This is a genomic window from uncultured Megamonas sp., assembly GCF_958438645.1.
In the GTDB taxonomy this organism is placed as follows: Bacteria; Bacillota; Negativicutes; order Selenomonadales; family Selenomonadaceae; genus Megamonas.
On sequence record NZ_CAUBSM010000002.1, the window covers coordinates 230,687 to 275,886 of the forward strand.

Consider the following 45,200-nt stretch of genomic DNA (forward strand, 5'->3'; position numbering starts at 1 on the left):
AAATATATTTAAAGATAAAATCGGTTTACAGCAAAATACTGGATATACTATGGATATAACACCACCTAATATCAATAAAGCTGTAGGCTTAAGTAAATTAGCTCAGTATCTGCAAATAGATAAAAGTGAAATCATGGCCTGTGGTGATGGTGATAATGATTTAGCTATGATTGAGTATGCCGGTCTTGGTGTTGCCATGGGAAATGCTATTGATGATGTAAAAAATATAGCTCAATTTATCACCAAAGATTGCGATGAAAATGGTATAGCGTACGTTATTGATAAGTTTATATAATAAAAAAGCTTGGCGATAGCCAAGCTTTTTTTTATTTTTCTAATCCATATTTTTTAATATAACGATATAAAGTAACACGGCTTACACTCAAAAGATTAGATAAACGGCTTACGTTTCCGCCAGCTGCTTTCCATGCTTTGAGGAATATTTCTTTATCTGTTTTCCATTTATTATCTGGTTTTACGCTACCCATTAAATTAATATCTGTAGGATAGATTTCATGTCCACTTGTATTGAAGAATGAATATTCTAATACGCTTTGTAATTGTTTGATATTTCCTGGCCAATCGTAATTTTTCAATACTTCTAAGGACTCAGGTAATAATACTTTTGGTTCCATTTGATGCTGTTTAGACAATTCTTCAATGATATTCACAGATAACATCGGTATATCATCTCTACGAGAGCGAAGTGATGGTACACGTATAATACTGCGAGAAATTATATTAAATAATTTTTCATCAAACTGTCCTTTTTCTGTTAAACGTCTTAAATTTGCATCACTTGCTGCAATAATACGTACATCAATGCTGCGTTCTAAACTTTCACCAATACGATGAGTTTTCTTTTCAGATAAAGCTTTTGCTAACATTCTAGCAATAGAACTTGGCAATTTTTCAATTTCATCGATAAATAAAGTACCTTTACTTGCTAATTCTAATTTACCTGGATGACTTACATCAGAATCAGTAGCCGCACCAAAAATATCTTGTTCCAATAATTCTGGTGTAGAATCTGCACAATTTATAGAAATCAATGGCCCTGCCATACGCATACTAGCCATATGAATACCATGAGCTAAACGCTGTTTACCAATGCCCGCTTCACCTTGTAATAAAATATGATTTTTATTGCGAGCTACACGATAAGCACGTTCCTTCATTTGTACAAAAGCCTTACTTTCTCCTACCATAGAAGATAAACTATATTTTGCTGTATAACCAGAAGCATGTGCTACTAATGTACGTAAATCTTCAATCGGCATAGATACTGTAACTACACTTTGTACATTTTCATCATCATCTGAATTTTTTAAAGGAACTACAGTAGTGATATCTTCATATGTTTTATTATTTGTAATCCATGTAGTCTCGCGATTATAACAAGAAATACCCTGGAAACCATCATAAATAGGTGTATGTTTATAATTCAATACAATATCTTTCAAATGAGCCGTTTCTTTATTTTCATCTATCGCATTAATTGCAGATAAACGCTCTTCACCCATGCGATTTGCATAAACGATTTTATCTTCAGCCATGACATGATATACAGCAAATGGTGCTGCATCTAAAATAGCTTTTTGAGCTTTGATATTCAATGATTGTCTGATATTTAATTCTAAAGCTGTTTTTAAAGTAAATAACAATGCTAAAACTACATCTTGAGGAATTTTCTCATATTCCATTACAGTTAAAGATACGATATATGTCAATTCGCCATTAACCATAATTGGAACAGCACCACTATTCATTTCATGCAATTCTTCAAGCCAAAGTTCTGGTCCAAACACCCAAAATGGAACTTTATGTTCTTTTACAATATTACAACTTAGTGTACCTACATTTTTCGTAGTTAAAGATACTCCTTCCAATCTATCAATGAGTCTTGATGTTGGATTAGCATATTTTTTTAGTACAGTACACTCTGAATCCATTATCGTTAAACATAAATTATACTCATGCAAAAAGTCTATAATACTATCAATAAAATGATCTAAATACTCAATAGCATCGCTATGTTTGCTTTGTAATTGAGCTAATTCATATGCTGTTAATCTTGCATTTGATGGTATTTTTTTGGGATTTACTTGATACTGTTTTGACAATTCCCATGATTCTTTTATCCATGGATGTACATTAGGGTCTGTGATGCCCTTATTCGTAAAAAGTTTATAATAATTTATTAATTTTTCTCGATTACGATGTTCTCTAATCATGCTGTTTATAAACCTCTATTCTGTAAAGTTTGTCGCCTAAAATCTTTAAGATACTAACTATTTTAGCAAGTGTGTAACAAACTATCAATTATTTTCTAAAAAAATAATTACATTTGTACAAAAAAAGTTGTTTAATTGTTAACTTGTTACTAAAAATTATATTTGCTATACTTTATTCATAAATTAAAATTAAGGATGGTTTTTTCTATGGCTAGAATGAGTAAACGCATTAGCAACAAAATTACAAAAACAAAAGAGCAACAAAATGCACCTAAAGAACAAAAAAAATATGGTAAAGATATTTGGTTAATTATATTAATTGTCATTAACTTTTTATTATTAGTAACTTCATGGCAAAGTTTAATTTTAGTCCCAACAAGTTTTGCAACATATATTGTTTTAGAAATTGCTTTACTCCTCATGTATGCTAATCGTCATGCAAAAGTATCTGAAAACGTTAGACAATGGCTGTATAGAGCACAAATTTTCTTTATGGGTATTATCTTACTTTTATTCTTATACACTGTAATCGGTTATATATTTAATTGAGAAATTTAATAAAAGAAGGCTAGTTAGAATATCTAACTAGCCTTCTTTTATTAAATCTAATGCACAATAATAAAAAATTAATAATTATTAGCTTTAATTTCAAAAAATGCTTTTGGATGAGCACATACTGGGCAAATTTCTGGTGCTTCTGTACCTTCATATACATGACCGCAATTTGAACACATCCAAATCATTTTTTCATTGCGTTTGAAAACTTTATCTTCTTGAATATTTGCTAATAATAAATTGTAACGAGTATCATGTTCTTGTTCAATTTTAGCAACCATTTCAAAAAGATTAGCAATATGAGTAAAACCTTCTTCACGTGCTACTTTAGCAAATTCTGGATACATAGAAGTCCATTCTTCATGTTCACCGGCAGCTGCTGCCTTCAAATTTTCTTCAGTAGTACCAATTTTATCTACTAATTTAAACCAAATTTTAGCATGTTCTTTTTCATTAGCAGCTGTTTCTTCAAAGATTTTTGCTATCTGAACATATCCATCTTTTTTGGCTTTAGATGCAAAAAAAGTATATTTATTGCGAGCTTGAGACTCACCTGCAAATGCTGTCCATAAATTTTGCTCTGTTTTACTTCCTTTTAAATCCATAGTATACACTCTCCTTCATGAATAAAATCAAAAAAACAATAAACCGAACTAATAAATAATTATTATTAATTAATATTATATACTATTTTTCTTGATAGTCAAGATATTTTCATATTTTTTACGCAAAATTTATTTTAGAAGATATAAAGATATATTGTATACATTTACACTTTTACACTTTTTTGTTATATAATAGATTTCATAATTGATATTGAATGTAGCAAATAATGAATTTATTGCTATTAATATTTATGTCAAAATTATGTATATATTTGAGAGTTTGGGAGTGTAGCTTTGAAAAATATTATTTACTTGAAAACACAACGTTGCAAAGGCTGCGGTATTTGCGTAGCTTTTTGTCCGAAAAAAGTTTTACAATTAGATGTATTAAATCATTGTCAGATTGTCAATGCTGATGCTTGTATAGGTTGTGGACAATGTGAATTGCGTTGCCCAGATTATGCTATTTTTGTAGATAAGGAGGAAGCCTAATGATTAAATTAATGCAAGGCAATGAAGCATGCAGTTATGGTGCTTTAGCTGCTGGTGTTCGCTTTTTTGCAGGTTATCCAATTACACCATCTACAGAAATTGCTGAAACAATGGCTAAATTATTGCCTAAAATGGGCGGGAAATTCGTTCAAATGGAAGATGAAATTGCTAGTATGGGTGCAGTTTTAGGTGCCTCTCTTGCTGGTGATAAAGTACTGACAGCAACTTCTGGTCCTGGTTTTTCTTTAAAACAAGAATTAATCGGTTATGCTTGTGCTGCTGAAATTCCAGTAGTCATCGCCAATGTACAGCGTGTTGGTCCATCTACTGGCCAACCAACATCTCCAGCACAGGGAGATATCATGCAAGCTCGTTGGGGAACACATGGCGATCATTCTATTATCGCTCTTTCTCCATGGAGTGTGCGTGAAACTTTTGATGTTACTGTTATGGCAGTAAATTATGCCGAACGCTTCCGTACACCAGTCATTTTATTGATGGATGAAATTGTAGGTCATTTACGTGAAAATATAGATGTTCCTGAAAAAGACGATATCGAAATTTATCCACGTCGCCAGCCAAAGATGGCACCATCACCAGAATATAAAGCATATGCTCCTGACACTGATTTAGTGCCGAATATTGCTGATTTTGGTAAAGGATATCACATCCATGTAACTGGTCTTATTCATGATGAAACAGGCTTCCCATCAGGTAGCCCAATCGTTACAAAAGAAGCTATCGATAGATTGCATAAGAAAATAGATATCGCTCGTGATGAAATTTGTCATTATGAAGCATATAATATGGAAGATGCAGAGTATGCAATTGTAAGCTATGGTGGTACAGCTCGTACAGCGTATGAAGCTATGCTTGAAGCTCGCAAAAAAGGTTATAAAGTCGGCATGGTACGCCTTATAACAATTTGGCCATTTGCCGATAAAGTCATTGCTGATTTAGCAGATAAAGTTAATGCCATTTTAGTCCCAGAACTTAACTATGGACAGCTTGTACATGAAGTACAGCGTGCAAGTGAAGGCAAATGCAAAGTAGAATTTTTAGGCAAATACGATACACAGATTTTCACTCCGGCTGAAATTGAAACAGCTATTATTAAAATGTGCGAAGGAGGCAATAATTAATGAAACCTAGAGTTTATGAACAATATTTCCGTCAGAACCGCCTTCCGCATTTATGGTGCCCTGGTTGCGGTAATGGTATTGTAATGAAAGCAATTGTAGAAGCTATCGTCAAGAAAAATCTAGATCCAGATAAGACAATTATCGTATCCGGTATTGGTTGCTCTTCACGTGCATCTGGTTATATGGATTTTGATACACTTCATACAGCTCATGGTAGAGCTATTCCATTTGCTACAGGTATAAAACTCGCTAGACCAGAGCTCAATGTAATTGTAATCACAGGTGATGGCGATTGCATGGCTATCGGTGGCAATCATTTTATTCATGGTGCAAGACGTAATGTCGATTTAACTGTCGTATTATTTAACAACAATATTTATGGTATGACAGGTGGTCAGGCATCACCTACTACTCCGCTTGATAAAAAAGCGACAACTGCTCCATATGGTTGCGTTGATAATCCATTTGACCCATGCAATTTGGCAGCAGCAGCAGGTGCTACATATGTGGCAAGAAGCACAGCTTATCATGTACCACATTTGATCAATATGATAGCTGGCGGTATTGAAAATAAAGGCTTCTCCTTGATTGAAGCAATTGTACAATGTCCAACAGCTTTCGGTCGTAAAAATAAAATGGCAGATCCCGCACAGATGATGATGTGGATGCGTGATAATGCCGTTATGAAACCAGCTTTTGATAAATTAGCTGATGATAAAAAAGTAGATAAATTCCCTATTGGTCTATTACATCAACATCAATCTATTGATTATGACCATGCCTATGATAAAGTTATCGAAATAGCTGGAGGTGTTGAAAAATGATGAAACAACTCCGTTTATCCGGTTCTGGCGGTCAGGGGGTCATCACAGCAGCTATTATCTTTGCTGAAGCCGCTGTAAGTGAAGGCAAACAAGCTGTTCAATCTCAATCTTATGGACCAGAAGCACGTGGTGGTGCTTCTAAAGCGGAAGTAATTATTTCTGATAATCCGATTTATCATCCTAAAGTTATAAATCCAGATATTGTACTTGCCATGACACAAAAAGCAGCTGATAAATATTATAGTGATTTAGATAAAGACAATGGTTTATTAATCGTTGATGAAGACCTTGTACCAAATGTACCAGATTTTCCTCATATTATTAAAGTGCCAATCACTAAAATGGCTTCAGAAAAACTCGGCAAATTGTTATTTGCCAATATAGTTGCACTTGGTATCATGGTGAAACTCTCTGGCATCGTTTCGCTTGAAACAGTAAAACAATCTGTGGCACATCGCGTACCACCACATACAGTTGATAAAAATATGCAGGCATTAGAACTCGGTTATAATGCTGTTTAAAATAAAAACTCCCTTTAATAAAAGGGAGTTTTTATTTTAAACAAATTATTTTTAATTATGCTTTTGAGATAGCTTCTTTCATAGATTTTACATAATCAACTAAATATGGTGTAGCCTCTTTGCCATATTTATCAATAATACGGATAACAGCACTGCCTACAATAGCACCATCAGCGATTTTAGCCATATCATATGCTTGCTGTGGTGTTGATATACCAAAACCTACAGCTACTGGTTTATCTGTATATTTGCGAACAGTATTTACTATACTTTGTATATCTGTTTTTATCTCTTTTCTAACACCTGTTACACCTAAAGAGGATACACAATAGATAAAGCCCTGTGCTTCACTAGCTATCATACCTATGCGATTTTCTGAAGTAGGTGCTATCAAAGATATTACTTCTACATCATTTTCATTAGCTTGGGCTAAGATTTCATCTTTTTCTTCAAAAGGTAAATCAGCCACGATAACACCACTGATATTGCATTGTTTACATCTAGCAAAAAATTTGTCTTTGCCATAAACGAATATAGGATTTATATAAGTCATAAATACAAGCGGAATATTCACTTTTCCCTTTAATTTTTCAGCCATATCAAAAATATCATTTGTCGTCATATTGCCACTTAAAGCCACTTTACTAGCCGCTTGAATAACTGTCCCTTCTGCCACTGGATCAGAAAAAGGTATCCCTATTTCTATCAAATCAGCTCCAGCTTCTGCCATTTTTATAATAAATTTTTCTGTAGCTTCTAAATTTGGATAACCTGCCAATACAAAGGGAATAAATGCTTTCTTATTTTTAAATGCTTCTTCTATTTTAATCATTGATTTTCACTCCTCTATATCTCGCCATAGCTGCTACATCTTTATCTCCTCTACCAGATAAACAAACAATGATGATTTCATCTTTTTTCATCTTCGGTGCAATTTTCATCACTTGTGCTATAGCATGAGCACTTTCAATAGCTGGGATAATTCCTTCTGTTCTTGATAAATATTCAAACGCATCGACTGCTTCATCATCTGTAATCGCTACATATTCGGCTCTACCGCTATCATGTAAATAGGCATGTTCTGGCCCAATACCCGGATAATCTAAACCTGCTGAAATGGAATATACAGGAGCAATCTGACCATATTTATCCTGACAAAAATAAGATTTCATGCCATGAAAAATACCTTCTGTGCCTTTAGCGATAGTAGCTGCATGTTCTTCTGTATCAAGACCTTTTCCAGCTGCTTCACAACCAATCAATCGCACTTGTTTATCAGGAATAAAATTATAAAACATACCCATAGCATTGCTACCGCCACCAACACAAGCCATGACTACATCTGGCAATCTATTTTCCACATCTAATATCTGCTCACGAGCTTCTCTACTGATGATAGACTGAAAATCACGTACAATAGTTGGAAATGGATGTGGTCCCATGACAGAACCTAAAACATAATGTGTATCATCAATTCTTGAAGTCCATTCGCGTAAAGCTTCATTTACTGCATCTTTTAGTGTTCTCGTTCCTTTAGTAACACTATGTACTTTTGCTCCTAATAATTCCATGCGATATACATTTAATGCTTGTCGTTTCGTATCTTCTTCGCCCATGAAGATTTCACATTCCATATTCATAAGTGCTGCCACTGTTGCTGTAGCTACGCCATGTTGACCTGCACCTGTTTCTGCAATTACACGAGTTTTTCCCATGCGTTTTGCCAATAAAATCTGCCCCAAAACATTATTGATTTTATGAGAACCTGTATGATTTAAGTCTTCTCGTTTCAAATAAATCTTTGCTCCACCTAAATCATTTGTCATCTTTTCTGCAAAATATAAAAGTGATGGTCTACCTGTATATTTTCGCTGTAAATCTTCTAATTCTCTGACAAAATCAGGATCATCTTTATATTTTAAATACGCTTCTTCTAATTGATTTACTGCATTCATTAAAGTCTCTGGCATATATTGCCCGCCGTATTTACCAAAACGACCTTTTTTATTTATCTTATTCACGCTCATATTTATCCTACCTTTCGCAAAAGTTCACTTATCATCTTAATTTCATTTTCATCTTTATGATTATCTTTTTCTATACCACTGCTGATATCCACTATATATGGTCTTGTCGTTCTTATCGCTCTAATAATATTTTGCTTATTTATACCACCAGCCAAGATAAATTCACCTGTAAAATCCTTAAGTAAATCCCAATTAAAACTCTTTCCTGTACCACCAGCACTATCTTTTACATAAGCATCAAACAAAATCATATCGGCAATACTTTGTTTAGCTCTTTCTATATCAACAATATCTTTTACTTTTATCGCTTGCCAAATCGGTAAATCAAGTTTATTTTTCAATACTTTGATAAATTCATTATCCTCATCACCATGTAATTGAATGATATCTAAAGGAACTTTCTGAGCTATCTCTTCAATTTGTGCTAGCGAAGCATTGACAAAGACACCGACTTTTTTAATTTTTTCATCTAAATTTTTAGCTAAATCATTCACTGTTTGCATACTTACTTGTCGTTTACTTTCAGCAAATATAAAACCTACATAATCTGGAATATATCTATTTACGATAGCTATATCTTCTATAGTTTTCATACCACAAAATTTTACTTTAGGGCTTATCTTCTTTCCATATAATTCATTAAGTGCTAAGACTTTATCTTTAGCCCTCATAAAAGTTTCACCGATAAGCACTGCTTGCACTTGATGAACTCTTAATTTTTCTATATCATCTTTAGTTTTTATGCCACTTTCAGAAACGAAAATCACATTTTCAGGCACTAAAGACCTTAATTTTAAACTATTTTCTACATCTACAGTGAAATCTTTTAAATTGCGATTATTCACACCGATAATTCTCGCTTGTATCTTCAAGGCTCTTTTTATCTCATTTTCATCATGAGCTTCTACTAAACAAGATAAACCTAATTTTTCAGCTAAGGTGAAAAATTTCTTAAGCGTTTCATCATCTAAAATCGCACAAATCAATAAAATCGCTGAAGCTCCCAAAATTTTAGCTTTATAAATCTGATATTCATCGATAATAAAATCCTTACACAATACAGGAATACTGACATTTTGAGCAATTTCTTGTAAATATTTATCTTCACCTAAAAAATAATCTGGCTCTGTGAGTACAGAAATAGCACTTGCTCCTGCTAATTCATATTCTTTAGCGATAGTTAAATAAGGAAAATCCTGAGCTATAATTCCCTTTGATGGTGATGCTTTTTTCACTTCACAGATAAAATTTATATCTTGTTTCATCAATGCTTTTTCTAAAGGAAAATCTCTATTTTGAGGCAAAGCTTCTGCTTCTTGTTTTAGCATAGCTAATGATTTTATCTGTTTTTGTTTAGCTATATTGATTTTTCGTTTCTCTACAATTTCATCTAAAATCATTTAACATACCTCATTTGAATATTTGATAAATCGTTCCAGCTGATATTTAGCTTTGCCTGTATCTATCGTATCTTTGGCTATATTGATACCATCTTGTATAGATAAACCATCTTTTGCTAAATAAATACTCATGCCAGCATTTAATAATACTGCATTGCGTTTTGCCCCCAAAGTCCCTGCCAGAATATCCCTTGTGATTTGAGCATTTTCATTTTTATCTCCACCAACTAATTCAGCTGAATTTGCATATTCCATGCCATAATCTCTAGGATCTAAAGTATATGTCTTTAATTTTTTATCTTTGATTTCACATACTAGCGTTTTATTACAAGCTGTTATTTCATCTAAACCATCATAACCATAGACAACAGCACCTCTTTTTACACCGAGATTAGATAATACTTTCGCTAATGGCTCTACTAATTCTTCTTGATAAACGCCCATCAATTGTCGATTAGCATTTGCAGGATTAGCAAGTGGCCCTAAAATGTTGAATACTGTTCTAATACCTAGTTCACGTCTAACGGGACTAGCATACTTCATAGAGCTGTGATACTTCGGAGCGAACATAAAGCACATGCCTATTTCATCTAGCATCTTTTCATTCTGCTTAGCATCTAATTCTAATTTAGTGCCTAAAGCTTCTAAACAATCAGCTGCACCGCATTTACTAGATACACTGCGATTGCCATGTTTAGCTACTTTTATACCACTAGCTGAAATTACAAATCCTGCTGTAGTTGAAATATTAAATGTATTTGCTTCATCTCCACCTGTGCCGACTATTTCAAATAAATCATCTTTATAATCTATGCTTTGAGCTTTTTCTCTCATGACTTGAGCAAAAGCTGTTATTTCGTCTATTGTTTCGCCCTTTAATCGCAAAGCAGTCAAAAAACTAGCAATTTGAATATTGCTCGCTGTTCCACTCATGATTTCTTGCATGGAAACTATAGCCTGCTCTGTTGTTAAATCTTGTTTATTGCTCAATTGATATATTGCTTGTTTTATCATTTTGACCACCTCGTATATCCAGAAAATTTTGAATTAATTTCTTGCCGTTATCACTTAAAATCGATTCAGGATGAAATTGCAATCCATAAATAGGATATCTTCTATGCTCTATCGCCATAATTTCACCATCATCAGTAGTTGCTATTATCTTTAAATCTTCGCCTAAAGTTTCTCTTTTAATCGCTAAAGAATGGTATCTTGCTCCCATAAATTCTTTATCTATCCCCTTAAATAAAGGCGAATTTTCTCTTATCTTTAATTTAAAGGCTTTACCATGAACTACTTCTTTAGCATAACTTACGACACTGCCAAAAACTTCGGCTATGACTTGATGACCTAAACAAATCCCTAAAATCGGTATCTCACCTTGAAAAGCTTTCACGATTTCACCACAAATTCCAGCTTCACTGGGTTTACCTGGCCCTGGAGACAGTACAATATGACTTGGATTTAGTTTTTTTATCTGCTCTATATTTAATTCATCATTGCGAATGACTTTTATCTTTGGATTTATTGAACCAATTAATTGATATAAGTTATACACAAAACTATCATAATTATCTACTAACAAAATCATATGTTTCCACCTCCTGTGCCTTTGTAATTGCCTCTATCATTGATTGGGCTTTATTTATCGTTTCTTGGTATTCATTTTCAGGTATGCTATCTTTGACTATTCCGCCACCTGAACGAACAAATACTTTACCTTGTTTTGCCACTGCCATTCTTATACCTATGCACATATCCATATTGCCTGCAAAATCGATATATCCCACGGCACCACCATAAATACCTCTTGGACTTTTCTCTAATTTATGAATGATTTCCATAGCTCGTATTTTTGGTGCACCAGATAAAGTCCCTGCTGGCAAAGTAGCTACAATAGCATCTAAAGCATCACAATCATCTTTGATTTTCCCTTTTACTGTAGTTGTTATATGCATCACATGCGAGAAAAACTCTACCTTATGCATATTTTCTACTGTTACTGAATTGAATTTACTGATTTTACCGATATCATTTCTGCCCAAATCCACTAGCATATTATGTTCTGCCAATTCTTTTTCATCACTTAATAATTTTGCTTTTAATAAATCATCTTCTCGTTCATCTTTACCTCTTGGCATCGTGCCAGCTATTGGAAAAGTCTTTAATTCTTTATCCTCTAATTTTATCAATGTTTCTGGTGAAGCCCCTGTCAGCTCTATTTGCTTAGAGCTTAAATAAAACATATATGGCGAAGGGTTTATCGTTCTAAGCATACGATAAGCATTTAATAGACTTCCTGAAAAATCTGCTTCTATGCGATTAGAGATTACAGCCTGAAAAATGTCGCCTTCTTTGATATAATGTTGTGTCTTTTTCACTACATCTATATACTCATCTTTGGTAAATTCTCGTTTAAAATCAGATAATAATTTCCCTGAAGGTATTTCTTTTTCTTTGCCATAAATAATGAGTTTTGCTAATTTTTCTAAATCATCAATTGCTTTAGCATAATTAGCTTCTAAATCATCAGTTTTTATATTCACAATTAAAATTATCTTTTTCGTATAATGGTCAAAAGCTATTACCTTATCAAATAACATTAAATCTACATCATTGAAAGAAACTTCATTTTCATTGATTTTTTTATCTACAAAATCCAATTTATTTTCTTGATAACGCAGATATTCATAAGCAAAATATCCTACTAAACCACCAGTAAACGACGGTAAATATTCAAATTTAGGGCTTTTATATGCTTTTAAAATCTCTCTAATCTCTACATTTGGATTATCCGTCTTAATTTCTTGTATTTTATTATTAATAGCTTTTCTTATCTTCAATAAATGATTTTTACAACTAATCTCTAAAGAAGGATTAAAACCTAAGAAAGAATATCTGCCCCAATGATGTGTATTCTCTACACTTTCAAATAAATACACATTATCACTGATATTTTTCAAGATTTTCAACACTTTAATCGGTGTTGTAAGGTCAGCAAATATTTCTTTACTCACTGGCACTATTTTATATTCTGTTTTTATTGCTTCTAATTCTGCCAGAGTCGGTTTGTACATATTTTAATCCTCCTTTATAAATCCAAATAAAAATACCCGCCCTTGAAAATAATTTCAAGGACGGGTATATATATTTCTATATAATTAAATCACTAAAATTATATATTATACTCTACTCGCGGTACCACCTTGTTTGAGCTAATGCTCCTCTTTGCAGGATACTAACATATCCCTCACAGTTAACGCTTGTGTCGCGTTGCAGAATACTAAGATTATCTCTAATCTGTTGACTGCACCCTCAGTGGTCCATTTAATATGCTGCGTACTATAGGCTCTCAGCTCCCCTACTCTCTGTAAGTGCATTTCATATTTTTATCTCCACCTCATAGGTTTCATTAAGGCAAGTATTAAATTTTTAAATTGATTTGCTCATATTATTACACATTCAAAAAAAATTGTCAACAATAAATTGTAAACTTTACACAAGAATAAAAGCGATAACCACCGATATTTTTTTATGGTATAATAAACATACAAATTTTCACTTTGGAGTAACTTGATCATGAATGATGATAAATGGCAACGAACCGTTGCTAAACGAAGAAAACAACGTCGTGCACAAAATTTATTAGCTTGCTTTATAATCTTTTTTATTTTATTAATCTTATCATGTGCCGGTGGCTATTATTACTATCAACGCACACATTCTCCTGAATACACTTTAGAAGAATTACAAACAGCCTTTGAACATCGTGACATCAACACTATTCATAAATACGTTGATTTTAAAACATTATTACCACCAAATTATAAAATCTTAACTAATGATATCTTCACCAACGATAAAATCTATACAGAAAAAGAACATAGTATTTATCAAACTTTTTATGCTCTTATCGAGCCTATTATTGTTGATGGTACTATCCAAAGCATTGATAAATACATTCAAACAGGCAATTGGCAACGTTTCAATTATGACTCTATGCTTAAAGGTCGTCAATTAGGCATTGATTATACTGAATTAATCAATCGCTCTTTATTGTTTAATATTAATTTTAAAGAAGTTAAATCCATTGAAATGACCGATGATACTTCTGCAATAGCCACAATTTTAGTCGCTGATAAATATACAGATACAGATTTTAATTTAAAATTAAAATTGACTAAAAATGATGACAATATTTGGCAAGTTGTCGAAGTAACTAATTATCAAGATTATTTGACTTTAATTTCTAATCTTTATCGCCAAGATATAAATACTTATTTAACAAATACTAAAGCTGATTTAGATAGAAATAATGCCCAATTTAAACAGTTACAAACTGAATTTACTGTACTTGCCGAAAACTTTAAAACAAATCCCACATCAAGTCAACGAGCATTATTAAAGTCCTTTATTGATAACAAAATCGTACCAACATATCAAGATTGGTATAATTATTTACAAAGTTATCAAATACCAACAGGAGCTCGCCATTTACATGAATTACGCATGGAAAGTACAACATATACTATTCAAGCATGGAAGGCTTATGCTATCGGTATTCAAGATAATAAACCAAAAGATTTAGCCAAAGCCGAAAGATTAAATCGCAAAGCTTTAGAAACAGAACAAAAAGTTACAGATACAATTAATAATATGCCTGCTTTATTTATGCCGACAGTTGATTGATTTTAAACTTCGTTTAAGCAAAATAATTTTTCTAAAAAATTGCAAATAAAAAGGAGTACAAATTTATTGTACTCCTTTTTATTATTTCTTCTTGTACCTCAGACAACAACTACCATCACTTAGCCATGGCTTCTACTAATACCTTATTTTCTTCTTGAGTCAAAGGATATTTAGAGACACCATTTTCTATAGGTTTTACATACGTACAAGAATCCTGACGTCCAAAAATAGAAGAGAATATTACACCATTATTTTGATTATCAAGTAGAGCTACAGCGTAACTCAAATCGCCACCCATATCAGCAAAAGCACAAAAACGATGTACAGCTACTTTTTGAATAGATTTAGAAAATAACGCTTTCATCTCTGCATAATCTGCATCAATTTTATTATTTTTTACTACAAGTTCATTCATTTGAGCAATATTATCAGCGATGATATCTCCTAGATTTTCACCTGTTGCACCATTTACCAATGAATTATAACGTTTTTTAGCTTTGCTCAATTTTACAAGCATCACTATTGATAAAATTATTAATAAAACTAATAAAACTACGATTACAGTTAAAATAATTGCTAAATTATCTTGAAATATCTGATTTAGCATTGAAAAATCCATAAATATTCCCTCCTAAATTCAGCTAAAAAAGAATTTATTTATTCCATAAAAATTATCTTTTTTAACGTGCAACATTATAGCATTCATGTTTTTATTTGTAAAATAAAAGACATTTTTATTAGATATTAAAATCCTTGATAATTCTCGCTTTTTTCACCGAAGGATTTTCTTGTTTTTCTATCAATAATTCAACTAATCTAGCTAAATCATCGTCATTGTAAAATTCAATTTCTATACGAGATTTTTTCTTACCCTGCTTTATGTTAACATTCGTTCCCAATATCTGTTTTAAACGTTCTTGCACATCATTTAAATACATCTTAGCTTCTTTTACTTGTTCAATCTGCTCAATGACATTATCACCTGCTAAGACTTTTTTAACTAAAGCTTCAGCCTTTCTAGCAGATAATTCTTTTTCACTTATTAAATTAGCTAATTTTACCTGAAGCGTTTCATCTTCTATCGCTAAAAGCGGTTTTGCCTGCCCCATATTAAGTTTATTATTTACTAATAATTGCTGTACCTCTTTTGCCAAATTTAACAAACGAACAAAATTAGCAATATATGAACGACTTTTTCCTACTTTTTGTGCTACTTCTTCCTGCTTTAACTTAAATTTATGTAATAATAATTGATATCCATTTGCTTCTTCAATGACATTTAAATTACTGCGTTGGAGATTTTCAATTAAAGCTATTTGAGCTACCTTATCATCATCATAATCCTTCAAGATAATTGGCACTTTATCCAATCCTGCCATCTTGGCAGCTCGAAGACGTCTTTCCCCTGCAATTAATTCAAATTCATCATTATCATTTATACGCACAATTAGAGGCTCAATTATACCGTACTCTTTTATCGATTTTGCCAATTGAGCTAATTGCTCCATATCAAACTCCTTTCTCGGTTGAAATGGATTTGGTAAAATTTCATCAATATTTAAAAATTCCATGTGTTTCTCCTTAAAAATATTATAATAATTATTTTAACTTATTACTTTTATAAATTCATTATAATTTAAAACTATAATTAATCATAAAAAATTAATTTAACTAATAACAGTATAATTATACTAAAATTTATGATAAAATTCTTATCTAGATATAATTATAAATATAAACATTAAGGGAGATTTTAACATGCCAAAATACAACGCTGCTTTAATGTCTATTGATCCTAGTGAAACTAGACGCTACGCTGGACTTAATAAAGCTCCTAATTTCAACAATAAAACTATTTTAGAAGCTTGTCGTGAAGTTTTATATATCTCTGAACCTAAAGGCATTTGGGAAATATATGACTATGATGCCCAAAATGGTATTGTTCTTGCCGATAAACCATTTAAACTTGAAGGTAAAAAAGTCACTAAACATCTTTGCCGAGCTACTAAAGTCGCTATAATCGCTGTTACTATCGGAGAAACTGTAGAGGAAGAAATCTCCCGTCGTTTTAAAGATGGAGAATATACACTAGCTGTTTTAATGGATGCTGCCGCTACTACAGCTGTCGAACATGTCGCTGATGGTGTTGAACAGGCCATTGACCAAAAATTTAATATGCAAGGACTAGTTCGCCGTTGGCGATTTAGCCCAGGATATGGAGATTGGCCTATACAAGCACAACCTGAAATGCTCCGTTTAGCTAAAGCTCATGAAATAGGTATCAGCCTCACTTCATCATTGATGCTTACACCGCGAAAATCCGTCACTGCAATCATTGGACTTATACCTAAAACGCAAGATGTCGAACCTGAAAAACAATCTTGTAAATATTGTCCAAATCCTAATTGCAATTTCCGCATAAAACCTTTTGATCCTGAATTGTTAAATAAAAATTCATGATGATAAATAAATCCATTTCATTTTTTGCTTAATAAAAATTTCTAGGAGGTATCTTCTATGATACATATATTTGATGGTGCTACTGGCACTATGTTACAAAAATCTGTATTAAAACCAGGAATGTGCCCTGAATTATTAAATATCGAAGCACCTGAAGCTATTCAAAATGTTCATCGTGCCTATGTAGAAGCAGGCTCAAATATTGTTGAAACAAATACATTTGGTGCATCTCGTATCAAATTAAATGAATATAACTTAGGCGATAAAGTAGAAGCAATAAATATCGCTGCTGTAAAAAATGCCAAAATCGCCACTGCTGGCAAAGCAAAAGTAGCCGGTTCTATGGGCCCTACTGGTGCTTTTATTGAACCTTTAGGCGAATTAACATTTGATGAAGTCTATGCAAATTACTATGAACAAGCTAAAATTCTAGCTGATGCTGGTGTTGATTATATCCTCATTGAAACTTGTATTGAAATCCAAGAAATGCGTGCTGCTCTTCTCGCTGCTAAAGATGCTTGTGATTTACCTGTAATCTGTCAATTATCCTTCAGTGAAGATGGCAGAACAGTAACTGGCACAGATCCACAATCAGCTGCTATCATCTTAGAAGCTATGGGGGCAGATATTATCGGTGCCAACTGCTCTTTAGGCCCTGAACAATTAGTCCCTATCATAAAAGAATTAGCCGATAATTGTTCTTGCCCTATCAGCGTACAAGCAAATGCAGGTATGCCACATTTAGAAAATGGTCAAACCATCTTCCCACTCACTCCAGAAGATATGGCTAAATGGGCACCAAAACTTGTAGAAGCTGGTGCAACTTATATCGGTGGTTGCTGTGGAACAACGCCTGCTCATATCAAAGCGATTAAAGAAGCTTTAGCTGATGTATCAGAACCTATCCGCAAAGCACCAAATCCTAATCTTGCCCTTGCCAGCCGTTCAAAAACTGTATTTATCGGCAAAGATTTACCTACAAGATTAATCGGCGAACGCATCAATCCTACTGGTCGTAAAAAATTAGCTGAAGAAATAAAAAACGGTTCATTTATCTCTGTAAAACGTGAAGCTATCGAACAAACTCAAGCTGGTGCTCAAATCCTTGATGTAAATATGGGTGTTGCTGGAATTGATCAAGCGAAAGCTATGCACAAAGCTATCACTGAAATCTCTCAACTTGTAAATACACCTCTTGCCATTGATACAAGCGATGTCAAAGCATTAGAGGCAGGACTAAAAGCATATCCTGGTAGAGCACTCATCAATTCTGTAAGTGCAGAACCTGATAGACTAAAATATTTCATACCATTAGCTAAAAGATATGGTGCTGCAATCTTATGCTTGCCATTATCTGATGAAGGCATTCCTAAAACAGCAAAAGAACGTCTCGCTATCGCTCAAAAAATCATTGCTGAAGCTAAAGCTCATGGTTTAAAAGACAACGACTTTTTACTTGATGCCCTTGTAATGACTATAGCTGCCGATAAAAATGCTTGTAATGAAGTATTAAATACTTTAAAACTTTATCGCGAACATATTGGTGCTCCTTCCACTATGGGACTTAGCAATATATCCTTTGGACTTCCAAATCGTCCTCTTATCAATAGCACATTCTTCACTATGTGTTTAGCCATGGGATTAGATGCTCCAATCATGAATCCTTATGATGACTCCATGCAAAATGCCTTGAGTGCTTCTAATGCCCTTTTAGCTAAAGATCCTAATGGTCGTGATTACAGTCTTAATCATTCCGGTCAAAATATCCCTGTAGCCAAAGCTAAAAATGCAGTATCTAGCGGTGATATTATCGAAGATATCAAATCCGCTATAATCAGTGGGGAAAAAGAATCCATCGCTCAAATGGTAGAACAAGCTTTAAATGAAGGGCATAAACCAAATGAAATTACAGATAAAGCTTTAAGTGCCGCCATGAATGTTGTTGGCAAAGATTTCGGTGCGAAAAAAATCTTTTTACCACAAGTTATGTTATCCGCTGAAGCTATGCGTGAAGCTTTCATCAAAATCAAAGAACGTATTCCAGCTGATAGTGTAAGTAATAAAGGTACTATCGTCATTGCTACTGTAAAAGGCGATATCCATGATTTGGGTAAAAATATCGTATCAGCACTTTTAGAAAATAATGGTTTTAAGGTTATTGATTTAGGTAAAGATATCGATAAAGAAGAAATTATTAAAGCAGCTATAGATAATAAAGCCGATATGATTGGTCTATGTTCTTTGATGACAACTACTATTACACAAATAGATGAGGTTATTGCTGAGTTAAATAAAAGTGATTATTCTACTAAAGTTATGATCGGTGGTGCTGTAGTAACTCAAGAATATGCTGATAACGTTGGTGCAGATGCTTATGCTCCTGATGGCGTGGAAGCTGTAGAACTTGCTAAAAAACTTATTAATAAGTAAGATTAAAATTTATAAATTAGAATGATTTAAGATAATTGAATAAAAAAAATGCAGAGCATAAGCTCTGCATTTTTTTATTTTTCTTGTACAAAGACAAAATTTTTTTTTATAAATTCTACAAATTTACGCGAGGCTAGTGACATTGTATCCCAATTTTGCCATGCTAAAGCTACGTTGCGTTCAGGATGCTCTTTTATTGGTCGAATAGCTAATCCTTCTTCAAATCCGTTTAAAACTAAACTATACATAGCAGATATCCCTAAACCTTGTTTTACCATAGCTAAAATCGAATAATCATCATAAACTTTATATTCAATCTGTGGCTCTAATTTGTAGTCAGCAAAAGCGTGCATGATCACACTATGACGACCTTCATCTAACAAAATAAAAGACTCCTTAGCTAACTGGGCTAAAGATATAATCGGCCAATTTGCTAATTTATGATGTTTAGGCAAGACTGCCATCATTTCATCTCTATACAAAAATTCCATATTGATACCAGAGACTACATCACTATTCACAAAACCAAAATCAATCTCCCCATGTAAAATCCATTTTTTTATACTTGTATATTCACCTTGTTTTAAAACAAAATTAACTGTAGGATATAAAACCTTAAAACTCTTCATCAATTGTGGCAAAATATTTCTACTCACACTTGTAAAAGTACCGATGCGAATAGTACTATGTTCTAAGCCTTTCATTTCTCGTTGTTTTTGCTTTAATGCAAGCTCAGCACTAAAAATCGCTTGTATGTATGGATAAAAGGCTTTTCCATCATCAGTAAGTGTTATACCATCTTTTTTTCGATCAATTAAAATAGTTCCAAGTTCATGTTCTAAAGTTTTAATACTTTGACTTACAGCACTTTGCGAATAACCTACTTTTTTAGCTACTTTAGTAAAATTTCCCGTTTCAATTACTTTGCAAAAAATCCCATAACGTGAAACCATTTTTTCATTGCACCTCATTAGTTTTTCTTATGCAATCATTATAAATATTCGTTTTCTTAATGTAAATATAACTGCTATAATATCTATACTAAATACATATTTATAAACAAAATTAAGATGGAGGAAATCATTATGAATGAATTAGATATTGCTGACGATGTTTGTTCAATAAACAATATCTCTGAGAAAAAACAAGCTTTTAAAGATGGTATACATGATGCTGTTCCTATTGCTTTAGGCTATCTAGCTGTTTCTTTTTCTTTGGGAATTACTGCTAAAAATGCAGGATTAACAGCGTTTCAAGGTTTTCTAACAAGTTTTCTTGTCAATGCTTCGGCAGGTGAATATGCAGGTTTCACTTCTATTGCTACAATGGCCACTTACATAGAAGTATTTCTCGTTATTTTAATCGCTAATTCTCGCTACTTAATTATGAGTTGTGCCTTAAGTCAAAAATTATCGCCAGATATTCCATGGTATCAACGTATTCTAATCGGCTTTGACATCACAGATGAATTATTTGCTATATCCATCGCTAGACCTAATTATTTAAATCCTTTTTATTACTTTGGTGCAATGTTCATCACTATGCCATGCTGGGCAGGAGGTACAGCACTTGGAATTATTGTAGGCAATCTATTGCCAGTCCAATTAGTGAGTGCATTTAGTGTAGCCTTATATGGAATGTTTCTAGCTGTTATTATCCCACCGGCACGAAAAAATAAAGTAATCGGTGTATTTGTTATCATTAGCTTTATTACTAGTTATTTATCCACTTATCTTCCTTATATTTCTGAATTATCCAGTGCTACACGCATCATTATTTTGACCATAGTATTATCTTTGATCGCTAGCATTTTATATCCAATAAAAACAAAGGATGGTGAACAAAATGTCTGAGGTATATATATACATTTTAGTCATGGCTTTAACAAGCTTTGCCATTCGTGTTTTACCACTTACATTAATTCAAAAAGAGATAAAAAATCCACTTATAAAATCATTTCTTTACTATGTTCCTTATATTACATTAGCAGTTATGACTTTTCCTGCTATCATCGAAGTGACACAAACTCCTATTTCTGGAGCTATCGCTCTTGTCATTGGCATCATACTTTCATGGTTTGGTGGTAATTTATTCCAAGTGGCTTCTTCTTGTTGTTTATCTGTATTTGTTGTAGAACTTTTACTTTTATAATTTATGTACAAAACCCCTAGATTAATAATCTAGGGGTTTTATTTTTCATTAAAGAGAAATCACTTCTGCTAAGTGTCTTAATTCTTCTGGATATTCTTTTTTATTTGTAATAGCATCATGTAAATCAATACAAACAATTTTGCCACGTTGCATGCCAAATGCAATATTATGAAGTCCAGAAATAGCTGCAAGGGTTGCTTGTTCACCTAAAACGCTTGCAAATACACGATCATTAGCTGTTGGTGAACCACCACGTTGAACTAAACCTAAAACAGTCAAACGTGTAGAAATGCCTGTTCTAGCTTCTAATTCTTTAACTAGTTCTTGCATATCGCCAGTACCTTCAGAAGCTAAAATTACTAAATAAGATTTACCTTCATCATGTAATTTTTGTACTTTATTAATAATTTTTTCTTTATCATATTCTTCTTCTGGTACAATGACCATATTTCCACCACCAGCAACTGCTGAGTATGTAGCAAGCCAACCACATTTATTGCCCATTACTTCAATAATAAATGTACGACGATGTGCTTTTGCAGTATCACGGATTTCATTAATTGCTTGCAAAATAGTATTTACAGCTGTATCTGTACCAATAGCATAATCAGTTCCCCAAATATCATTTTCAATAGTAGCTGGAATACCAATTACAGAAAAGCCTGTTTCACGTTCAAATTCTTCTGCTCCGCGTAAACTACCATCACCACCGATGACAATTAAAGCATCAATATTGTGTTTCTTTAGATTTTCATAAGCTAATTGACGACCTTCTTTTGTGCGGAAACGCTTACAAAAACTTGTACCCAAGAAAGTACCGCCACGCTGGATAATATCAGCTACAGATATAGAAGTTAATTCTTCCATATTATCATCAACTAAGCCTCTATATCCATCATAAACACCCCATATACGCACATTATTATTAATTGCGATCCTAACAACAGCTCTAATAGCCGCATTCATCCCTGGTGCATCTGTACCACTTGTTAATACAGCAATATTTTCTACTGACATATAAAAACCTCCTTAAAAATGAAACAACATCTTTTATTTATTTTATTCGCTAAATGATAACTAATCTCCTTGTATATTCTGTAAAAAGTACATCTACAAATAAACAATATTATTACCTAGCTTGACAACTTATACTTTAAAATGATAAATTTTAGTTAACAATCTGTGTAACTGACGGAAGTGGAGTTAACCACATGAAGCACAGAATTTATCTAGCCGACCGTCTGGGCAACAAATCTAATAGTATTATATTTATTTTACAGGAGGAATATCGTAAATGAATTCTATGGAATTAAAATACGGATGTAACCCTAATCAGAAACCTGCTCGCGTTTTTATGAAAGATGGACAAGATTTACCTTTCACTGTTTTAAATGGCCGTCCAGGTTATATTAATCTTTTAGATGCCTTTAATAGTTGGCAATTAGTTCGTGAATTAAAAGAAGCTACAGGTCTTCCAGCTGCTGCATCTTTTAAACATGTAAGCCCTGCTGGTGCTGCTGTTGCTGTTCCTTTATCCGAAACATTGAAAAAAATGTATTTTGTTGAAGGTGTTGAACTCACACCTATGGCTACAGCATATATTCGTGCTCGTGGTGCAGACCGCATGTCTTCCTATGGCGATTTTGCTGCACTTTCCGATGAATGTGATGCTGCTACAGCTCGTTTCTTAGCTCGTGAAGTATCCGATGGTATTATTGCTCCATCTTACAGTGCTGAAGCTTTAGAAATCTTAAAAACAAAACGTAAAGGTAATTATCTTGTAATTCAAATGAACCCTGATTACAAAGCACCTGAACTTGAAACAAAAGAAGTTTTTGGCGTTACTTTTGAACAAAAACGCAATGATATTAAAATCACTGAAGAATTATTCAATAACATTCCTACACAAAATAAAAATATCACAGATGAAGCAAAACGCGATTTACTTATTGCTTTAATCACATTAAAATACACTCAATCCAACTCTGTATGCTATGCTAAAGACGGACAAGCTATCGGTATCGGTGCAGGTCAGCAATCCCGTGTACATTGCACTCGTCTTGCTGGTAATAAAGCAGATATTTGGCATTTACGTCAAGCTCCTCAAGTATTGAACTTACCATTCAAACCAGATGTTCGCCGTCCAGACCGCGATAATGCAATTGATGTATATATCTCCGATGAATATATGGATTTACTCGGCGGCGATGATTGGAAACGCGTATTCACTGAAAAACCACCAGTATTCACTAAAGAAGAAAAAGATGCTTGGCTCGCTCAGGTAAAAGGTGTATCTCTTGGTTCTGATGCATTCTTCCCATTCGGTGATAATATCGAACGTGCTCATAAATCTGGTGTAGAATTTGTCGCTCAAAGCGGTGGTTCTATCCGTGATGATAATGTTATTGAAACTTGCGATAAATACAATATGGCAATGGCATTTGTAGGAATTCGTTTATTCCATCATTAATTTTAATAAATAGAATTATAATGAATATTAATCTTTTTTATTCAATATGTATTCTAATTTTAATAAGTATTTTTTGTATATTTTTTCTTAAATTATATAAAAAAACAAACTCATTAAAAATATATTTGATTTTACTTACACTCATTAGTCTAAACTTATATTATTCTAGTCATTCACTAATTGTACCTTATCCAGATACATTACCACTAAAAGAAACTATCAATATGACTGATAAAGAAATTGTTTATACTATTGTCAAACAAGAACTATCTTATCATAAAAATAAAAGTCTTTTTGCTAATGGTAAAATCTTTGATTATAAAGATATATCTGTATATAGTGTACCTAATGAACCAACTATATACCTTGTAGTATTTTCAGTTCAATCAGGTGATGATGATTTTTGGCTGCCCGGTAATGGGACTAAACAAGAAAACAATTGGATTATTAATAAATCAAATTATATGCAACTTATTAAAGAAAAAGATTATTATCGTCTTATCTCTATAGGGACAGGATTATAAAAATGGCACTAACTATGTTAGTGCCATTTTTTTATTTATAATACTTATCTTTATATAAATCTACATTCATTTTATACATATCTGCTCGATAAGATGCCAATGAATATTCAAATGGAATATCATTTTGATTATATGCAACCGTTGTTATATATAATAATGGAGCATTTTCCATAATACCCAATAAATCAGATAAATAAGGGTCAGCAACTGTTGCATGAATTTGACGATTAATATGAGCAATCTCTATATTATATTTTGTTTTCAGAGTATCGTATAAAGAATTTTGCTCTAAATCTTCATCAATTAAACCCTTACATAATTTCACAGGTATAAAAGTTTTAACATAAACTATAGGTTTATCATCGGCATAGCGCAAACGTTCAAGACAAATAACTTTATCTTTTTCTATTAGCTTCAATTTTTCCATAACTTCAGCAAAAACATCTATTTCTGATATAGATAAAAGCTTCGTTTTAGGCTTTAATCCATAATATTGCATCTCTTGATTATATGTTTGGATTTTTTGAATAAAATCTCCAGCAATTTTAGGACGAGTAACAAATGTCCCTTTTGATTTAATTCTATTTAAATAACCTTCATGTACTAATTCTAAAAACGCTTGTCTAACTGTCGGTCTTGAAACATTTAAATATGCGCATAATTCTTCTTCTGGTGGAACTAATTCACCATCTTTTAAGCTATTATCTTCAATATGCTTTATCATAAAAGTTTTTATTTGATAATATAGCGGAATAGGAACTGTTCTATCTATTTTTAATTGTTCATATATCGAATTCATTTATAATCTCCTTTCAAAAAAATTATAAAATATTAACTATCTTTTATCAATAAGTTATTATATATTGACTTAATTTTGTTATTTTGTTATTATGTAATTACATAATAACAAAGAAAAGAGCGATAACTATGAATAAATTTAGTAAATACTTTGATCACACATGTTTAAAACCTTATGCTACTAGAGAAGATATGGCTAAACTTTGCGAAGAAGCTAAAAAATATGATTTTATGATGGTAGCTATCAATTCTACACAGACAAAATTATGCAAAGAACTTTTAACAGGAACTGACATTCATGTAGGTGCTGCTATTAGTTTTCCTTTAGGGCAAACTACAATTGAAACTAAAGTCTTTGAAACTAAAGATGCTATTGCAAACGGTGCAGATGAAATTGATTATGTAATTAATATTACAGAATTAAAAGAAAAAAATTATGATTATATCAAAGAAGAAATGACTCAAATAGTAGATGTTTGCAGAAAACATAATGTAATTTCTAAAGTTATTTTTGAAAATTGCTATCTTACTGATGAAGAAAAAATTAAATTATGCGAAATAGCACTTGAAGTAAAACCAGACTTCATCAAAACTTCTACAGGCTTTGGTACAGGTGGCGCTACAGTTGAAGATGTAAAACTCATGAAAAGCATTGTCAAAGACACAGTAAAAGTAAAAGCCGCTGGTGGAATTCGCGATTTAGATACTTGCTTAAAAATGATTGAAGCTGGTGCTGAAAGAATTGGCACATCTTCTGCTATAAAAATCACAGAAGCATACAATAATAAATAATTAGGAGCATACCTATGGGTAAATACTTACCAGCTCACGACTTAGGAACATCTGGAAATAAAGCTACTTTATTTTCTACAGAAGGGCAACTCATCGCTAGTTGCACATATAATTATGATGTTTATTACTCTAATAATAACTGGGCAGAACAAAATCCTAACGATTGGTGGCAAGCTGTCATAGCTACCACTAAAACATTAATAAAAAATATTAATCCTAAAGATATTTTAGCTATATCCTTTAGTGGCCAAATGATGGGTTGTGTCTGTGTAATGAAGATATGTGTGCTATTGATAATATAACTACTTGTGGTGGCTCTTACAAAGATAGTGATAATATTAATTTTTAACTATATTAAATAAAAAACTGCACTTAAAGTGCAGTTTTTTTGATTTTAAAATTTCTTCAATCTCTATAAATTCATTATCTAAAAATACACATATTTTCTTTAATTTAACTCACAAATTGACAATATTGTTAACACTAAGTATAATTATTAGCTATGTGTGTATTTATATAAGATATATGTACATAATAAATTCATCGAAAGGACTATTTTTATCTGTATGAACACTTCTTCTCAACACCAAAAATCAATGATTAATACTATAATTGATGGTATCGCTGGTATATTTTTACCCATTGTCAGTTTACTAAGTGCCGCTGGTATCTTAAAAGGTATTATTGCTGTATTAATCGCCACAGATGTACTAATTAAAGAAAGTGATAATTACCTTGTTTTAAATGCCATGGCTGACAGTTTATTTTACTTTTTACCCATGTTATTAGCCTATACATCAGCTAAAAAATTTGGTGCTAATCCCTTTACTGCTGTCGTTATTGCAGGTATTTTCCTTTATCCTTCACTAAATCATATCTTAGAATCTAGTCAAACTGTAGAATTCTTCCATATTCCTTTAAAAGGTGTTACATACCATTCTAGTGTTATCCCTATTATTTTAGCTTCAGCATTATTAACTTTTGTTGAAAAATTTTTAAATAAAATTTTCCCTGATATGGTAAAAGGGTTTTTGACACCTCTTTTGTGTATTATCTTTGTAGGATTTGTAACATTATTCTTATTTGGCCCTATTGGTATGGTTATAGGTGATTTTCTCGCTAATATCTATGAATATATCTATAATTTTTCCCCAATTATTTCAGGAGCGTTATTAGGCACAGTCATTCAACCAATGGTAATCTTTGGTTTCCACTGGAGTTTTATTTTAATCGGTATGAATAATATTGCTGTATTGGGTTCAGATACAGTTTTAGCCTTAATGGGACCTGCTGTATTTGCTCAAGCTGGTGCAGGACTTGCTGTATTCTTAAAAAGTAAAGATACGAAATTTAAATCTATTTGCGCATCTTCTATTTTATCAGCATTATTTGGTATCACTGAACCAATTATGTTTGGTGTAAATTTACCTCGCAAAAAGCCTATGATAGCCGTATGCATCGGTGGTGGTATTGGTGGTGCTATCGCTGGTTATTCAGGCGCTAAAGCTATTGCTTTTGCCTTTCCTAGTCTAGCTTCTCTTCCTGTATTTTATGGCGATGGCTTTCTATTGTATATTTTAAGTGATGTAATTGCTGCCATTATTGCTTTCATCATTGCTTATTGTTTAAAATTTAAAGTTGATTTAGCAAAATAAAAAGATAGTACAAATGTACTATCTTTTTTTATTTTCCAGTTTATCTATATTTTAAACAATTGGATTTCGCTCTGGCGTACCTGCTTTACGCGGATATACTTTAGGTGTTGCTTTTTCTTTTTTGATATAGACAACAGCTCTTTTATCTTCCAATTCAGGGAGTTTTACAGGCATAGATTTAACCAATTTCCCACCTAATACAGAAAATGCTTTTTGTGCTTCTTGTATTTCTTCTTCATATTGACGACCTTTTAAAGCGATAAAAGTACCACCTTGTTTTACAAAAGGCAGACAATATTCACAAATGATAGGTAATCTAGCTACTGCTCTTGCTGTTGCTAAATCAAATTTTTCACGATATTTTTTATTTCTTGCTGCTTCTTCACTACGTGCATGGATTACTTCTACATCTTTTAAGCCCAATTCATCAACTACAAGTTGTAAAAATTTCACACGTTTATTCAAAGAATCAAGTAACGTCAATTTTAATTCTGGACAAAATATCTTTAATGGAAGTCCTGGAAAGCCTGCTCCTGTCCCAACGTCAATAAGACTTACCTGTCCTGTAAATAATTCTTTTTGATAACAACTAAGTGAATCTACGATATGTTTTATAGCTACTTCTCTAGGCTCTGTAATCGCTGTTAAATTGATTTTTTCATTCCATTCGATAAGTAACTCATAATATCTGTTAAAAGCGTTTATTTGGTCGCTAGTGAGTTCTAAACCATATTCTTTAGCTACCTCACTTAGATCATTTACAAAGCTCATGCATTTTCCTCCTGTCGACGATACTGCTCTAGATAAACAAGTAATACAGAAATATCTGCTGGAGATACACCAGATATACGACTTGCTTGACCTATGGAAATTGGTCTTATTGCGTTTAATTTTTCTCTAGCTTCATCGCGAAGGCTAGATACTTCATCATAATTTATATCTTCTGGTAATAATTTTTCTTCAAGTTTTTCCATGCGTTCAACTTGTTCTAATTGTTTTTTGATATAACCTTCATATACCAAAGTAATTTCTACTTGTTTTTTCACATCTTCACTTATTTCTGGAAGCTCTACGATATGTTTTAAATCATCATAGCTGATTTCTTTACGTTTTAATAAATCCGCCGCTGTAACAGTATTGTGAATAGAGCCTAATTCAAATTCCTGCATCTTCGCTAGAGTTTCTTTATTTGGATGAATGCGAATCTCACTCAATAATTCAATGGTATTTTTAATGCTATCGCGACGTTTTACAAAGCGAGCATAACGTTCATCAGACACTAAACCAACCTGACGGCCTTTTTCTGTTAAACGTAAATCAGCATTGTCTTGACGTAAAAGCAAACGATATTCTGCACGAGAAGTCATTACACGATATGGTTCATTAGTACCTTTAGTTACTAAATCATCAATTAAAACGCCAATATATCCATCAGAACGTTTTAAAATCAAAGGTTCTTTTCCTTGAATTTTCAAAGCGGCATTGATACCAGCAATAAGACCTTGTGAAGCTGCTTCTTCATATCCAGATGTACCATTTGTCTGCCCAGCTGAGAAGAAACCGCTTATTTTCTTAAATTCCAAAGAAGGTTTTAATTGTAATGGATTGATGCAATCATATTCGATAGCATAACCAGGACGCATAATTCTCACATTTTCCAAGCCTGGAATAGTGCGTAAAAATTCCATCTGTACATCAATAGGCATACTTGTAGACATACCTTGTACATACATTTCTTCAGTATCTAAACCTTCCGGTTCAATAAATAATTGATGACGTTCTTTATCTGGGAAACGCACAATTTTTGTTTCAATAGATGGGCAATATCTAGGGCCTACACCAGTGATAATACCATTTGCCATCGGTGCACGTTCAATATTGTCTCTGATGATTTTATGAGTCTGTTCATTTGTATAAGTTAGCCAACAAGGAACTTGTTCACGAGTTTTTACATCGCTCATAAAAGAAAAATTATGAACTTCATCATCACCAGGTTGAATTATCATTTTGGAAAAATCTAAAGAACGACGGTCTACACGAGCTGGTGTACCTGTTTTAAAACGCATGAGTTCAACACCAGCTTTTAATAAGCATGAAGATAATTTTATAGCTGCTCTTTGACCATTTGGACCTCCATCATATGTATTTTCACCAATGATAATACGTCCTTTTAAATATGTTCCAGAAGCAAGCACTACAGCCTTACAAGTATAAACTTCACCAGTTTCTACTACCACACCTGTTACCTTATTATCTTCAAATAAGATTTCATCTATCAATAATTGTTTTACATCGAGATTTTCTTGCAATTCACAAGTATGCTTCATTGTATTTTGATATAATTTTTTATCTGCTTGTGCTCTCAAAGCCTGTACAGCAGGGCCTTTACCAGTATTGAGCATACGATATTGAATACAAGTTTTATCAGCATTTACACCCATTTCTCCGCCTAAAGCATCAATTTCACGGACTAAATGACCTTTAGCTGGGCCACCTACAGATGGATTACATGGCATCATTGCTATATTATCCATATTCAAAGTTGTAAGTAAAGTATTACAACCCATACGAGCACTGGCAAGAGCTGCTTCTACGCCAGCATGACCTGCACCAATAATAATTACATCATAATTGCCTGCAATAAACAAAAAAATTCCTCCTATTTCAAACTATATCGTTTTATTTACCTATGCAAAATTGACTAAATATCTGGTCAATAATATCTTCATCTACTGTATCGCCTGTTATTTCTCCCAATTTTTCCCAAGCAGAGCGAATATCTATGACAATAAAATCTTCTGCCATATCCATTTCAATAGTATTTAGACAATCCTCTAAATATTTTTGTGCTTCTTTTAATGCATTAGCCTGACGCACATTATTTACAAAAATGCCTTCAGCTTGTTTTACTGTACCACTATACACGCGATTTACAATCTCTTGCTCTAATTCTTTTATACCATCATTGTTGAATGTAGATATCTGCATATATTTAAAATTGCCCTGCAAACGCTGTTTCAAATCTTCTATATCTAATACACAAGACAAATCATTTTTAGTAAGTAAAACTATGCCTTCTTTACCTTGTAATAAATTAATGATTTCTTCATCTTCTTTTGTTAAATCAGAAGATGTATCAAATAAGGCTAAAATTAAGTCTGCCTTTTGCACATAAGACATGGATTTTTCTACACCAATTTGTTCTACTTTATCTTCTGTTTCACGAATACCAGCTGTATCTATAATCTTTAAAGGAACTCCACCGATATTTGCATACTCTTCTAAACTATCTCTTGTAGTCCCTGGAATATCTGTTACAATCGCTCTATCTTCACGCAAAAGCGTATTTAAAAGGCTGGATTTACCTACATTTGGCTTACCAATGATAGCTGTTACTAAACCATCACGCAATATTCTACCAGTATTAAACGTAGATAACATCTCTTCTATGCGATTTTTTATATTCGTTACTTTTGCACTAGCCTCATCTTTGGCTACTGCTTCAATATCATCTTCTGGAAAATCTATGGAAGCTTCTAAATGAGCAATAACTTCTAAAATATCATGACGCATTGCTTTGATTTCATCAGAAAATTTACCTTGAAGATGACCTGCTGCCATGCGAAGCGAAGCATCTGTTCTCGCTTTTATGATATCCATTACTGATTGAGCTTGTGATAAATCCAATCTACCATTTAAAAAAGCTCGTTTTGTAAATTCTCCCGGTTCTGCCATTCTAGCACCATTTTGCAATGCTAATTCCAAAATACGACGTACAACTAAAGCTCCGCCATGACTTTGAATTTCCACCACATTTTCTTTCGTATAAGAATTTGGTGCCCACATTGCTATACATAAAGCCTCATCGATGACATTGCTATTTTCATCTACGACTTTGCCATATACTACTTTGTGACTTTCAAAATTTTCTACAGTCAAATCCTTTTTAGCACATTTAAATAACTTACTAGCAACAACGCCAGCATTTTCACCACTAATACGAACAATACCAATTCCGCCTTCTCCCGGTGGTGTAGAAATTGCTACGATAGTGTCATTTTCCCCAAAATTTTTCATTAAAAATCCCCCAATTAGACACAAAAGGACTGCCCCAAATAATATAAACAATTGGAAACAGCCCTTTCACAGCTTTATTTTCACTATTAAATTACTAAATCTTCATTTTTGTTATGCTTAATATCCACGACAATTTTACGATGAGGTTCAACACCATCACTATAAGTTATGATATCAGCATAATCTTGAAGTGCCATATGAATTATTTTTCTTTCATGGCGATTCATTGGCTCTAAAACTACTTTAGTGCGATATTTTCTAGCTTTATTCGCTAATCTTTCTGCCAATTGACAAAGTGTTTCTTCGCGACGTTTACGATAATTTTCCACATCTAAAACAATGCGAACTCTTGCACCTGTAACATTTTTATTAGCAGCCATATTTGTTAGATATTGCAATGAGTCAAGTGTTTGACCATGTTTACCTATCAATACACCTAAATCATCACCGATAAGATTGAATTTATAATTTATATCTTCTTCTACGCATTCAATCTTGATATCTTTGTGCATGGATTTAAAAATCTTCTTTAAAAATTCTTGACCTTTTTCTAGTGGTGTTAATTCTTTTTCAGTAGCTCTAATCTTTGCTTCTCTAGCACCGATTAAACCAAAAAAGCCTTTTGAAGGTTCTTCCAATACTTCAAAAATAACACGCTCTTGAGGTAAATTCAATTGACTCAATGCCAATTTCTTTGCTTCCTCAATATCTTTACCAGTTACTTCAATAACTCTTGCCATATATTATGACCCCTTTTTTGCAGAAGTATCTTCATGTCTATACATCCACCACTGCTGCAATATCTGCATAATATTATTGACAATCCAATAAATAACCAAACCAGCCGCAAAATTACAACTGATCCATCCGATAAATAAAGGCATCACTACAGACATAATCTTCATCTGCATTTGCATCTGTGGAGAACTAGAAGCTGAAGATGTTTGTTTTTGTACTACAAAAGTACTTATTGCTGATAAAACAGGCAAAATGTAGTATGGATCCGGATTAGATAGATTCATAATCCATAAAAATGTTGGATCTCCACCATAATCTATTCTTTGTAATGCATAAAACATAGCCATTAAAAAAGGCATTTGCACTAATAATGGCAAACAACCTGCTAAAGGATTTACCCCAGCATTTTTATAAAGCATACCCATTTCCTGTTGCAATCGTTTTGGATCATTTTTAAACTTTTCTTGAAGTTTTTTCATCTTAGGCTGCAATTCCTGCATTGCCTTCATGGATTTTACCTGTTTTACTGTTAAAGGATAAAAAATCATTTTTATAATAGCAGTCAATACTATAATTGCCACACCATAAGATTCTAAACCTACTGTACTTAAGCAATCATGGAATAAACCTAATATGAATTCTAATAATTGTACAAGTGGATTAAAAATAGAAGAAATAAAATCCAAGTCATCACATCCTATAAGTAAAAATTAAAATTACCAATGAATAATCTATTAATCTACATCAAATCTATTTTACAGGGTCATATCCACCTTTATGAAAAGGATGGCATCGCAATATTCGTTTTATTGCCATCCAGCCTCCGTGAATGACACCATATTTTTCTACCGCAATCAAGGCATATTCTGAACAAGTCGGAATATAGCGACAGCAAGGCGGTTTCAATGGAGATATAAAATTTCGATAAAACAAAATTAAGCCAATGAAAATCCGCTTCACTTTTTCTCAACCTCTTTTTTCAAAATGTTAGCACGCTTACATAGTGAATAAAATGATTTCTCTAAAGCTGTAGACTTCAAATCTACAGCTGCCGCTCTGCCTACAAGTAAGAGACAATAATCATCTTTTATTTCATGACGATGTAATCTATATACTTGTCTGAGTAATCGTTTAACACGATTTCTAGTAACAGCATTTCCGAGTTTCTTACCAGCAGCAAAAGCCACTCTATAAGACGGATGAAATGCTTTACAATAATATATAACCATATTCTTATTTGCTAAAGAACGGCCATAACGATAAATTTTTTGAAAATCACTATTTTCTTTAACAATGATTTTCTTTTGTAAAGTATATTTCATATTACCCTCACTTAGGAAGTTAATCTGAAGTTTATGCTCACAATTTTTTAAGCAAAATACAAAATTAAACTGATACTATTATTCCCAATTGTAGAGATGGCAAAATAAATCTCACCATCTCTACTTATGACAAAAGGAAAAAGAGGCCACCGTAGTGACCTATTATTATGCGGATAACTTATGTCTTCCTCTAGCACGTCTTCTTTTTAAAACAAGGCGACCACCTTTAGTTTTCATACGTTGACGGAAACCATGAGTTTTCTTTTTCCAATGAGTATTTGGCTGAAATGTCTGTTTCAATTTTCACACCTCCTTAAAAAACACCATAATAGTTCAAATTATAGCTATTAGAATTATAGACTACTGCTGTTTTTGTGTCAACAGATTTCAAAATACTTGTTGATATCTTATACTCATTTTGATAATATATTTATGCACTTATCCACAGGTTTTGATAAATTCTGTGGATAATTTTATAAAAAATTTTAAGAAAGGATTTGCCTCCATGACGGATATTCAATTACAAACAACTTGGGAAGAAATATTAAAAAATCTAGAAAATTCGTTATCTACTAGAGTTTGCAACAATTGGTTAAAACCACTAAAACCTATCAAGCTCACTACAGAAATACTAGAACTAGGTGCTCCTAATGTCTTCACAAAAAATTGGGTAGAAAAATACTATCTACCTTTTTTAACAGATTCTTGTTATGAAATAACTAAAGCACATTTAGAAATATCTATAACTAATCTTGAAAGCTCTAAAAATGCAGAAACCATCTATCCAGATGAATTAAAACAACAACAATTAAAAAAACGCAATACACGCGTTAGAACGAAAAAAAAAGCAACTAATTTAGCACAATCAAACGATTTATTTCAACCAACACTAACTGAAGCAATGCAACCACCTAGTGAAATGACAGAGACACCTCTTCCTATAAATCCCGGAGATAAATCCTCACTAAATCCAAAATATACTTTTGAAAGTTTTGTCATCGGTAACTCTAATAGTTTTGCTCATGCTGCAGCACTTGCTATTGCTGAAAATCCAGCCAAAGATTACAATCCATTTTTTATGTATGGCGGTGTAGGTCTAGGAAAAACACATTTAATGCATGCAATAGGTCATAAGATTTTGCAAAAGCATCCCCAAAAAAGAGTTTTATACACAACTAGTGAAAAATTCACAAATGAATTAATTAATTCCATAAAAGATGGCACATCTGCTGCTTTTCGTCAAAAATATCGCAACATAGATGTATTACTTGTCGATGATGTTCAATTCTTAGCAAATAAAGAACGTATACAAGAGGAATTTTTCCACACATTTAACGCTTTAAAAGATGCTAACAAACAAATTATCTTGTCTAGTGACCGTCCCCCTAAAGAAATCAAACCCCTTGAAGATAGACTATGCTCTAGATTTGAAGGTGGATTACTTGCAGATGTACAGGCACCAGATTTAGAAACAAGAATTGCCATTTTAAAGAAAAAAACATTAATGGATAATTTAGATGTTCCTCTAGATGTTATGACATATATCGCTAGCCATATTGATAATAATGTTCGTGAATTAGAAGGTGCATTAACAAGAGTAGTCGCTTATGCCTCATTCAAACATTATCCTGTAACTAACGAATTAGCTATTGATGTTTTAAAAAATACGATAACAAAACACGAAACAAAAACAAAACAAGTGGATAAAGTTATCAACATATCATTAATTCAAGAAACAGTCGCTAAATATTTTAAATTAACCTTAGCTGACTTAAATGGAAAAAAACGCAATCGCAGTATCGCTTTTCCTCGTCAAATAGCCATGTATTTAGCTAGAGAAATGACTGATGCCTCACTTCCTAAAATAGGCGGTAACTTTGGTGGCAGAGACCATACTACTGTTATGCATGCTCATGACAAAATAAAAAAACAATATAACGATAATCCTAAGACAGCAAGTATTATCGATGAAATCAAAGCTTTAATCACAAAGTAAAACTTATTAACAAGAGTTGTGGATAATTATGTTGATAACTTGTGTATAAACTGTGCATAACTAAGAAATACACACAAAGATGTGGATATGTGGATAATTAGTCACAAAATATCCACAAGATATCAACAGGCTTAAAGCCATATGCCATAAGCTTTCAAGCCACTTATCAACATATCCACAGATACCTACTACTAATACTACTAATATATAATATATATATAATAATAATAGAATACTAACATAGGAGTGGATAACTCATGAAAATCACCTGTGAAAAAAAAGAATTAGTACAAGCAATTCAAACAGTTTTAAAAGCTGTACCTAGTAGACCACAAATGCCAATATTATCTGGTATATATATTAAAGCTCATCAAGACTTTATTGAATTACAAGGTACTGATTATGAAATCAGCATTATCTGCAAAATAAAAGGAATAATAGAAATAGAAGGTACCATTGTATTACCAGGAAAATATTTATACGAAGTTATTCGTACATTACCTGGTGAATATGTAGAAATAAAAAATAACGAGAGCGATAATACTGTAAATATTCGTTCAAATTCAGCACAATTTAATTTATTAAATATGCAAGAAAATGAATTTCCTATTATTGAACCATTAAAAGGACAAATTAATTTTAATTTAAAAAATGATATATTCTTAAATTTTATCAAAAAAACATCCTTTGCTTGTGCAACAGATGAATCAAGACCAGTATTTACAGGCTGTTTAATGGATATAACAGATGAAAATATCGTAATGGCTGCAACAAATATGCACAGACTTGCTTTAATAAAAGAAAATATAAATTATATTTCAGATAATAATATAAAAATAATTATTCCCGCAAAAATATTAAATGAATTTGTACACATATTTAATTCTGAAATTCCTACAGATATCCAAATTTCTTGTACACATAATAAAATCAGTTTCTCTTATGAAAATATATATGTAATTTCACGTCTAATCGAAGGACAATTTCCAGATTATAATCGCGTTATTCCTAAAGAATTTAAAACACATGTAAATATAAATAAAAATGAATTCCAATCTGCACTAGATCGTGTATCTTTAATATCACGTTCGGGGGATTATAATATTATTCATTTTGAATTTGTGGATAATATTGTAAGAATCTCTTCTGATAATCCTAATATTGGTAAAGCAGAAGAAACAATAAATGTAGATATTGAAGGACCTGGTATAAATATTTCCTTTAATGCAAAATATATTATCGATGTATTAAAAGCCATTGATGCTGAGAACTTTGTATTTTCTTTTAATCAGCCATTAACAACAGCTTCTATCACACAAGAAGATAATAAAAACTTTGTTTATGTTGTCACTCCTGTACGCACAAAAACAATGTAATAATCATGAAAATAGAATTATTAACATTATATAATTATAGAAATTATATAGATTTGAATTTAAAATTATCCCCTAATATAAATATTTTTACAGGATTTAATGCACAGGGAAAAACAAATATTATTGAAGCTATACATTTTTCTTCTTTAGGTATATCACATCGAACTCGCACTGAGGGGGATTTAATATTATGGGGAAAAAATGAAGCTAATATAAATATTAAATTTTCCAAAATGGATATTAATTCTATATTAAAGATAAAAATAAAAAAAAATACTAGAAAAGAATTAAATTTTAATGGAGAAATTATTAAACAAAAGGATTTACCAGGATTATTAACGATGATATTGTTTTCTCCAGAAGATTTAATGCTTATAAAAGGTTCACCCCTTATGCGAAGAAGATTTATTGATATAGAATTATCCCAGATAAGTAAAATCTATTACAATGAATTAGTGCAATATAATAGATTATTATTACAACGAAATAATTTATTAAAAAAAATTCGTGAAAATAAAAATTTAATAACTATGTTAGATACATGGGATGAACAGATAGCAAAAAAAGCTTCTTTTATTGTTGATAAGAGAATTAGGGGGATAAATGATTTATCAAAATTAGCCCAAAAAACACATTATCAGATATCTCAAGATACAGAGATATTAAATATAAAATATAATATTTATAATAAAGGTAATGGAGTATTAAATAATTTTGATGATTTATTTAGTTTTTATAAAAATATATTAAAAAAACATCGGGATAATGATGTATATAGGGGGAGTACTAGTGTCGGACCACACAGAGATGATATTGATTTTAGTATAAATAGTATTTCATTAAAATCATTTGGTTCTCAAGGTCAGCAACGCAGTGCAATTTTATCCTTGAAGCTAGCAGAGCTAGAATTTTTAAAATCTGAAACAGGAGAATATCCTGTATTATTATTAGATGATGTGATGAGTGAATTGGATACAAATAGAAGAGAAAAATTATTATCTATATTGCAGGATAATAATGTGCAAACATTGATTACAGCAACGGATAAAAGTTTATTTAATATCCACCCTAAAAATAAGTTTTTCAAAGTGGATAAAGGAATTGTTAGTGAATAAATGAGAAAGGCATATAATATTTATTATATGAATTAATAGTATGAAACGAGCATATTCAAATAATTTATTCGAAACAGGAAATACTATAATTCCTAAGACTATGAAAAATCTAGGTTTATTAAATGAATATAAAAAAAACCAAATTTTTTATACTTGGGGGGATATAGTAGGAAAAGAAATTGGAAAACATATAATTCCTCAAGAAATAAAATTTGGTGTATTATATGTTTATGCAAATTCATCAGTATGGGCAAATAATTTTCAATATTTAAAGATGGAAATTATTGAAAAAATAAATGAATTTTTAGGATATAAATTTGTAAAAGATATACAATTTACGAGATTAAAAAAGAAAAAAAATGAAAATTATTCAGCAATTTTAGAACGAAAAGTTGATTTGGGAAAATATGTAAAAAGAGTACCTATAACTGATGAAGAATTAATATTAGCAGAACAAAAGGTAAAATATATACAAGATGAGGATTTAAAACAAAAAATAAAAAATGTATATTTAAAAAATCTGCAGTTAATAAAATTGAAAAAAAATTATGGGTGGATAAATTGCACAAAATGTGGAAGATTGACACCTAAAGAAAAACCAATTTGTTTTAATTGTTTGCGTGAAATAAAAGAAGAAAAAGAAGAAGCTATTATTGAAATATTTGAAGAAATGCCATGGGCAACATATCAAGATATATCACAATATGTGGATTGTACTATGGATATGGTGAAAAAACAGCGTGAAAAATTAGTTCAAACAATAGCGAGTAAATTATCCCCAGATGATTTTAAAAGTATAGAAGCTATGAAATTAGTAATGCTGTATAAATCAATTTCTCCAGATAAATTAAATGAATGTATAATAAAAGATACGTTAAATAAATTGCGTTTTGATATGGCTTTTTGGGACAATAATAAAAAGAGAAAATAAAAAAATGTGTATATCTTTGATAAAGATATACACATTTTTTAGTTTATCCACAAATATATACACTATCTTGTGGATAAACATCTATTTTTATCTTTTAATTGTGATTAATCAATAAATTTTTTAAATTTATCCACAGATGTATTCACAATTAATGTGGATGGAAAATTCATTTCTGCTAAGATTTGATGTACGTATTCATGATTACCAACATCATTAGCAATATGGGCATCACTGTCGATAATTAAATTAGTCTCGTATTGTGCACAATACTTTAACATTAATTTCATATTTTCACGGGAATTTAGTCGTTCACCTTTAGGACTTACGGAACTATTATTTAATTCTAAAAGAACATTATATTCTTTTGCAGCAAGAGCTAATTTTTCATAATCTACAGGATAATAACCGTTATCTGGATGACCGATAATTTTTATTTTAGGATGTTTCATGGCTTCTATAATAGTGAATGTATTTTCTTCTTGATTGCCAGGTTTGATGCAAATATCATGCAAACTAGCAATACCATAATCTATTTTACTAAAGCCTTTTTCAGATAAGTCCATTGTACCTTTATAATCTATAATGTTAATTTCAGCACCCATACGAATTAATAAATCATCTTGTTGTCTAGGTATAACTTTGAAATTATAAAAATAAATTTCTGAACAAGTTCCAGGCATATTAGTTGTATGTTCTGTAATACCAAGTAATTTTAAACCTTTGGCTTTGGCACTGTCGATCATTTCTTGAAGTGTGCTATATGCATGTCCACTAGCAATCGTATGAGTGTGTGCATCTAAAATATCAATCATAAAAAATGCCTTCTTTCTTTATAATATAATTTTATTTTGGAATATCTTGTAGAGCCTGTCAATAAATACTTTTGATTAAAAATATTGTATACATATATACATATATTTTTTCGTTGATATTTTGTTTTATTATGATATAATAATTCTAGTTATGTAATTTGAGTATAAAATTAATAACTAAAAGTTATAGATTTTATTAAAGATGAGCCGATTGCTATAACATTTTAAAATTTACTGAATAAGGCTCTTTTATAATAGTAATTGTATAAAAATAACCAATGAATTGATAAGATTGGCTTATAGGAGGTCATAATAGATGTTTAAAAGAGTCTTAATTGCTAATCGTGGTGAAATAGCAGTACGTATTATACGTGCTTGTCAAGAAATGGGAATAGAAACTGTAGCTGTATACTCTGATGAAGATGTAGATGCAATGCATGTAAGATTAGCAGATTATAGTTATAATATTGGACCAGCTGATGCTAGTGAAAGTTACTTGAATAAAGATGCTTTGATGGAAGCTGCTGAAAGAACTGAAGCTGATGCTGTTCATCCAGGTTATGGTTTCTTATCAGAAGATGCGGATTTTGCTGAAATGGTAACAAAAGCTGGTATGACTTGGATTGGACCATGGGCAGATACTATCCGTAAAGTAGGCGATAAAGATATAGCTAGAGCGGCTATGGTGCCATCAGGAATTCCAATGTCAAAAGGTAGTACACCGCTTGAAAGTAATGAAGATGCTATTGAAAAAGCAAGAGATGTTGGATATCCTATTATTTTAAAACCTGTTGCTGGTGGTGGTGGTAAAGGTATGCTCATTGCCAACAACGAAGAAGATTTGAAAAATATCTTGAATATCATAGACATTCATAAAGTAAAATATTATTTTGAACATTATATTGAACATTCTCGTCATATTGAAGTACAGATTGTGGCTGATAATTATGGTCATGTTATTCATTTAGGTGAACGTGAATGTTCTCTTCAACGTCGTAATCAAAAATTATTGGAAGAATCACCTTCTATAGCATTGACTCCTGACCGTCGTGCGGAAGTTGGTGCATTAGCTATTAAAGCAGCTAAAAGTGTTCACTATAATAATATCGGTACAGTAGAATTTTTACTTGATTTGAAAACAAATCAATTTAATTTCATGGAAATAAATCCACGTGTTCAAGTTGAACATGGCATAACAGAAGCTGTTACAGGTATTGATCTTGTGCGTACACAAATCCGTATTGCAGCTGGTGAAGCTTTAGAATTGCAACAAGAAGATGTTAAATTTACAGGTCATGCTATAGAATGTCGTATCAACGCAGAAGATCCAGATAATAACTTCATGCCATCTCCAGGTAAAGTTGATTTCTTCTTAGAACCAGGTGGTCCTCGCGTTCGTGTAGATAGTGGCGTTTGTGCTGGTCTTTCAATCTCACCATATTATGATTCTTTAATTGCTAAAATTATTGTACATGGTCGTACACGTGGTGATGCTATTAAAATCATGCGTCGTGCATTAAATGAATTCCAAGTTCGTGGTATCAAAACAACTATTCCACTTCATCAACGTATTTTGAAGAATGAATATTTCTGTACAGGTGATATTGATACAAGATTTATCAGAAATCATTTCTCTAAATATGTTCAACCAATGACACCTGCACAGTTAAAAGCTTCGAAAAAAGCGAAGACAGAACAAGAAATTATCAATGCTATAAATGCAAGTATGTATTATGCTTGATTTATAAAATATATAGTAATATACCTGCCCCTGATAACGAGTATAAGTTATCAGGGGTTTTTTTATTGACAAAATAAATAGAAATGATAAATAATGAATTAATTCAATTTATATAAAGAAAGGTAAAGGTGGAGATAATGAGTAACTCTCGTATAAGAATTATCAAGGAACCGGAAGAGAGAAAACAAGAAATTATAGAAGCAGCATTACATTTATTTTCCCAAAAGGGCTATGAACATACAACGATACAAGATATTGCTAAATATTTAAATATATCCCAAGGATTATGTTATCGTTATTTTAAATCTAAAACAGAAATTTTTACGGCAACTGCTGAATTTTATGCACAGCAGGTTTTACAGCAGATAAGACAGCCTTTTCCTGATAATATGAAAGCGATTGATAAATTTAATATTACAATAAAGAGATTGTTTCAATATATTATCAAACATGGTGAATTTGAAGCTAATAGTGAAGTAAGTGCCTTACGTGCGGATAGATTAGATAGTATTTCCAGACAGATTATAGAAGTGATCATACCGATAATTAAGCAAGGTAATGAAGAAAAGATATTTAATTGTCATGATATAGAAAGAACGACTAAGATTTTTATTTTTGGTTTGGTGCATACTTTTCATGAAGAAATGCCTAAGCAAAATATAAAGGATTATATTAAGTCTTTTTTAGAGTATTTAAAGACAAATTTAGTATTGATTTTAAATATAAAAGAACCTGAATTACTAGGTGAAGGTTGGGAAAACATTTTATAGATATAGATGTAAAAAACTAGGTGTTATATTATATCAACACTTAGTTTTTTTTATTTGACGGTATAGTTTATTTGTAGTAATATTTAAATGAATGAATTTATTCATTCGTGAGATGAGATGATAAAATTTGTTATTATATTAGGATTTTTCTGATATTATATAAGTGATGAATAAAATAGAAATGAATACAGAAGGAGGGATTTATGATGAAGAAAATATTTTTTGTGCTATGTTTGTTATTATCTTTATATTTATGCACAGGTTGTGGAAAAAATGAACAAGTTGTGGATAACACTGTTTATGTAAAAACACAGACAATTGATTATGGTGCAAGTAGTAATGAAGATAATTATGCAGGTGTAGTTAAAGGTCGCTATGAAACTAATTTGGCTTTTCAAGTTAGTGGAAAAATATTATCTAGAAATATAAATCTAGGAGATAGAGTATCAGCAGGAGATGTCTTAATGGTAATTGATGACAAAGATATTAGGCAAAGTGTAAATGCTTATGATGCTCAAGTAGAAGCTGCTAAATCACAATTGAATTTAGCACAATCAAATCTTGCTAGATATGAGCAATTATATGCAGCTAATGCAGTCAGTGCTCAATCCTTAGATCAATATCAAAATGCGTATGATAGTGCTTTATCAGCGTATAATCAGGCAGTAGCTCAAGCTACACAAGGATATAATTCCTTGGGTTATACACAATTAGTCGCAGATGCAAATGGTGTTATTTCTAGTGTAAATGGAGAAGTAGGTCAAGTTGTCAGTGCTGGTCAGACTGTGGCTGTGCTTATTCAGGATGGAGAAAGAGAAATTGAAATATCTATTCCTGAAAATAAAATTCAAGATATTAGTATAGGTCAAAATGCTATTGTTGATTTTTGGGCATTAAAAGATACTACTGTTCAAGGTGTAGTTAGAGAAATTTCACCAATAGCTGACGCTGTAGCTAAGACTTATAAGGTTAGGATAAGTTTAATAAATCCACCACAGGATATTCAATTAGGTATGACAGCTAATGTAATATTTGAAAATGCTAATACAGGAAATACAAATATTATTTTACCTTTGACTGCTTTATATCAAGTAGAAAATAAACCACAAGTTTGGGTGGTAAACGGAGATTCAAATGTTGAATTGAAAGATATACAAGTAGTATCTTTGGGAAAAAATGATGTAGTAGTTACTGGTCTTAATAAAGGCGATGTAGTAGTAACGGCAGGTGTGCATAAACTATATGAAGGGCAACCGGTGAAATTAGCGGATGGTGATACGTTATGAGAAATTTGACAGAGGTATCATTAAAAAATAAAAATTTAGTCTGGTATTTCATTGTTGTAATTTTTTTAGCAGGAATTTTCTCTTATCAGAAACTAGGAAGAATGGAAGATCCTTCTTTTACCATTAGAGAAATGGTAGTATCTGTGGCTTGGCCAGGTGCGACAGCTTCACAAATGGAAGAACAAGTTACAGATAAGATTGAGAAAAAATTACAAGATACACCAGGACTTGATTATGTAAAGAGCTTTTCACGTTCAGGTGAAGCTGTTATTTATGTAAATCTACGAGATGATATAGATAGTGATAAGATAAGACCTACATGGCTTGAAGTCCGCAATATGGTTGATGACATCAAGAAGGATTTGCCAGAAGGTGTTTATGGTCCGTATTATAATGATAGATTTGATGATGTGTATGGTTCAATTTATGCTATCACAGGTGATGGTTATTCTTATGAAGAAATGCGTGAAAAGGCAGAGAAAATTCGTCGTATTTTATTGACTATAGATAGTGTTAGTAAAGTAGAACTTGTGGGTGAACAGCCAGAAAAAATATATATAGAAGCTTCACAAGATAAACTTTCAGAATTGGGAATTAGTCCTCAAGATATCATGCAGGCAGTGCAGACACAACAGCAGATGACACCAGCTGGCATGATTGAAACGCAATCAGATAATGTTTATTTACGTCTAAGTGGTCAATTTGCAGATGTGGATATGCTTAAAGAGATGCCAATCAATGCAGGCGGAAAGATTTTACGATTAGCAGATATTGCTACTGTAGAGCGTAGATATACAGAACCAGCTGAGCCAAAGATGTTTTATAATGGACAGCCAGCTATAGGTCTTGCTGTTTCCATGGAAGCTGGAGGTAATATTTTAACCTTAGGTGAAAATTTGCAAAAAACTATTACAGAAGTGCAAAAATATTTACCTACAGGATTGGAAATAAATCAAGTATCTAATCAGCCACAAGTAGTAAAAGATTCAATAGATGAGTTCGTAGGTTCCCTGCGAGAAGCGATTATCATTGTCTTGGCAGTTAGCTTTTTGAGCTTAGGCCTTAGAACAGGCATGGTAGTTGCAGGTTGTATACCACTTGTTATTTTAGGTGTATTTGTGGCCATGGAAGCTTTGGGCATAGATTTGCATAAGGTTTCTTTAGGAGCATTGATTATTTCCTTAGGTTTATTAGTTGATTATTGTGAGCCGTATACTTGTGATTTTAATCATGAGTTAGGCGAACAAAATAGTCAGCGTATATAGAA

The 45,200-nt window shown here is 32.0% G+C and carries 45 protein-coding genes, 1 pseudogene and 1 riboswitch (1 of these 47 cut by a window edge); of the genes and pseudogenes, 24 read left to right on the forward strand and 22 right to left on the reverse strand.

Translation table 11 applies throughout. The annotated features are described in order from the left end of the window. Positions 1-295, forward strand: the final stretch of a protein-coding gene (locus Q5I67_RS03060; protein WP_302486325.1) for a Cof-type HAD-IIB family hydrolase. Its footprint begins 500 nt before the window's first position; only the last 295 of its 795 coding nucleotides appear in the window; the start codon falls outside the window, past its left edge; it ends in the stop codon at positions 293-295. A gap of 31 nt (positions 296-326) precedes the next feature. Here the strand turns inward: Q5I67_RS03060 and Q5I67_RS03065 are convergent, their stop codons facing one another. After that, positions 327-2,234, reverse strand: a complete 1,908-nt coding sequence (locus tag Q5I67_RS03065; RefSeq protein WP_296896349.1) for a sigma 54-interacting transcriptional regulator — start codon at positions 2,232-2,234, stop codon at positions 327-329. A gap of 207 nt (positions 2,235-2,441) precedes the next feature. Between Q5I67_RS03065 and Q5I67_RS03070 the strand changes: the two genes are divergently transcribed. Beyond that, positions 2,442-2,783 (forward strand): hypothetical protein, encoded by a 342-nt coding sequence (locus Q5I67_RS03070; protein WP_296898992.1) that lies wholly within the window; start codon positions 2,442-2,444, stop codon positions 2,781-2,783. Positions 2,784-2,860: 77 nt separating this feature from the next. On the opposite strand, the gene rbr is transcribed toward Q5I67_RS03070, so the two are convergent. After that, the gene (gene rbr / locus Q5I67_RS03075; RefSeq protein WP_296898994.1) at positions 2,861-3,394 is read right to left on the reverse strand and encodes a rubrerythrin; all 534 of its coding nucleotides are present in this window, start codon (positions 3,392-3,394) and stop codon (positions 2,861-2,863) included. Positions 3,395-3,688: 294 nt separating this feature from the next. Between rbr and Q5I67_RS03080 the strand changes: the two genes are divergently transcribed. The 4 genes from Q5I67_RS03080 to Q5I67_RS03095 are packed head-to-tail and all read left to right on the forward strand — an operon-like array spanning position 3,689 to position 6,373. Beyond that, entirely contained in the window at positions 3,689-3,886 is a 198-nt protein-coding gene (locus Q5I67_RS03080; RefSeq protein WP_027889099.1) for a 4Fe-4S binding protein, read from the forward strand. After that, positions 3,886-5,028 carry a 2-oxoacid:acceptor oxidoreductase subunit alpha gene (locus Q5I67_RS03085; RefSeq protein ID WP_302486326.1) on the forward strand — a complete coding sequence of 381 codons (1,143 nt, stop codon included), beginning with the start codon at positions 3,886-3,888 and terminating at the stop codon, positions 5,026-5,028. The genes Q5I67_RS03080 and Q5I67_RS03085 overlap by 1 nt, the downstream gene beginning before the upstream one ends. Continuing rightward, complete coding sequence (locus tag Q5I67_RS03090; RefSeq protein ID WP_302486327.1) at positions 5,028-5,852, forward strand: 2-oxoacid:ferredoxin oxidoreductase subunit beta; 825 nt, start codon at positions 5,028-5,030, stop codon at positions 5,850-5,852. The genes Q5I67_RS03085 and Q5I67_RS03090 overlap by 1 nt, the downstream gene beginning before the upstream one ends. After that, positions 5,849-6,373 carry a 2-oxoacid:acceptor oxidoreductase family protein gene (locus tag Q5I67_RS03095; RefSeq protein ID WP_302486328.1) on the forward strand — a complete coding sequence of 175 codons (525 nt, stop codon included), beginning with the start codon at positions 5,849-5,851 and terminating at the stop codon, positions 6,371-6,373. The genes Q5I67_RS03090 and Q5I67_RS03095 overlap by 4 nt, the downstream gene beginning before the upstream one ends. A gap of 55 nt (positions 6,374-6,428) precedes the next feature. Here the strand turns inward: Q5I67_RS03095 and trpA are convergent, their stop codons facing one another. The 6 genes from trpA to trpE are packed head-to-tail and all read right to left on the reverse strand — an operon-like array spanning position 6,429 to position 12,877. Further along, the gene (gene trpA, locus Q5I67_RS03100) at positions 6,429-7,205 is read right to left on the reverse strand and encodes a tryptophan synthase subunit alpha (RefSeq protein WP_302486329.1); all 777 of its coding nucleotides are present in this window, start codon (positions 7,203-7,205) and stop codon (positions 6,429-6,431) included. Next, the gene (gene trpB / locus Q5I67_RS03105; RefSeq protein WP_302486330.1) at positions 7,198-8,400 is read right to left on the reverse strand and encodes a tryptophan synthase subunit beta; all 1,203 of its coding nucleotides are present in this window, start codon (positions 8,398-8,400) and stop codon (positions 7,198-7,200) included. The genes trpA and trpB overlap by 8 nt, the downstream gene beginning before the upstream one ends. A 2-nt stretch (positions 8,401-8,402) precedes the next feature. Further along, positions 8,403-9,800 carry a bifunctional indole-3-glycerol-phosphate synthase TrpC/phosphoribosylanthranilate isomerase TrpF gene (gene trpCF, locus Q5I67_RS03110; RefSeq protein ID WP_302486331.1) on the reverse strand — a complete coding sequence of 466 codons (1,398 nt, stop codon included), beginning with the start codon at positions 9,798-9,800 and terminating at the stop codon, positions 8,403-8,405. Continuing rightward, a complete protein-coding gene (trpD, locus tag Q5I67_RS03115; RefSeq protein ID WP_302486332.1) occupies positions 9,801-10,814 on the reverse strand; it encodes an anthranilate phosphoribosyltransferase in 1,014 nt (337 codons plus the stop codon). Next, positions 10,780-11,391: an aminodeoxychorismate/anthranilate synthase component II gene (locus tag Q5I67_RS03120; protein ID WP_302486333.1), complete on the reverse strand. Its 612-nt coding sequence runs from the start codon at positions 11,389-11,391 to the stop codon at positions 10,780-10,782. Before Q5I67_RS03120 ends, trpD begins: the two co-directional genes overlap by 35 nt. Further along, the gene (gene trpE / locus Q5I67_RS03125) at positions 11,372-12,877 is read right to left on the reverse strand and encodes an anthranilate synthase component I (protein WP_302486334.1); all 1,506 of its coding nucleotides are present in this window, start codon (positions 12,875-12,877) and stop codon (positions 11,372-11,374) included. The genes Q5I67_RS03120 and trpE overlap by 20 nt, the downstream gene beginning before the upstream one ends. A gap of 502 nt (positions 12,878-13,379) precedes the next feature. Between trpE and Q5I67_RS03130 the strand changes: the two genes are divergently transcribed. After that, positions 13,380-14,489, forward strand: a complete 1,110-nt coding sequence (locus Q5I67_RS03130) for a hypothetical protein (protein ID WP_302486335.1) — start codon at positions 13,380-13,382, stop codon at positions 14,487-14,489. Positions 14,490-14,604: 115 nt separating this feature from the next. Here the strand turns inward: Q5I67_RS03130 and Q5I67_RS03135 are convergent, their stop codons facing one another. Continuing rightward, positions 14,605-15,108 carry a DUF4446 family protein gene (locus tag Q5I67_RS03135; protein ID WP_296923249.1) on the reverse strand — a complete coding sequence of 168 codons (504 nt, stop codon included), beginning with the start codon at positions 15,106-15,108 and terminating at the stop codon, positions 14,605-14,607. A gap of 118 nt (positions 15,109-15,226) precedes the next feature. Continuing rightward, positions 15,227-16,060 carry a ParB/RepB/Spo0J family partition protein gene (locus Q5I67_RS03140; RefSeq protein ID WP_296923246.1) on the reverse strand — a complete coding sequence of 278 codons (834 nt, stop codon included), beginning with the start codon at positions 16,058-16,060 and terminating at the stop codon, positions 15,227-15,229. Between the two features lie 187 nt (positions 16,061-16,247). Here Q5I67_RS03140 and Q5I67_RS03145 point away from each other — a divergent pair, with 187 nt between their 5' ends. Together Q5I67_RS03145 and Q5I67_RS03150 are read left to right on the forward strand one after the other, a co-directional pair. Further along, positions 16,248-16,949 carry a vitamin B12 dependent-methionine synthase activation domain-containing protein gene (locus Q5I67_RS03145; protein WP_302486336.1) on the forward strand — a complete coding sequence of 234 codons (702 nt, stop codon included), beginning with the start codon at positions 16,248-16,250 and terminating at the stop codon, positions 16,947-16,949. Positions 16,950-17,006: 57 nt separating this feature from the next. Beyond that, positions 17,007-19,379, forward strand: a complete 2,373-nt coding sequence (locus Q5I67_RS03150; RefSeq protein WP_302486337.1) for a homocysteine S-methyltransferase family protein — start codon at positions 17,007-17,009, stop codon at positions 19,377-19,379. 74 nt (positions 19,380-19,453) lie between these two features. Here Q5I67_RS03150 and Q5I67_RS03155 read toward each other — a convergent pair whose 3' ends face one another. Further along, positions 19,454-20,332: a LysR family transcriptional regulator gene (locus Q5I67_RS03155; RefSeq protein WP_302486338.1), complete on the reverse strand. Its 879-nt coding sequence runs from the start codon at positions 20,330-20,332 to the stop codon at positions 19,454-19,456. A 132-nt stretch (positions 20,333-20,464) separates the two neighbouring features. Between Q5I67_RS03155 and Q5I67_RS03160 the strand changes: the two genes are divergently transcribed. Further along, a complete protein-coding gene (locus Q5I67_RS03160) occupies positions 20,465-21,232 on the forward strand; it encodes an AzlC family ABC transporter permease (RefSeq protein ID WP_296897266.1) in 768 nt (255 codons plus the stop codon). Further along, positions 21,225-21,530, forward strand: a complete 306-nt coding sequence (locus Q5I67_RS03165; protein ID WP_296897268.1) for an AzlD domain-containing protein — start codon at positions 21,225-21,227, stop codon at positions 21,528-21,530. Before Q5I67_RS03160 ends, Q5I67_RS03165 begins: the two co-directional genes overlap by 8 nt. A 48-nt stretch (positions 21,531-21,578) precedes the next feature. Here the strand turns inward: Q5I67_RS03165 and pfkA are convergent, their stop codons facing one another. Then, the gene (gene pfkA / locus Q5I67_RS03170) at positions 21,579-22,547 is read right to left on the reverse strand and encodes a 6-phosphofructokinase (RefSeq protein ID WP_296897271.1); all 969 of its coding nucleotides are present in this window, start codon (positions 22,545-22,547) and stop codon (positions 21,579-21,581) included. Positions 22,548-22,704: 157 nt separating this feature from the next. Continuing rightward, a riboswitch (ZMP/ZTP riboswitch) is annotated at positions 22,705-22,784 on the forward strand. A 40-nt stretch (positions 22,785-22,824) separates the two neighbouring features. Between pfkA and Q5I67_RS03175 the strand changes: the two genes are divergently transcribed. Next, a complete protein-coding gene (locus Q5I67_RS03175) occupies positions 22,825-24,000 on the forward strand; it encodes a phosphoribosylaminoimidazolecarboxamide formyltransferase (RefSeq protein ID WP_296897273.1) in 1,176 nt (391 codons plus the stop codon). 125 nt (positions 24,001-24,125) lie between these two features. Further along, positions 24,126-24,524 carry a hypothetical protein gene (locus tag Q5I67_RS03180; RefSeq protein ID WP_296922887.1) on the forward strand — a complete coding sequence of 133 codons (399 nt, stop codon included), beginning with the start codon at positions 24,126-24,128 and terminating at the stop codon, positions 24,522-24,524. Between the two features lie 31 nt (positions 24,525-24,555). Here Q5I67_RS03180 and Q5I67_RS03185 read toward each other — a convergent pair whose 3' ends face one another. Further along, a complete protein-coding gene (locus Q5I67_RS03185) occupies positions 24,556-25,323 on the reverse strand; it encodes a GntR family transcriptional regulator (RefSeq protein WP_278547236.1) in 768 nt (255 codons plus the stop codon). A gap of 128 nt (positions 25,324-25,451) precedes the next feature. Here Q5I67_RS03185 and deoC point away from each other — a divergent pair, with 128 nt between their 5' ends. The 3 genes from deoC to Q5I67_RS03200 all read left to right on the forward strand — a co-directional run bounded on the left by deoC (position 25,452) and on the right by Q5I67_RS03200 (position 27,769). After that, positions 25,452-26,114 (forward strand): deoxyribose-phosphate aldolase, encoded by a 663-nt coding sequence (deoC, locus tag Q5I67_RS03190; protein ID WP_296922890.1) that lies wholly within the window; start codon positions 25,452-25,454, stop codon positions 26,112-26,114. Positions 26,115-26,128: 14 nt separating this feature from the next. After that, the gene (locus Q5I67_RS03195; protein ID WP_302486339.1) at positions 26,129-26,416 is read left to right on the forward strand and encodes an FGGY family carbohydrate kinase; all 288 of its coding nucleotides are present in this window, start codon (positions 26,129-26,131) and stop codon (positions 26,414-26,416) included. Positions 26,417-26,680: 264 nt separating this feature from the next. Continuing rightward, positions 26,681-27,769, forward strand: a complete 1,089-nt coding sequence (locus tag Q5I67_RS03200) for a PTS transporter subunit EIIC (protein WP_296895774.1) — start codon at positions 26,681-26,683, stop codon at positions 27,767-27,769. Positions 27,770-27,820: 51 nt separating this feature from the next. Here Q5I67_RS03200 and rsmG read toward each other — a convergent pair whose 3' ends face one another. The 8 genes from rsmG to rpmH form a co-directional block, all read right to left on the reverse strand. Further along, complete coding sequence (rsmG, locus tag Q5I67_RS03205) at positions 27,821-28,540, reverse strand: 16S rRNA (guanine(527)-N(7))-methyltransferase RsmG (protein WP_270348867.1); 720 nt, start codon at positions 28,538-28,540, stop codon at positions 27,821-27,823. After that, positions 28,537-30,417, reverse strand: coding sequence for a tRNA uridine-5-carboxymethylaminomethyl(34) synthesis enzyme MnmG (gene mnmG / locus Q5I67_RS03210; protein WP_008539239.1), 1,881 nt, complete (start codon positions 30,415-30,417; stop codon positions 28,537-28,539). Before mnmG ends, rsmG begins: the two co-directional genes overlap by 4 nt. Positions 30,418-30,448: 31 nt before the next feature. Further along, positions 30,449-31,846: a tRNA uridine-5-carboxymethylaminomethyl(34) synthesis GTPase MnmE gene (gene mnmE, locus Q5I67_RS03215; RefSeq protein WP_302486340.1), complete on the reverse strand. Its 1,398-nt coding sequence runs from the start codon at positions 31,844-31,846 to the stop codon at positions 30,449-30,451. A gap of 86 nt (positions 31,847-31,932) precedes the next feature. Then, entirely contained in the window at positions 31,933-32,586 is a 654-nt protein-coding gene (gene jag / locus Q5I67_RS03220; protein ID WP_302486341.1) for an RNA-binding cell elongation regulator Jag/EloR, read from the reverse strand. 3 nt (positions 32,587-32,589) lie between these two features. Continuing rightward, complete coding sequence (locus tag Q5I67_RS03225) at positions 32,590-33,270, reverse strand: YidC/Oxa1 family membrane protein insertase (protein ID WP_296922702.1); 681 nt, start codon at positions 33,268-33,270, stop codon at positions 32,590-32,592. Positions 33,271-33,334: 64 nt separating this feature from the next. After that, complete coding sequence (gene yidD / locus Q5I67_RS03230; protein WP_278741404.1) at positions 33,335-33,544, reverse strand: membrane protein insertion efficiency factor YidD; 210 nt, start codon at positions 33,542-33,544, stop codon at positions 33,335-33,337. Beyond that, positions 33,541-33,906, reverse strand: coding sequence for a ribonuclease P protein component (gene rnpA, locus Q5I67_RS03235; RefSeq protein WP_296922709.1), 366 nt, complete (start codon positions 33,904-33,906; stop codon positions 33,541-33,543). Before rnpA ends, yidD begins: the two co-directional genes overlap by 4 nt. Before the next feature lie 165 nt (positions 33,907-34,071). Then, complete coding sequence (gene rpmH, locus Q5I67_RS03240; protein ID WP_027889067.1) at positions 34,072-34,206, reverse strand: 50S ribosomal protein L34; 135 nt, start codon at positions 34,204-34,206, stop codon at positions 34,072-34,074. Positions 34,207-34,411: 205 nt separating this feature from the next. Between rpmH and dnaA the strand changes: the two genes are divergently transcribed. The 4 genes from dnaA (at position 34,412) to Q5I67_RS03260 (ending at position 39,324) form a co-directional block, all read left to right on the forward strand. Beyond that, on the forward strand, positions 34,412-35,902 hold the full coding sequence (gene dnaA, locus Q5I67_RS03245) for a chromosomal replication initiator protein DnaA (RefSeq protein ID WP_302486342.1): 1,491 nt from the start codon (positions 34,412-34,414) through the stop codon (positions 35,900-35,902). A 257-nt stretch (positions 35,903-36,159) separates the two neighbouring features. After that, positions 36,160-37,278 (forward strand): DNA polymerase III subunit beta, encoded by a 1,119-nt coding sequence (gene dnaN, locus Q5I67_RS03250; RefSeq protein ID WP_296899945.1) that lies wholly within the window; start codon positions 36,160-36,162, stop codon positions 37,276-37,278. Positions 37,279-37,283: 5 nt separating this feature from the next. Next, positions 37,284-38,393: a DNA replication/repair protein RecF gene (gene recF / locus Q5I67_RS03255; protein ID WP_302486343.1), complete on the forward strand. Its 1,110-nt coding sequence runs from the start codon at positions 37,284-37,286 to the stop codon at positions 38,391-38,393. A 40-nt stretch (positions 38,394-38,433) separates the two neighbouring features. Next, complete coding sequence (locus tag Q5I67_RS03260) at positions 38,434-39,324, forward strand: DUF721 domain-containing protein (RefSeq protein ID WP_296899941.1); 891 nt, start codon at positions 38,434-38,436, stop codon at positions 39,322-39,324. 104 nt (positions 39,325-39,428) lie between these two features. On the opposite strand, the gene Q5I67_RS03265 is transcribed toward Q5I67_RS03260, so the two are convergent. Next, positions 39,429-40,136, reverse strand: coding sequence for a phosphatase (locus Q5I67_RS03265; RefSeq protein ID WP_302486344.1), 708 nt, complete (start codon positions 40,134-40,136; stop codon positions 39,429-39,431). A gap of 316 nt (positions 40,137-40,452) precedes the next feature. Between Q5I67_RS03265 and Q5I67_RS03270 the strand changes: the two genes are divergently transcribed. The 4 genes and pseudogenes from Q5I67_RS03270 to Q5I67_RS03285 all read left to right on the forward strand — a co-directional run. Further along, the gene (locus Q5I67_RS03270; protein WP_296899938.1) at positions 40,453-41,877 is read left to right on the forward strand and encodes an acetyl/propionyl/methylcrotonyl-CoA carboxylase subunit alpha; all 1,425 of its coding nucleotides are present in this window, start codon (positions 40,453-40,455) and stop codon (positions 41,875-41,877) included. A 137-nt stretch (positions 41,878-42,014) separates the two neighbouring features. After that, complete coding sequence (locus Q5I67_RS03275; protein ID WP_302486345.1) at positions 42,015-42,647, forward strand: TetR/AcrR family transcriptional regulator; 633 nt, start codon at positions 42,015-42,017, stop codon at positions 42,645-42,647. A gap of 206 nt (positions 42,648-42,853) precedes the next feature. Continuing rightward, on the forward strand, positions 42,854-43,933 hold the full coding sequence (locus Q5I67_RS03280) for an efflux RND transporter periplasmic adaptor subunit (RefSeq protein WP_302486346.1): 1,080 nt from the start codon (positions 42,854-42,856) through the stop codon (positions 43,931-43,933). Continuing rightward, positions 43,930-45,132 (forward strand): annotated as a pseudogene (locus Q5I67_RS03285) (efflux RND transporter permease subunit); the annotation flags it as partial. The gene Q5I67_RS03280 and the pseudogene Q5I67_RS03285, both read left to right, overlap by 4 nt. Positions 45,133-45,200 lie beyond the last annotated feature (68 nt).

What these genes read in the sequence shown, in the direction of transcription:
- Q5I67_RS03175 (WP_296897273.1), top strand. Translation starts at nt 22,825, where the DNA reads ATGAATTCTATGGAATTAAAATACGGATGTAACCCTAATCAGAAACCT.
- rsmG (WP_270348867.1), bottom strand. Translation starts at nt 28,540, where the DNA reads ATGAGCTTTGTAAATGATCTAAGTGAGGTAGCTAAAGAATATGGTTTA.
- rnpA (WP_296922709.1), bottom strand. Translation starts at nt 33,906, where the DNA reads ATGAAATATACTTTACAAAAGAAAATCATTGTTAAAGAAAATAGTGAT.
- pfkA (WP_296897271.1), bottom strand. Translation starts at nt 22,547, where the DNA reads ATGTCAGTAGAAAATATTGCTGTATTAACAAGTGGTACAGATGCACCA.
- jag (WP_302486341.1), bottom strand. Translation starts at nt 32,586, where the DNA reads ATGGCAAGAGTTATTGAAGTAACTGGTAAAGATATTGAGGAAGCAAAG.
- Q5I67_RS03090 (WP_302486327.1), top strand. Translation starts at nt 5,028, where the DNA reads ATGAAACCTAGAGTTTATGAACAATATTTCCGTCAGAACCGCCTTCCG.
- Q5I67_RS03260 (WP_296899941.1), top strand. Translation starts at nt 38,434, where the DNA reads ATGAAACGAGCATATTCAAATAATTTATTCGAAACAGGAAATACTATA.
- Q5I67_RS03275 (WP_302486345.1), top strand. Translation starts at nt 42,015, where the DNA reads ATGAGTAACTCTCGTATAAGAATTATCAAGGAACCGGAAGAGAGAAAA.
- trpE (WP_302486334.1), bottom strand. Translation starts at nt 12,877, where the DNA reads ATGTACAAACCGACTCTGGCAGAATTAGAAGCAATAAAAACAGAATAT.
- Q5I67_RS03085 (WP_302486326.1), top strand. Translation starts at nt 3,886, where the DNA reads ATGATTAAATTAATGCAAGGCAATGAAGCATGCAGTTATGGTGCTTTA.
- dnaA (WP_302486342.1), top strand. Translation starts at nt 34,412, where the DNA reads ATGACGGATATTCAATTACAAACAACTTGGGAAGAAATATTAAAAAAT.
- Q5I67_RS03150 (WP_302486337.1), top strand. Translation starts at nt 17,007, where the DNA reads ATGATACATATATTTGATGGTGCTACTGGCACTATGTTACAAAAATCT.
- Q5I67_RS03195 (WP_302486339.1), top strand. Translation starts at nt 26,129, where the DNA reads ATGGGTAAATACTTACCAGCTCACGACTTAGGAACATCTGGAAATAAA.
- Q5I67_RS03145 (WP_302486336.1), top strand. Translation starts at nt 16,248, where the DNA reads ATGCCAAAATACAACGCTGCTTTAATGTCTATTGATCCTAGTGAAACT.
- Q5I67_RS03155 (WP_302486338.1), bottom strand. Translation starts at nt 20,332, where the DNA reads ATGGTTTCACGTTATGGGATTTTTTGCAAAGTAATTGAAACGGGAAAT.
- Q5I67_RS03185 (WP_278547236.1), bottom strand. Translation starts at nt 25,323, where the DNA reads ATGAATTCGATATATGAACAATTAAAAATAGATAGAACAGTTCCTATT.
- Q5I67_RS03070 (WP_296898992.1), top strand. Translation starts at nt 2,442, where the DNA reads ATGGCTAGAATGAGTAAACGCATTAGCAACAAAATTACAAAAACAAAA.
- trpB (WP_302486330.1), bottom strand. Translation starts at nt 8,400, where the DNA reads ATGAGCGTGAATAAGATAAATAAAAAAGGTCGTTTTGGTAAATACGGC.
- Q5I67_RS03200 (WP_296895774.1), top strand. Translation starts at nt 26,681, where the DNA reads ATGAACACTTCTTCTCAACACCAAAAATCAATGATTAATACTATAATT.
- Q5I67_RS03280 (WP_302486346.1), top strand. Translation starts at nt 42,854, where the DNA reads ATGAAGAAAATATTTTTTGTGCTATGTTTGTTATTATCTTTATATTTA.
- Q5I67_RS03265 (WP_302486344.1), bottom strand. Translation starts at nt 40,136, where the DNA reads ATGATTGATATTTTAGATGCACACACTCATACGATTGCTAGTGGACAT.
- trpD (WP_302486332.1), bottom strand. Translation starts at nt 10,814, where the DNA reads ATGATAAAACAAGCAATATATCAATTGAGCAATAAACAAGATTTAACA.
- rbr (WP_296898994.1), bottom strand. Translation starts at nt 3,394, where the DNA reads ATGGATTTAAAAGGAAGTAAAACAGAGCAAAATTTATGGACAGCATTT.
- trpCF (WP_302486331.1), bottom strand. Translation starts at nt 9,800, where the DNA reads ATGATTTTAGATGAAATTGTAGAGAAACGAAAAATCAATATAGCTAAA.
- Q5I67_RS03165 (WP_296897268.1), top strand. Translation starts at nt 21,225, where the DNA reads ATGTCTGAGGTATATATATACATTTTAGTCATGGCTTTAACAAGCTTT.
- deoC (WP_296922890.1), top strand. Translation starts at nt 25,452, where the DNA reads ATGAATAAATTTAGTAAATACTTTGATCACACATGTTTAAAACCTTAT.
- Q5I67_RS03130 (WP_302486335.1), top strand. Translation starts at nt 13,380, where the DNA reads ATGAATGATGATAAATGGCAACGAACCGTTGCTAAACGAAGAAAACAA.
- recF (WP_302486343.1), top strand. Translation starts at nt 37,284, where the DNA reads ATGAAAATAGAATTATTAACATTATATAATTATAGAAATTATATAGAT.
- trpA (WP_302486329.1), bottom strand. Translation starts at nt 7,205, where the DNA reads ATGATTAAAATAGAAGAAGCATTTAAAAATAAGAAAGCATTTATTCCC.
- Q5I67_RS03135 (WP_296923249.1), bottom strand. Translation starts at nt 15,108, where the DNA reads ATGGATTTTTCAATGCTAAATCAGATATTTCAAGATAATTTAGCAATT.
- Q5I67_RS03140 (WP_296923246.1), bottom strand. Translation starts at nt 16,060, where the DNA reads ATGGAATTTTTAAATATTGATGAAATTTTACCAAATCCATTTCAACCG.
- Q5I67_RS03095 (WP_302486328.1), top strand. Translation starts at nt 5,849, where the DNA reads ATGATGAAACAACTCCGTTTATCCGGTTCTGGCGGTCAGGGGGTCATC.
- Q5I67_RS03120 (WP_302486333.1), bottom strand. Translation starts at nt 11,391, where the DNA reads ATGATTTTGTTAGTAGATAATTATGATAGTTTTGTGTATAACTTATAT.
- Q5I67_RS03065 (WP_296896349.1), bottom strand. Translation starts at nt 2,234, where the DNA reads ATGATTAGAGAACATCGTAATCGAGAAAAATTAATAAATTATTATAAA.
- Q5I67_RS03160 (WP_296897266.1), top strand. Translation starts at nt 20,465, where the DNA reads ATGAATGAATTAGATATTGCTGACGATGTTTGTTCAATAAACAATATC.
- dnaN (WP_296899945.1), top strand. Translation starts at nt 36,160, where the DNA reads ATGAAAATCACCTGTGAAAAAAAAGAATTAGTACAAGCAATTCAAACA.
- mnmE (WP_302486340.1), bottom strand. Translation starts at nt 31,846, where the DNA reads ATGAAAAATTTTGGGGAAAATGACACTATCGTAGCAATTTCTACACCA.
- Q5I67_RS03270 (WP_296899938.1), top strand. Translation starts at nt 40,453, where the DNA reads ATGTTTAAAAGAGTCTTAATTGCTAATCGTGGTGAAATAGCAGTACGT.